Origin of the sequence: Comamonas aquatica NBRC 14918 (genome assembly GCF_000739875.1) — a bacterium.
Lineage (GTDB): Bacteria > Pseudomonadota > Gammaproteobacteria > Burkholderiales > Burkholderiaceae_C > Comamonas > Comamonas aquatica.
Genome location: NZ_BBJR01000040.1, coordinates 1 through 55,917, shown reverse-complemented (window position 1 = coordinate 55,917; position 55,917 = coordinate 1). Strand labels below are relative to the sequence as shown.

The 55,917-nt window shown below is 67.3% G+C and carries 55 protein-coding genes (1 of these 55 only partly in view); 32 read left to right on the top strand and 23 right to left on the bottom strand.

The window, feature by feature from the left end:
- On the top strand, positions 1-802 hold the 3' portion of the coding sequence (locus tag CA2_RS08340) for an NUDIX hydrolase (protein WP_042415222.1). The gene continues 125 nt to the left of window position 1, outside the view; only the last 802 of its 927 coding nucleotides appear in the window; the start codon falls outside the window, past its left edge; its stop codon occupies positions 800-802.
- Positions 803-916: 114 nt separating this feature from the next.
- Here the strand turns inward: CA2_RS08340 and CA2_RS08335 are convergent, their stop codons facing one another.
- Positions 917-1,441: a YqaA family protein gene (locus CA2_RS08335; protein WP_042415220.1), complete on the bottom strand. Its 525-nt coding sequence runs from the start codon at positions 1,439-1,441 to the stop codon at positions 917-919.
- A 60-nt stretch (positions 1,442-1,501) separates the two neighbouring features.
- Between CA2_RS08335 and CA2_RS08330 the strand changes: the two genes are divergently transcribed.
- From CA2_RS08330 to CA2_RS08300, 7 genes are all read left to right on the top strand, one after another.
- A complete protein-coding gene (locus tag CA2_RS08330; protein ID WP_156105991.1) occupies positions 1,502-2,044 on the top strand; it encodes a M15 family metallopeptidase domain-containing protein in 543 nt (180 codons plus the stop codon).
- A gap of 125 nt (positions 2,045-2,169) precedes the next feature.
- On the top strand, positions 2,170-3,222 hold the full coding sequence (dusB, locus tag CA2_RS08325; protein WP_042415218.1) for a tRNA dihydrouridine synthase DusB: 1,053 nt from the start codon (positions 2,170-2,172) through the stop codon (positions 3,220-3,222).
- Positions 3,219-3,467: a helix-turn-helix domain-containing protein gene (locus tag CA2_RS08320; protein WP_042415216.1), complete on the top strand. Its 249-nt coding sequence runs from the start codon at positions 3,219-3,221 to the stop codon at positions 3,465-3,467. The genes dusB and CA2_RS08320 overlap by 4 nt, the downstream gene beginning before the upstream one ends.
- A gap of 84 nt (positions 3,468-3,551) precedes the next feature.
- Positions 3,552-5,138: a bifunctional phosphoribosylaminoimidazolecarboxamide formyltransferase/IMP cyclohydrolase gene (gene purH / locus CA2_RS08315; RefSeq protein WP_042415213.1), complete on the top strand. Its 1,587-nt coding sequence runs from the start codon at positions 3,552-3,554 to the stop codon at positions 5,136-5,138.
- Positions 5,139-5,375: 237 nt separating this feature from the next.
- Positions 5,376-5,822, top strand: coding sequence for a c-type cytochrome (locus tag CA2_RS08310; RefSeq protein WP_042415210.1), 447 nt, complete (start codon positions 5,376-5,378; stop codon positions 5,820-5,822).
- Between the two features lie 433 nt (positions 5,823-6,255).
- On the top strand, positions 6,256-7,728 hold the full coding sequence (locus CA2_RS08305) for an amino acid permease (protein ID WP_042415209.1): 1,473 nt from the start codon (positions 6,256-6,258) through the stop codon (positions 7,726-7,728).
- Positions 7,729-8,015: 287 nt separating this feature from the next.
- The gene (locus CA2_RS08300) at positions 8,016-8,621 is read left to right on the top strand and encodes a DNA-3-methyladenine glycosylase I (protein WP_042415207.1); all 606 of its coding nucleotides are present in this window, start codon (positions 8,016-8,018) and stop codon (positions 8,619-8,621) included.
- A gap of 58 nt (positions 8,622-8,679) precedes the next feature.
- On the opposite strand, the gene hemL is transcribed toward CA2_RS08300, so the two are convergent.
- Both hemL and thiD read right to left on the bottom strand, forming a co-directional pair.
- Positions 8,680-9,984 (bottom strand): glutamate-1-semialdehyde 2,1-aminomutase, encoded by a 1,305-nt coding sequence (hemL, locus tag CA2_RS08295; protein ID WP_042415205.1) that lies wholly within the window; start codon positions 9,982-9,984, stop codon positions 8,680-8,682.
- On the bottom strand, positions 9,968-10,957 hold the full coding sequence (thiD, locus tag CA2_RS08290; protein WP_042415203.1) for a bifunctional hydroxymethylpyrimidine kinase/phosphomethylpyrimidine kinase: 990 nt from the start codon (positions 10,955-10,957) through the stop codon (positions 9,968-9,970). The genes hemL and thiD overlap by 17 nt, the downstream gene beginning before the upstream one ends.
- A gap of 111 nt (positions 10,958-11,068) precedes the next feature.
- Between thiD and CA2_RS08285 the strand changes: the two genes are divergently transcribed.
- From CA2_RS08285 to arsC, 15 genes are all read left to right on the top strand, one after another.
- A complete protein-coding gene (locus CA2_RS08285) occupies positions 11,069-11,221 on the top strand; it encodes a rubredoxin (protein ID WP_042415201.1) in 153 nt (50 codons plus the stop codon).
- Positions 11,222-11,280: 59 nt separating this feature from the next.
- Positions 11,281-11,667 carry a response regulator gene (locus tag CA2_RS08280; RefSeq protein WP_042415199.1) on the top strand — a complete coding sequence of 129 codons (387 nt, stop codon included), beginning with the start codon at positions 11,281-11,283 and terminating at the stop codon, positions 11,665-11,667.
- A gap of 37 nt (positions 11,668-11,704) precedes the next feature.
- Positions 11,705-12,076: a response regulator transcription factor gene (locus CA2_RS08275; protein WP_042415197.1), complete on the top strand. Its 372-nt coding sequence runs from the start codon at positions 11,705-11,707 to the stop codon at positions 12,074-12,076.
- 11 nt (positions 12,077-12,087) lie between these two features.
- Positions 12,088-12,630, top strand: coding sequence for a chemotaxis protein CheW (locus CA2_RS08270; protein WP_042415195.1), 543 nt, complete (start codon positions 12,088-12,090; stop codon positions 12,628-12,630).
- A gap of 24 nt (positions 12,631-12,654) precedes the next feature.
- On the top strand, positions 12,655-14,889 hold the full coding sequence (locus CA2_RS08265) for a methyl-accepting chemotaxis protein (protein ID WP_042415193.1): 2,235 nt from the start codon (positions 12,655-12,657) through the stop codon (positions 14,887-14,889).
- A 64-nt stretch (positions 14,890-14,953) separates the two neighbouring features.
- On the top strand, positions 14,954-21,025 hold the full coding sequence (locus tag CA2_RS08260) for an Hpt domain-containing protein (protein WP_042415190.1): 6,072 nt from the start codon (positions 14,954-14,956) through the stop codon (positions 21,023-21,025).
- Between the two features lie 194 nt (positions 21,026-21,219).
- Complete coding sequence (locus tag CA2_RS08255; protein ID WP_042415187.1) at positions 21,220-21,819, top strand: YqgE/AlgH family protein; 600 nt, start codon at positions 21,220-21,222, stop codon at positions 21,817-21,819.
- Positions 21,816-22,268 carry a Holliday junction resolvase RuvX gene (gene ruvX, locus CA2_RS08250; RefSeq protein WP_042415184.1) on the top strand — a complete coding sequence of 151 codons (453 nt, stop codon included), beginning with the start codon at positions 21,816-21,818 and terminating at the stop codon, positions 22,266-22,268. The genes CA2_RS08255 and ruvX overlap by 4 nt, the downstream gene beginning before the upstream one ends.
- Positions 22,265-22,774 carry a bifunctional pyr operon transcriptional regulator/uracil phosphoribosyltransferase PyrR gene (pyrR, locus tag CA2_RS08245; RefSeq protein WP_042415181.1) on the top strand — a complete coding sequence of 170 codons (510 nt, stop codon included), beginning with the start codon at positions 22,265-22,267 and terminating at the stop codon, positions 22,772-22,774. Before ruvX ends, pyrR begins: the two co-directional genes overlap by 4 nt.
- A gap of 1 nt (position 22,775) precedes the next feature.
- Complete coding sequence (locus CA2_RS08240; RefSeq protein WP_042415178.1) at positions 22,776-23,738, top strand: aspartate carbamoyltransferase catalytic subunit; 963 nt, start codon at positions 22,776-22,778, stop codon at positions 23,736-23,738.
- Between the two features lie 225 nt (positions 23,739-23,963).
- Positions 23,964-25,259 (top strand): dihydroorotase, encoded by a 1,296-nt coding sequence (locus CA2_RS08235; protein WP_042415175.1) that lies wholly within the window; start codon positions 23,964-23,966, stop codon positions 25,257-25,259.
- A gap of 108 nt (positions 25,260-25,367) precedes the next feature.
- Positions 25,368-26,141 carry a lysophospholipid acyltransferase family protein gene (locus CA2_RS08230; protein ID WP_245620912.1) on the top strand — a complete coding sequence of 258 codons (774 nt, stop codon included), beginning with the start codon at positions 25,368-25,370 and terminating at the stop codon, positions 26,139-26,141.
- Positions 26,142-26,228: 87 nt separating this feature from the next.
- Positions 26,229-27,650: a dihydrolipoyl dehydrogenase gene (locus CA2_RS08225; protein ID WP_042415171.1), complete on the top strand. Its 1,422-nt coding sequence runs from the start codon at positions 26,229-26,231 to the stop codon at positions 27,648-27,650.
- A gap of 51 nt (positions 27,651-27,701) precedes the next feature.
- A complete protein-coding gene (locus CA2_RS08220) occupies positions 27,702-28,097 on the top strand; it encodes a DUF423 domain-containing protein (protein WP_042415167.1) in 396 nt (131 codons plus the stop codon).
- A gap of 63 nt (positions 28,098-28,160) precedes the next feature.
- Positions 28,161-28,511 (top strand): arsenate reductase (glutaredoxin), encoded by a 351-nt coding sequence (arsC, locus tag CA2_RS08215; RefSeq protein WP_042415164.1) that lies wholly within the window; start codon positions 28,161-28,163, stop codon positions 28,509-28,511.
- Here the strand turns inward: arsC and CA2_RS17975 are convergent, their stop codons facing one another.
- From CA2_RS17975 to ureE, 7 genes are all read right to left on the bottom strand, one after another.
- Entirely contained in the window at positions 28,512-28,964 is a 453-nt protein-coding gene (locus tag CA2_RS17975) for a phage tail tape measure protein (protein WP_042415162.1), read from the bottom strand.
- A 107-nt stretch (positions 28,965-29,071) separates the two neighbouring features.
- Entirely contained in the window at positions 29,072-30,154 is a 1,083-nt protein-coding gene (locus CA2_RS08205) for a DUF697 domain-containing protein (protein WP_169741460.1), read from the bottom strand.
- A 148-nt stretch (positions 30,155-30,302) separates the two neighbouring features.
- A complete protein-coding gene (gene ureG, locus CA2_RS08200; RefSeq protein ID WP_042415155.1) occupies positions 30,303-30,965 on the bottom strand; it encodes an urease accessory protein UreG in 663 nt (220 codons plus the stop codon).
- Between the two features lie 29 nt (positions 30,966-30,994).
- Entirely contained in the window at positions 30,995-31,327 is a 333-nt protein-coding gene (locus CA2_RS08195) for an antibiotic biosynthesis monooxygenase family protein (protein ID WP_042415152.1), read from the bottom strand.
- 11 nt (positions 31,328-31,338) lie between these two features.
- Positions 31,339-32,037, bottom strand: coding sequence for an urease accessory protein UreF (locus tag CA2_RS08190; protein WP_042415150.1), 699 nt, complete (start codon positions 32,035-32,037; stop codon positions 31,339-31,341).
- Between the two features lies 1 nt (position 32,038).
- Positions 32,039-32,374, bottom strand: coding sequence for a DMT family transporter (locus CA2_RS08185; RefSeq protein WP_042415147.1), 336 nt, complete (start codon positions 32,372-32,374; stop codon positions 32,039-32,041).
- The gene (gene ureE, locus CA2_RS08180; RefSeq protein ID WP_042415144.1) at positions 32,371-33,060 is read right to left on the bottom strand and encodes an urease accessory protein UreE; all 690 of its coding nucleotides are present in this window, start codon (positions 33,058-33,060) and stop codon (positions 32,371-32,373) included. Before ureE ends, CA2_RS08185 begins: the two co-directional genes overlap by 4 nt.
- 81 nt (positions 33,061-33,141) lie before the next feature.
- Between ureE and CA2_RS08175 the strand changes: the two genes are divergently transcribed.
- Positions 33,142-33,615 (top strand): gamma-glutamylcyclotransferase family protein, encoded by a 474-nt coding sequence (locus tag CA2_RS08175; protein WP_042415140.1) that lies wholly within the window; start codon positions 33,142-33,144, stop codon positions 33,613-33,615.
- Between the two features lie 4 nt (positions 33,616-33,619).
- On the opposite strand, the gene ureC is transcribed toward CA2_RS08175, so the two are convergent.
- From ureC to CA2_RS08155, 4 genes are all read right to left on the bottom strand, one after another.
- Positions 33,620-35,338 carry an urease subunit alpha gene (gene ureC / locus CA2_RS08170; RefSeq protein ID WP_042415137.1) on the bottom strand — a complete coding sequence of 573 codons (1,719 nt, stop codon included), beginning with the start codon at positions 35,336-35,338 and terminating at the stop codon, positions 33,620-33,622.
- A gap of 1 nt (position 35,339) precedes the next feature.
- Entirely contained in the window at positions 35,340-35,645 is a 306-nt protein-coding gene (locus tag CA2_RS08165) for an urease subunit beta (RefSeq protein ID WP_042415133.1), read from the bottom strand.
- Positions 35,646-35,662: 17 nt separating this feature from the next.
- Positions 35,663-36,280, bottom strand: a complete 618-nt coding sequence (locus CA2_RS08160; protein ID WP_042415130.1) for a HupE/UreJ family protein — start codon at positions 36,278-36,280, stop codon at positions 35,663-35,665.
- 63 nt (positions 36,281-36,343) lie between these two features.
- Entirely contained in the window at positions 36,344-36,646 is a 303-nt protein-coding gene (locus tag CA2_RS08155) for an urease subunit gamma (protein ID WP_042415127.1), read from the bottom strand.
- Between the two features lie 196 nt (positions 36,647-36,842).
- Here CA2_RS08155 and CA2_RS08150 point away from each other — a divergent pair, with 196 nt between their 5' ends.
- From CA2_RS08150 to urtE, 7 genes are all read left to right on the top strand, one after another.
- Entirely contained in the window at positions 36,843-40,439 is a 3,597-nt protein-coding gene (locus tag CA2_RS08150) for a hybrid sensor histidine kinase/response regulator (RefSeq protein WP_042415125.1), read from the top strand.
- Entirely contained in the window at positions 40,436-41,413 is a 978-nt protein-coding gene (locus CA2_RS08145; RefSeq protein ID WP_042415122.1) for a response regulator, read from the top strand. The genes CA2_RS08150 and CA2_RS08145 overlap by 4 nt, the downstream gene beginning before the upstream one ends.
- A 92-nt stretch (positions 41,414-41,505) precedes the next feature.
- Positions 41,506-42,774 carry an urea ABC transporter substrate-binding protein gene (gene urtA, locus CA2_RS08140; protein ID WP_042415119.1) on the top strand — a complete coding sequence of 423 codons (1,269 nt, stop codon included), beginning with the start codon at positions 41,506-41,508 and terminating at the stop codon, positions 42,772-42,774.
- Between the two features lie 100 nt (positions 42,775-42,874).
- Positions 42,875-44,476, top strand: a complete 1,602-nt coding sequence (gene urtB / locus CA2_RS08135; RefSeq protein WP_042415115.1) for an urea ABC transporter permease subunit UrtB — start codon at positions 42,875-42,877, stop codon at positions 44,474-44,476.
- A gap of 148 nt (positions 44,477-44,624) precedes the next feature.
- Positions 44,625-45,770, top strand: coding sequence for an urea ABC transporter permease subunit UrtC (gene urtC, locus CA2_RS08130; RefSeq protein ID WP_042415112.1), 1,146 nt, complete (start codon positions 44,625-44,627; stop codon positions 45,768-45,770).
- The gene (urtD, locus tag CA2_RS08125; protein WP_042415109.1) at positions 45,767-46,639 is read left to right on the top strand and encodes an urea ABC transporter ATP-binding protein UrtD; all 873 of its coding nucleotides are present in this window, start codon (positions 45,767-45,769) and stop codon (positions 46,637-46,639) included. The genes urtC and urtD overlap by 4 nt, the downstream gene beginning before the upstream one ends.
- A gap of 306 nt (positions 46,640-46,945) precedes the next feature.
- Entirely contained in the window at positions 46,946-47,638 is a 693-nt protein-coding gene (urtE, locus tag CA2_RS08120) for an urea ABC transporter ATP-binding subunit UrtE (RefSeq protein ID WP_042415107.1), read from the top strand.
- 33 nt (positions 47,639-47,671) lie between these two features.
- Here the strand turns inward: urtE and CA2_RS08115 are convergent, their stop codons facing one another.
- From CA2_RS08115 to CA2_RS08085, 8 genes are all read right to left on the bottom strand, one after another.
- Positions 47,672-48,514, bottom strand: a complete 843-nt coding sequence (locus CA2_RS08115; RefSeq protein WP_052369877.1) for a M48 family metallopeptidase — start codon at positions 48,512-48,514, stop codon at positions 47,672-47,674.
- Between the two features lie 190 nt (positions 48,515-48,704).
- Positions 48,705-49,076, bottom strand: coding sequence for an Hsp20/alpha crystallin family protein (locus tag CA2_RS08110; protein WP_042415104.1), 372 nt, complete (start codon positions 49,074-49,076; stop codon positions 48,705-48,707).
- Between the two features lie 73 nt (positions 49,077-49,149).
- Positions 49,150-49,410 (bottom strand): hypothetical protein, encoded by a 261-nt coding sequence (locus CA2_RS17970; protein ID WP_156105990.1) that lies wholly within the window; start codon positions 49,408-49,410, stop codon positions 49,150-49,152.
- Between the two features lie 160 nt (positions 49,411-49,570).
- Positions 49,571-50,401, bottom strand: a complete 831-nt coding sequence (locus CA2_RS08105) for an urease accessory protein UreD (protein WP_042415270.1) — start codon at positions 50,399-50,401, stop codon at positions 49,571-49,573.
- A 65-nt stretch (positions 50,402-50,466) separates the two neighbouring features.
- A complete protein-coding gene (locus CA2_RS08100) occupies positions 50,467-51,036 on the bottom strand; it encodes a nucleoside deaminase (RefSeq protein WP_244982893.1) in 570 nt (189 codons plus the stop codon).
- 443 nt (positions 51,037-51,479) lie between these two features.
- Entirely contained in the window at positions 51,480-52,256 is a 777-nt protein-coding gene (locus CA2_RS08095) for an ABC transporter permease (protein WP_042415101.1), read from the bottom strand.
- 17 nt (positions 52,257-52,273) lie between these two features.
- Complete coding sequence (locus CA2_RS08090; RefSeq protein WP_042415098.1) at positions 52,274-53,101, bottom strand: ABC transporter ATP-binding protein; 828 nt, start codon at positions 53,099-53,101, stop codon at positions 52,274-52,276.
- A gap of 62 nt (positions 53,102-53,163) precedes the next feature.
- Complete coding sequence (locus CA2_RS08085; RefSeq protein ID WP_042415095.1) at positions 53,164-54,192, bottom strand: ABC transporter substrate-binding protein; 1,029 nt, start codon at positions 54,190-54,192, stop codon at positions 53,164-53,166.
- A 253-nt stretch (positions 54,193-54,445) separates the two neighbouring features.
- Here CA2_RS08085 and CA2_RS08080 point away from each other — a divergent pair, with 253 nt between their 5' ends.
- Complete coding sequence (locus tag CA2_RS08080; protein WP_042415090.1) at positions 54,446-54,892, top strand: acyl-CoA thioesterase; 447 nt, start codon at positions 54,446-54,448, stop codon at positions 54,890-54,892.
- Positions 54,893-55,112: 220 nt separating this feature from the next.
- On the opposite strand, the gene CA2_RS08075 is transcribed toward CA2_RS08080, so the two are convergent.
- Positions 55,113-55,688: a GNAT family N-acetyltransferase gene (locus tag CA2_RS08075; RefSeq protein ID WP_042415087.1), complete on the bottom strand. Its 576-nt coding sequence runs from the start codon at positions 55,686-55,688 to the stop codon at positions 55,113-55,115.
- Positions 55,689-55,917 lie beyond the last annotated feature (229 nt).

Sequence of the window (55,917 nt, the reverse complement as noted above, 5' to 3'; positions counted from 1 at the left end):
GATGCTGCACCGCTCGCTGCAGGCGGGTCTGCGCAGCTGGGTCGAGACCCAGACCCAGCACAGCCTGGGCTATGTCGAGCAGCTCTACACCTTCGCCGACCGCGAACGCCCCGAGGCGGCCCATGTGCTGTCCATCAGCTACCTGGGGCTGACCTGCGAGCCCGAGCAGCCACCACAGGGCGACACCAGCTGGCAGGACTGGTACAGCTATTTCCCCTGGGAAGACTGGCGCGATGGGCCCCCCGCGGTGCTGGCCCAGCACATCCTGCCGCCGCTGCAAGCCTGGGTCGATGAGGCATCCAATACGGCACTGCGGCAATCCCGGCAAGCGCGGGTAGCTATCAACTTTGGTGCCGATGGCCAGGCCTGGAACGAGGACCTGGTGCTGCAGCGTTACGAGCTGCTGTTTGAAGCCGGCCTGGTCGAGGAGGCCACGCGCCGCGGCATTGCCGCGCGTGCCAGCCTGCCGGGGCGAGCCATGCAGCACGACCACCGCCGCATCCTGGCCACGGGCATTGCGCGCCTGCGCGCCAAGATCAAATACCGCCCCGTGGTGTTCGAGCTGATGCCGCCCGAATTCACCTTGCTGCAATTGCAGCAGACCGTCGAGGCCCTCGCTGGCCGTGGCCTGCACAAGCAGAACTTCCGCCGCCTGATGGAGCAGCAGCACCTGGTGGAGGAAACCGGCGCCATGACGGCGGGGGCGGCAGGCCGCCCGGCGAAGCTGTTCCGCTTTCGCAGCGATGTGCTGCAGGAGCGGGCGATCACCGGCAGCAAGCTGCCGCTGGCGCGCGGCGCCTGAGCACTCCGGGAATGATGCTCTCTTTGCGAGAGCGCATGACGCAGACGGGGTCTGTGCCAGCGCCCTAAAACGTCTGATTTTTTCGGTGGTCGATGCGTGATGGAGGTGTAGCCATCAGCCGGGCAGCGCCCACAGGATGGCGGCGGTCATGGTCAGGTAGCGCAGGAACTTGCCCACGGCCATATAGAACACACAGGGCCAGAACGGCAGCTGCAGCCAGCCTGCGACGGCGCACAGCGGGTCACCCACCACGGGCAGCCAGCTCAGCAGGCAGGTCTTGGCGCCCCACTTGCGCAGCCAGATGCGGGCGCGCCGCTCATGGCGCGACAGGGTGCGTGCCGGCTTGGCGTCCGGGGTGTCCGGCAGCCCGGCGCGGCGGCGCTGGCGCGCGGCCTGCCAGGCCTGCTGGGCGCCCAGGCCCATCCACCAGCTGATGGCACCGCCGATGGTGTTGCCGGCCGTGGCCGTGACGATGGCGGGCCAGAACAGCTCCGGATTGAGTTGTAGCAATCCCACCACAGCGGGCTCGGACCCCATGGGCAGCAGGGTGGCGGACAGCAGCGCCACCACAAACAAGGTGCTCAGCCCGTACTGCGGCAGTGCCAGGGACTGCAAGATTTCCTGAAACCAGACTTCCATCGCCACAGTGTAGGTGCAGGCTGGCTGACAGGCGGCGGTGCCATGGCCTACGCTGTGGGCATGAACTTTTTTGCTTCGAAGTGTTTCTCGCGGCCCACAGTGGTGGGCGGCCTGCTGCTGGTGGCCTGCCTGGTCGCCGCCCAGGCGCGTGTGCCGGACGAGGCCGACGTGCAGACCGTGGAAACCGATTGCAAGGCCTTGCTGGCCCAGGCCCAGGTGCGCCGGGCGCTGCAGTTGGTCCGGGTGCAACTGCTGGCCCAGGGCCTGCAGCTGCGCACCAACGGCTGCCCCTTTGTGCGCACGGGCCCGGGGCAGATGCAGCAGGTGCTGGACGTGGCGGTGCGCGTGGTCGACAGCGATGTGGCCGGTGCCGTGGTGCGCGGGCCGCTGGCGGACGGCGAGGACGTGGACATGGGCGGCATCCAACTGGGCGGCATGCCCGCGGTGGTGGAGGTGGGCGGGCTGCCGGCCGAGGAAGATGTTTCGCCCGACGTGCTGTTCAACCGCGCCTGGCTGGCCGCGGTGATGCGCGCGCGGGGCTTTCAGCCCCTGCCCGGGGCCTGGTGGGGCTTTCTACCCGGGCGCCAGACACAGGGGTTGTAAAGCTGTCCCAGGGCTGGCTGTTACCTGTGCATGCGCTAGTGTCTTTGTAGCGCACCGCAGTGCTCATTTTTTGGGCAGATACAATATCGCCCTTTCCCCACCTGCACTTCCATCGGATCGCTTCCATGACTGCGCTGCGTATCGGTCAGTACACCCTGGCCAATAACCTGTTGGTCGCCCCCATGGCGGGGGTGACGGACCGGCCGTTTCGCCAGTTGTGCAAGGCCCTGGGCGCAGGCTACGCGGTCAGCGAGATGGTGACGTCGCGCAAGGACCTGTGGAACAGCCTGAAGACCAGCCGCCGTGCCAACCATGAGGGCGAGCCCGGGCCGATCGCGGTGCAGATCGCCGGCACCGACGCCGAGATGATGGCCGATGCCGCGGTCTACAACATCGAGCGCGGCGCGCAGATCATCGACATCAACATGGGCTGCCCAGCCAAGAAGGTCTGCAACAAGTGGGCCGGCTCGGCGCTGATGCAGAACGAGCCGCTGGCCGTCGAAATCGCCCAGGCGGTGGTCGAGGCCGCGCGCCCCTTCGAGGTGCCGGTCACGCTGAAGATGCGCACCGGCTGGTGCGCGTCCCACAAGAACGCCGAAGTGCTGGCGCGCCAGTTCGAGGACGTGGGCATCCAGATGCTGACCGTCCACGGTCGCACGCGCGAGCAGGGCTACAAGGGCTGTGCCGAGTACGACACCATCGCTGCCGTCAAGCAGGCCGTGCGGGTGCCGGTGGTGGCCAATGGCGACATCACCAGCCCCGAGAAGGCGCGCGACGTGCTGGCCTACACCGGCGCGGATGCCGTGATGGTGGGCCGTGCGGCGCAGGGCCGCCCCTGGATCTTTCGCGAGATCGGCCACTTTCTGGCCACGGGCACGCACATGGCGCCGCCGCTGGTGGCCGAGGTGCGCCGCCTGCTGCTGGAGCACCTGCACGACCACTATCGCCTGTATGGCGAGCTGACCGGGGTGCGCAGCGCCCGCAAGCACATTGCGTGGTATGTGCGCCAGCTGCCAGGTGGGGAAGAACTTCGACAACACATCAACACCATCGACGACTGCCAGGTGCAGTGGCAGGCGGTGGCCGATTATTTCGATCGGCTGGGCCAGCAGATGGAGCGTCTGCCGCGCATGGCGCAGGCCGATGCAGAGCAAGCAATTGAGGAATTGGCTGCATGAGCACCCAAGCACAGAACAACCAGAGCATCGAGGAATGTGTACGCGCCAGCCTGGAGAGCTATTTCAGCGACCTGGGCGGAGAAATCCCCAGCAACATGTACGACATGGTGCTGCGGCTGGTCGAGAAACCCCTGCTGGACGTGGTCATGAGCCAGGCCGACCAGAACCAGTCGCGCGCGGCGCAATGGCTGGGCTTGAACCGCAACACCTTGCGCAAGAAGCTGCTCGAGCACGAGATGCTCTGAGGCGTTGGGCATTCCTACTTTGATAGCTTTCAGCGCTTGCCAGATGGGCGCTGAGTCACGATTTCATCATTATTGAGTTGCACCATGAAAGCACTGCTCTCCGTCTCCGACAAGACCGGCATCGTTGAATTCGCACAAGCCCTGCACGCCCTGGGCGTGCAACTGCTGTCCACCGGCGGCACGGCCAAGCTGCTGGCCGACCAGGGCCTGCCTGTGACCGAAGTGGCCGAAGTCACCCAGTTCCCCGAGATGCTGGACGGCCGCGTCAAGACCCTGCACCCCAAGGTGCACGGTGGCCTGCTGGCCCGCCGCGATGTCCCTGAGCACATGGCGGCCCTGAAGGAACACGGTATCGAGACCATCGACCTGCTGGTGGTGAACCTCTACCCCTTCGAAGCCACTGTGGCCAAGCCCGGCTGCACCCTGGCCGACGCCATCGAGAACATTGACATCGGTGGTCCCGCCATGGTGCGCTCGGCCGCCAAGAACTGGAAGGACGTGGGCGTGATCACCGCGGCCGACCAGTACGAGGCTGTGATCGCCGAGCTGAAGGCTGCCGGCAAGCTGTCGGACAAGCTGCGCTTTGCCCTGTCTGTGGCAGCGTTCAACCGCATCAGCCAGTACGACGGCGCCATCAGCAACTACCTGTCCAGCGTACAGTTCGAAGGCGAAAAGCTGAGCGAAGACTACGTGCCTGCCCGTGCCGAATTCCCCGGCCAGTTCAACGAGCAGTACGTGAAGGTACAGGACCTGCGCTACGGTGAAAACAGCCACCAGCAAGCCGCCTGGTACCGTGACCTGGCCCCGGCGGCCGGTTCGCTGGCCACCGGCGTGCAGCTGCAGGGCAAGGAACTGAGCTACAACAACATCGCCGACGCCGATGCGGCCTGGGAATGCGTCAAGAGCTTTGAAGTGCCTGCTTGCGTGATCGTCAAGCACGCCAACCCTTGCGGTGTGGCCATTGGTGCCAACCCCTTTGAAGCCTACTCCAAGGCCTTCCAGACCGACCCCACCAGTGCGTTTGGCGGCATCATCGCCTTCAACCGCCCTGTGGACAAGGCCGCGGCCGAAGCCGTGTCCAAGCAGTTCGTGGAAGTGCTGATGGCACCTGACTTCACAGCCGAAGCGCTGGAAATCTTCAAGAGCAAGGTCAATGTGCGCTTGATGAAGATTGCCCTGCCAGAGAACTACGGCAGCGTGCGCAACGCACTGGAAACCAAGCGCGTGGGTTCGGGCCTGCTGCTGCAGTCGGCCGACAACCACGAGCTGGCGCTGGCCGACCTGAAGGTCGTGACCGTCAAGCAGCCCACCCCCGCAGAGCTGAACGACCTGCTGTTCGCCTGGAAGGTGGCCAAGTTCGTCAAGTCCAACGCCATCGTCTTCTGCAAGAACGGCATGACCATGGGCGTGGGCGCGGGCCAGATGTCGCGCCTGGATTCGGCGCGCATCGCCTCCATCAAGGCCGAAGCGGCCAAGCTGAGCCTGCAGAACACCGTGGTAGCGTCGGATGCCTTCTTCCCCTTCCGCGACGGTCTGGATGTGGTGGTGGACGCGGGCGCGACCTGCGTGGCCCAGCCCGGTGGCTCCATGCGCGACCAGGAAGTCATCGACGCTGCCAACGAGCGTGGCGTGGCCATGGTCTTCACCGGCGTGCGCCACTTCCGCCACTGATCGCACGGAACCGCGCCGCTTGGCGCGCGTGAGGCCGCGTGGCCATCCCCCCGCCGTTGCGCGGCGACGGTCATCGGGATGGATGCTGCGCCCGATTGCTCCTGTGCGGCGGGCTGCGCCCACGGCACGGCCGGCCAAGCCCCTGCTGGAACCCAGCTTGGGCCAGGCATTGCACACTCGGCATGGTGGTTTCGGCCTCCGTGCCGTTTTTGTTTTTAGGAAGAAGGAAGCGTATCCATGCAGGACTACGACGACGAGCCGGTGCAGCGCCCCAAGTGGCTGGCCTGGGTCATCATCATTGGCATGATCCTGGTGGTGCTGGGGCTGCTGAATCTGGGCGTGCGTCTGTACATCGGCACGCCCTCGGACCAGGCCACGGCGGCCAAGACCGAGGCAGTGGCGCAGCAGCGGCCCGAGCTGGTGCAGGGCCAGCGCCTGGTGCAAGGCAGTGACTGCATGCGCTGCCACGGGGTGGACCGCAAGTTTGTGGGCCCCAGCCTGGCCGAGGTGGCGCAACGCTACCAGGGCCGCAGCGATGCCCCCGAGTACCTGGCCGGCAAGATCCGCGAGGGCAGTGTCGGCGTCTGGGGCCGCACCATCATGCCGCGTCACCCGCAGGTGACGCCGGAGCAGGCCGAGCTGATGGCGCAGTGGATCCTGGCCCTGCCCGCGCCCCAGCCCTAGGCAGGGTCCACGCAAGCCGGGGTTTTTGCGCCGGGCCGCACGCCCCTGGTGCGCGGTGGTGGGCAAGCGGTGCACCGCAGCCCGCGGCCCCTGTGGCAGAGCGGGGCAGGGACGGGCGACCAGCCCCCGCCCCATCCCCGTCAGCGAAGGTGCCGATCTCGATTCCTGTCGCGATGGGGGTGATTTCTTGCGTGCAGCGATCTTTTCTTGCAGTATGCAGTGGCACTTTGAAGGTGTGAAGCAGGTTTTTTGAGCGTCGGTGCACGCTAACGTGCCTGTGCCCGGGCTGCAGTGGCCGTTGCAAAAATCAAGCGCTCTACAGGGCGTAAGCGCAGGCTTTGTGCGTAAGCAAAGGGTAATCCCTAGGATTGTCGTTTTGAAACGATATGGCAGCCTGCGCCGTGCGCGGTGGTGGGCGGCCCAAAGGGTTTGCATGCAGTGGTTACGAACCAAGACCGTCGCACAGGCACTGGCCGATGCCGACGAACCAGGGCGCCAGCTCAAGCGCACGCTGGGCACTTTTGACCTGATCATCCTGGGCATGGCGGTGGCCGTGGGTGCGGGCATCTTCTCGGTGGGCGCGCGCGCGGCGGGCACCTTCGCCGGGCCGGCGGTGATCTTCTCCTTCATCCTGGCGGCCTTCACCTGCGCGCTGGCCATCATGTGCTACGCGGAGTTCGCCTCCAACGTGCCGGTCACCGGCAGTGCCTACACCTACACCTACCTGACCCTGGGCGAGGGGCTGGCCTGGATCATTGGCTGGAACCTGCTGCTGGAGATGATTTCCGCCGCCGCCGTGATTGCCAAGTACTGGGGCATCTACCTGTCGGCGGTGTTCTCGACGGCCGGGGTGGACATCCCCCAGACCCTGCAGCTGGGCGCGCTGTCGCTGAACTGGGGGCCGTTCTTCATTGTCGCCGTGTTCACCGGCTTGCTGATTGCCGGCACCCAGGTGTCGGCGCGGGTCAACAACGTGTTCACGCTGGTCAAGATTGCCATCACCTTGTTTGTCATCGTGGTGGGCTTCACCTACATGAACCCCGACCACTTCACGCCCTTTGTGCCGTCGGCCCAGGCGCCGGTGGTGGCGCACGGGGTGACGGGCGACGCCTGGGGCCAGCCCATGCTGGCCTGGCTGTTTGGTGCCGCGCCCAGCCAGTACGGCTGGCTGGGGGTGGTGTCGGGCGCCGCGCTGGTGTTCTTCGCCTTCCTGGGCTTCGACGTGGTGGCCACCTCGGCCGAGGAGGTCAAGGACCCGCAGCGCACCTTGCCGCGCGGCATCCTGGGCGGACTGGCGCTGGTGACGGTGCTCTACATCCTGGTGACGCTGGCCCTGACCGGCATGGTGCCCTACACCGAGTTGGCCAAGGCCGAGAACCCCTCGCTGGCCACGGCCTTCATCGCCGTGGGCGCGGGCTGGGCGGCGCAGGTCATCTCGGTCGGCGTGCTGATCGGCATGACCACCGTGGTCATGGTGCTGCTGATGGGCAGCTCGCGCGTGCTGCTGGCGCTGTGCCGTGACGGCCTGCTGCCGCGCAGCTGGGGCGTGACCTCCAGCACCCGCAAGACGCCGGTGCGCCTGCAGCTGGCCGTGGGGGCGGTGGTGGCGGTGCTGGCCGGCTTCACCAAGGTGGAGCTGCTGGAAGAGATGATCAACATCGGCACGCTGTCGGCCTTCGTGCTGGTCAGCCTGGGCGTGCTGCTGCTGCGCCGCAAGAACCCGCAGGCGCGCGGCTACCGCGTGCCCCTGGCGCCCGCGCTGCCCGCGCTGTCGGCGCTGCTGTGCGTCTATCTGATGCTGAACCTGACCACGCTGACCTGGCTGCGCTTTGTGGGCTGGATGGCGCTGGGCGTGCTGATCTATGTGGGCTACGGCATGCGCCATTCGCGCCTAGCCCAGGCCTAGGACTGGCGCCTGCCAGCGGGGCGGTGATGCCGGACTAGCCCCCGCGGCAGCCTGCCCTGGCCCAGGCCGCCGTGCCCCTCCACCTGCCGCAGTGTGCAGGCGTGGCGGCGGTGCTTGCTAAAAGTGAGCGATTGGCGCGCGATAGATCAACGTTTCCGTGCGAAAAGCATTTGAAAACATTGTTCATCGAGCGCTAATAGCTATGCTTTTGAAAAACCCACCTCGCCAGACGCTGGGTTTTTGGCTGGCCCTGTTTGCTTTACAGTGGCCGCCAAGGAGCGCTTTGCATGATTCCCTCTGGACCCGGCCCCGACGGCCACTCGCGTTGCAGCTGGTGCCTGGCCACCGACCGCTACATCCACTACCACGACCATGAATGGGGCTTTCCCGTGGCGGACGACCGCCGGCTGTTCGAGAAGATCAGCCTGGAAGCCTTTCAGTCCGGCCTGAGCTGGTACACCATCCTGCAAAAGCGCGACCACTTCCGCGCAGCCTTTGCGCAGTTCGACTTTCACCAGGTGGCCCGCTTTGCGGACACCGATGTACAGCGCCTGCTGCAGGATGCTGGCATCGTGCGGCACCGCGGCAAGATCGAAGCCGTGATCCACAACGCCGCCCGCGCCGTGGAGATGGTGGCGCAGGAAGGCTCGCTGGCCGCCTTCTTCTGGCGCTTCGCGCCCGCCACACCCGGCGAGGGGACGGCGCTGCTGGCGCAGACGGCCGAATCCCAGGCCCTGGCCAAGGCCCTGAAGCAGCGCGGCTGGAAGTTCGTCGGCCCCACCACGGTCTACGCCTTCATGCAGTCCATGGGCATGGTCAACGACCACGCCCCCGATTGCGTGACGCGCGCGGCGGTCGAGCAGATGAAAAAGGATTTTCAGCCGCCGCGCTAAAAACAACGCCCCGCGACGCGGCAGCGTGCGGGGCGGGCGCCAGGGGGTGAAAAAACGCTTACAGCGTCTGGAACACCGCGCGGGCGGCTTCCACCGTGCGTTCGATGTCGGCCTCGGTGTGGGCGCTGCTCACAAAGCCGGCCTCGTACAGCGCCGGGGCGAAGTAGTGACCGCGCGCCAGCATGCCGTGGTAGAACTTGTTGAACAGCGCGCCGTCGGTCTTCATCACCGCGTGGTAGGTGCTGGGCAGCTCGGGCAGCAGGTAGAAGCCGAACAGGCCGCCCTGCCAGTCGATGCTGAAGGGAATGCCGGCGGCGTCTGCCTCGGCCTTCAGGCCCTGCATCAGGTGGCCGGTCTTGAGGTGCAGCTCGGCATGGAAGCCGGGCTGGCTGATCAGCTCCAGCGTCTTCAGGCCGCAGGCCGTGGCAATCGGGTTGCCCGACAGCGTGCCGGCCTGGTAGACCGGGCCCAGGGGAGAGAGCTTTTGCATGATCTCGCGCCGCCCGCCGAAGGCCGCCATGGGCATGCCACCGCCAATCACCTTGCCCAGCACGGTCAGGTCGGGCACAAAGCCCTCGATGTGCTGGGCGTAGAGGCTTTGCGCGCAGCCCAGGGCGACGCGGAAGCCCGTCATCACCTCGTCGTAGATCATCAGCGCGCCGTGTTCCTGCGTCAGCTCACGGATGCGGCGGGTGAACTCGACCGAGGCGCGCACGAAGTTCATGTTGCCGGCGATCGGCTCCAGGATCACGCAGGCCACCTCGTTGCCGATCTTGGCGAAGGCTTCCTCCAGCTGGGCCACATCGTTGTACTCCAGCACGATGGTGTCCTTGACCACATCGGCCGGCACACCGGCCGACGACGAAGCGCCGAACGTGGCCAGGCCCGAGCCGGCCTTGACCAGCAGGGAGTCGGCGTGGCCGTGGTAGCAGCCGTTGAACTTGATGATCTTGTTGCGGCCGGTGTAGCCGCGCGCCAGGCGCAGGGCGCTCATGCCGGCTTCGGTGCCGGAAGACACCATGCGCAGCATCTCCATGGACGGCACCAGTTCGCGGATCTTCTCGGCCAGCACCACTTCGCGCTCGGTCGGCGCGCCAAAGCTGAAGCCTTCCAGCACGGCCGCCTGCACGGTGGCGACCACCTCGGGGTGGCCGTGGCCCAGGATCATCGGACCCCAGCTGCCGATGTAGTCGACGAACTGCTGGTCGTTGGTGTCCCAGAAGTAGGCGCCTTGCGCGCGCTGCACAAAGCGCGGCGTGCCGCCCACGGCATTGAAGGCACGCACCGGGGAGTTCACGCCACCAGGGATGATGGTCTTGGCGCGCTCGAACAGGGGAAGATTCAGATCAGTGTTTGGTGTCATGGGGATGCATCTCGAAGCCTTCCAGCGGCGGCGGTTCGTCGTCCGCGGGCGGGGCGTCAGTCGGGGGTTGCGCGCTATCTTCGTCGCTTTCGGCGGCTTCGGCAGCGTCATCGGGCTGCGCCCAAAACATACGGTCGGGTATCAGTTGACCCATGCCTGGTCGAAAGCCACTGCCCAGGCTGTGATCCAGGTACTCCAGCGCGTCCTGCGCGGCCGCGCCCAGGTCGTTGCCTGCGGCCAGCAGCGCCGTCAGCGCCGCCGACAGCGTGTCGCCCGCGCCGTGGAAGCTGCCGTCGAACATCTCGAACTTGCTGCTGCCAATCACGGTCTCGGTCGAGGCCAGCACGTTGTCGATGTACTGGTCGGGCAGGGGGATGCCGGTGACCAGCACGAAGGGCACGTCCAGGGCCTCGGCGGCCTTGGCGATGTCGCGAGCGCTGGGCGGACGGCTTTGCGACCAGTCCGGCAGCAGCCAGCGGCTGAGCGTGCCGTGGTTGCCAACCAACACCGAGGTTTGAGGCATGACAAGAGCCTGAAAGGCATCCAGGTACTCTTCCAGGCCATCGCCCTGCCACCAGGACAGGTCGGGCATGTAGCTGACGATGGGAATGTCCGGGTAGTCGCTGGCCAGCTCGGCAATCGCCGCCAGGTTGGCGGGGCTGCCGGCAAAGCCGACCTTGATGGCCCGCACGGGAATGTCTTCCAGCACGGCGCGCGCTTGGTCGGTGACGGTTTCATCGTCGATGGCGGAGTGCGAGAACACGTGGCTGGTATCGCGCACGACGACACCCGTCACCACGGCCACCGGATGGCCGCCCACAGAGGCGATGGTGGTGATGTCGGCCGTCAGACCGCCGGCTCCGCTGGGGTCGCAGGCGTTGAAACTCATCACGCACATCGGCTGTGCCAGGGCGGCTTCGGAATCTTCGGGGGTGTTTGGTGCAGTTGGAACTGCGGGGGGCTGAAAGGCCATGCGTTGTCCCAATGGCCGCCTGTCTGTCAAGAGGGGAGCGGCAGGCGGCTATATACAATCGTTGCATTCTATTGGATGCGACTTTAAGCTGTGGCCGACCCTAAAACTTGGATGTGTTTGATTTGCGGATGGATGTACGACGAGTCGGTGGGCGACCCCGAACATGGCATTCCGGCCGGAACGCGCTGGGAAGATGTTCCCGATGACTGGACCTGCCCCGAATGCGCGGTGGGCAAATCAGACTTTGAGATGGTCGAAATTTGAGAGGCAGGCAGGGAGCGTGTGACCCTGCTGGGGAGTTCCACTAACTCAAGGGGTGCCAATTGAGTGCAGCAAACGCATCGTTCAAGGTGCTGGTTGTCGATGACAGCAATACGATCCGCCGCAGTGCCGAGATCTTCCTCAAGCAAGGGGGGCACGATGTGCTCCTGGCTGAGGATGGCTTCGATGCGCTGGCCAAGGTCAACGACTTTCAGCCGCAGCTGATTTTTTGCGACATCCTGATGCCCAAGCTGGATGGCTACCAGACCTGCGCCATCATCAAGCGCAACGCCCATTTTTCGGACACGCCGATCGTGATGCTGTCTTCCAAGGACGGCGTCTTTGACAAGGCCCGCGGCAGGATGGTGGGGTGCCAGGAATACCTCACCAAGCCGTTCTCCAAGGATCAGTTGCTGCAGGCTGTGCAACAGTTCGGACGCACTGCCTGACTCGGCCCCCTGAAAAATACAACGAGAGGAGAGGCATATGCCTATCGAGAAGGTGTTGGTCGTGGATGACTCCAAGACGGAGCTCATGTTCTTGACGGACCTGCTGCAAAAGCAGGGCTATAGCGTGCGCACGGCGGAGAATGCGCAGGAGGCGATCCAGCGGCTGGGCGAGGAAAAGCCGGACCTGATCCTGATGGACGTGGTCATGCCCGGGCAAAACGGTTTCCAGCTCACGCGCTCAATCGCCCGCGACACCAAGTACGCCGATGTGCCCATCATCATGTGCACCAGCAAGAACCAGGAGACTGACAAGGTCTGGGGCTTGCGCCAGGGCGCGCGTGACTACATCACCAAGCCCGTGAACCCTGCGGAACTGCAGGCCAAGATTGCAGCACTGAACAACGCGTGAGGCGGTGACCTATGGCCAACCGACAAGCGCTGCGCGATCTTCAAACGCGTCTGGCTGAGCGCTTGCAGGCGGCGCGCAGCAACACGTCCCGCAGCGCCCGCTGGCTCGCCATCCAGGCCGGTGGACGCAATTATTTGCTGCCGCTGGAGCAGGCCGGGGAGATCTTCTCCTGGTCGGGCGTGCTGCGCGTGCCATACACCCTGCCTTGGTTCTGGGGGGTGGCCAATCTGCGCGGCACCCTGGCCGGGGTGGTCGATCTGTGTGCCTTTCTGGGGTACCCGGTGGAACGCACCGAGCAGTCCCTGCACGAAGTCAGCCTGCTGGCGGTCAATCCCACCCTGCAGGTGAATGCCGCCCTGGTGGTGGACCGCTTGATGGGCCTGCGTGGCGTGGATGACTTTATCTCCGAGGGTGTTGAGGTGCCGCAGGGCGCAGGCCCCTTGGCTGCGGGTATGGTGGGTGCGAGCTATGCCGACAGCGCCGGGGCCGTGTGGCAGGTACTGCAGTTGCACCACCTGGTCCAGACCCCGGAATTCTTGAGCATACGCATCTGATCCATTGATTCTTCGAGGACGAGCATGTCTTTTATCCAGCAGGTCGGGAGTATTTTTCGTCGCAGGTCCGGCGAAAAGAATGAGGCGGTGGCAGCGGCAGCGACGGAGGATTCCAGCCAGCACACGCTGACGGCAGATACCCTGCAAAGTGTCCAGGACACGGACCTGATGGATGACTTGACGCTGGAGCAGGGCAGCATCGAGCTGCCCTTGCTAGGCCCGGCACCTGCCGCCACGCACCAGCGCCGCCTGCTGACCATGCTGGCGCTCGGGGTGTTGCTGCTGGCCCTGGTGGCCGGCTGGGTGCTGCAGCAGGCCGACCGCTCCGCCAAGCAGCTGGCCGCCACGGGGCAGTCGCTGATGCAGTCGCAGCGTTTGGCCAAATCGGTGACGCAGGCCTTGCTGGGCAAGGAGAGCGCGTTTGTGGAGCTGCAAGACAGTGCCAGCGTGCTGGGGCGCAATGTGCGTGCCTTGACACAGGGCGATGCCGAACTGGGCGTGCAAAGCGTGGATGCCGCGTTCGAGCAGGACCTGGGGTCCGTCAGCGCCTTGGCCCAGCGTGCGGAAAAGAATGCGCAGGCGGTGCTGGCGCAAAAAACCGTGCTGATCCAGGCCGGGGATGCCCTGCGTTCGATCAATCGCCAGTCCTCCACGCTGCTGGAACTGGCGGAGGCGGTTGCCAACAGCAAGCTGCAGCTCGGTGCCTCGGCCACCGAGATTGCCGCATCCAGCCAGTTGCAGGTGCTGACCCAGCGGATCGGCAAATCGGCCAACGAATTCCAGACGGTCGATGGCGTGAGCCCCGAGGCCGTGTTTTTGCTGGGGCGCGACTTGAATTCGTTCAAGGAGTTGGCCGAAGGGCTGTTGCAAGGCAACCCGGAGCTGCGCCTGTCGCCGGCGCGCGATGGGCAGGTGCGTGAGCAGCTCAAGGCCATGCTGCAGGAGTATGAGCAGACACGGACCCAGGCCACCTCGATCCTGACCAATCTGCAAGGCCTGGTGGCTGCCCGCGAGGCGCAGAACTCCATTATCGGTGACAGCGAGCCGCTGCGCTCGCAGCTGGAAAACCTGCAGAACAAGCTGTCGGAGCAGGCGGGTATCTCCGCCGGCCAGATGGCCCTGCTGGTGCTGCTGGGTCTGTTTGTGCTGGTCTGCGGTATGGGCATTTCCCGCGTGCAACTGCTGGACAGCCGCCAACGCCAGGAGCTGGCCGAGCAGCAGCAGCGCGATGCACGGCGCCAGGAGCAGGAGGCCAAGCGCGTCAATGACGCCAACCAGGCCGCCATCTTGCGCTTGATGAACGAGCTGCAGAACGTGGCGGAAGGGGATCTGACGCAGGAAGCCACGGTGACCGAAGACATCACCGGTGCGATTGCCGACTCGGTGAACTACACGGTGGAAGAGCTGCGGCTGCTGGTGGGCAGCGTGCAGAACACGGCGACCCGCGTGGCCCAGACCACAGCCCAGGTGGACAGCACCTCGTCGGAGCTGCTGGCGACCTCGGCCGAGCAGCTGCGTGAGATTCGAGAAACCGGGCAGTCGATTCTGGACATGGCCTCCCGCATCACGACGGTGTCGGGCCAGGCCCAGGAGTCGGCCACGGTGGCGCGCCAGTCGCTGCTGGCGGCCGAGCAGGGGCAGCAGGCGGTGCACAACACGATTGGCGGTATGAACGCCATCCGTGACCAGATTCAGGAAACCTCCAAGCGCATCAAGCGCCTCGGCGAGTCCTCGCAGGAGATCGGTGAAATCACCGAGTTGATCTCGGACATTACCGAGCAGACCAACGTGCTGGCCTTGAACGCCGCCATCCAGGCTGCGTCGGCAGGGGAGGCCGGGCGCGGCTTCTCCGTGGTGGCGGAAGAAGTGCAGCGCCTGGCGGAACGCTCCGCGGATGCGACGCGGCAGATTTCGGTGCTGGTGAAAACGATTCAGACCGACACCCAGGATGCGGTGGCGGCGATGGAGCGGTCGACCCAGGGTGTGGTCGAAGGCGCGCGTCTGTCAGACTCTGCGGGCACGGCCTTGTCGGAGATTGACAGCGTGTCACGCCATCTGGCCGAGCTGATCGAGCAGATTGCGCACACCACCCAGAGCGAGGCCGAGCTGGCCAACGATGTGGCTGGCAACATCCAGCACATTTTTGCGGTGACCGAGCAGACCGGCGAAAGTACGCGCACCACCGCCCAGCAGGTGCGTGACTTGGCGCACATGGCCGAGGAGCTGCGCCAGTCGGTGGCGCGATTCAAGATTGACTGACGTGCAGCGCGACGGATGAGGCGCGGCGCACAGGATTGCGGCTGGGAGAAGCCAAGGATGAACCATGTCACCAACTGAAGCCACCGCACCGATCGGGCATGTTTCCCAGAGCGACCGGGATCTCGGACCGCTGGCCTGGGTGCTTGACGAACTGCGCAAGTCGATGGACGCCGCCGTCAAGGCGACGCGTCGTTTTGTGCGCGAGGCCGAAGAGGCCCGCGATTCGGACCTGGCGGCGCTGGACAGCAGTCCCTTGCGCATGGCCAAGCAGCAGTTGCACCAGTCCAGCGGTGCCCTCGACATGGTGGGCATGCCCCAGGCTGCGCTGTTGCTGCGGGCCATGGAAACGGCGATGCAGCACTATGTGCAGCAACCTGCGGACTGCACCGAGGCCGTCGCCTTGACCCTGGAAAAAGCCAGCTTTGCCTTGTTGGAGTTCCTGGAGTCGGTGCTGGCCGGCAAGCCGGTGTCTGCCGTGGCGCTGTTCCCGCAGTACCGCGACGTGCAGGCCTTGTTCGGCAACCACACCAAGGTGCACCCGGCCGACTTGTGGCCGGTCGAACGCCGATTGCGCGACCCGGCGCTGCCCTACGAGGTGTCACCGCTGGGCTATGGCCCCGAGCCCCGCAAGGTGTTGGATGCGTCGGTCTTGCAGATCGTCAAGGGCAGTGAGGTGGCCCCCGCTGGCGAGTGCATGCGCGAAATCTGCCTGGGATTTGCCCAGGCCCAGACCGATGTGCAGATGCGCATCTTCTGGAAGGTGGCCGCGGCGTTTTTCGATGCGATGGCGCACGGCCTGCTCAAGCCCGACATCTACACCAAACGCGTGGCCTCCCGGCTGTTGACGGTGAGCGCGGCGCTGGCCAAAAGCGAGCCCGTCGCACCCGAGCGGCTGCTGCAGGACATGCTGTTCTTTTGTGCCCAGGCGGCGCAGGAAGGACATCCCGGGCAGGCCGCGGCCGTGGTCTGGCGTGGTGTGTACGACGCGTTTGATTTACAGCGCCATCCGGTCGTCAATTACGAACAGCCGCGGTTTGGCCGTTTCGACCCCCACCTGCTGGCCCAGGCGCGCAAGCGGATTGCCACGGCTACCGAAGTCTGGTCGGCCCTGGCAGGGGGGGATGCCCAGAAATGCAAGCCTGCCGTGGACCAATTCACCCTGGTCTGCGATTCCCTGGTCAAGCTGCATCCGGGCAGCCTGTCGCTGGCCAGGGCCTTGATGCAGGTGGTGCACAGCGTGGCCACCCAGGCCCAGTCGCCGTCGCCGGAAGTGGCGATGGAGGTGGCCACGGCCGTGCTGTACCTGCAAGCGGCCTTCGCCTCGTTGGACATGGCCGACGATGCGATGGCTTCGCATGCCGACACCTTGGCGGGCCGTCTGCTGCAGGTGCTGGCCGGGCAACCGGCCCAGCCGTTGGAGCCCTGGATGGAGCAGCTGTACCGCCAGGTCAGCGACCAGCAGACCATGGGCAGCGTGGTGGGCGAGCTGCGCGGCACCCTGGCCGATGCCGAAAAACTGCTGGACCAGTATTTCCGCAACCCTGCCGATACGGCGGTGCTGGCACCGGTGGCGGCGCATTTGTCGCAGATGCGTGGCGTGCTGTCGGTCCTGGGGCTGGACCAGGCCTCGCTGGCCATGGTGCGCATGCGCCAGAACGTGGAGCGCCTGCAGACCGAGCAGGTGCCGGAGGACGAGCAGCACCGCTTGTTCGACAAAATGGGCAACAGCCTGGGCGCCTTGGGCTTTCTGATCGACATGCTCAGCTACCAGCGCAACCTGGCGCGCAAGCTCTACGAGTTCGATGAGCAAGAGGGCGAGCTGAAGCTGCTGATGGGGCGTGTGCGCCACCGTGCCAGCGATGGCGAGGGACCGGCATCCCGGGAGGCCATGCAGGCCCGCGAGCCCCAGAGTCCACCCCCTGTGGAGCTGGTCGCGCCGGAGGTCCCGGTCACTTCCGAGTCGGAGCCTGCCGCAGCCACACATGCGGTGCCGCAGCCATCCGCAGACCTTGCACCGGCGTCCAAGGCCGCAAGCACGCCGCCTGTGGCGGACACCCAGGCCGTGGCTGCCCCTGTCCCCGCACCTGTGTTGCAGGTGGAGCCGGAAGATACGGACGGCGAACTGCTGGGCATCTTCCTGGAAGAGGCCCGGGAGGTGGTGGCCAATGGCCGTGCAGCCTTGCAGGCCCTGGCCGAGGAGCCTGCCAACCTGAGCGAGCAAACCGTGCTGCGCCGGGCTTTCCATACGCTCAAGGGCAGCTCGCGCATGGTGGGGCTCGACGATTTCGGGCAGGCTGGATGGGCCATGGAGCAGATGCTCAACGCCTGGCTGGCCGAGCAGAAGGCCATGCCCGAGCCCATGCGGCAACTGTCCGGACAGGCGTTGGATGCGTTCGAGGCCTGGGTCGGAGCGATCGAAGCCCAGGCGGACCAGCACTGGCAGTCCGCACCGTTTCGCGCCAGTGCCGATGCCATGCGCCTGGACGCCCGTTTCATTCCGCTGGACAGGCAGGCGGTGCAGGGCGCGGCAGCCACGGAGGTGGCACCGCCGGTGGCCGAGGTCGATGCGACACAGTGGTCGGCAGCGCAGGCCTTGGACCTCGAGGACCTGACGGCCAGTGGGCCAGCGTTGACCGAGGATGCCGAGGCAGCAGCGCCGGCTGCGTTCGACAGCCTGGACGTGGCAGCACTGTCGGGCGACGTGCCCGTGACGGCAGAAGCTGCTGCGCCGCTGGTGTCGGAGACCGTGGCCGAGGCATGGGCGGAGGAACCAGCCGCGCCGTTGCCCGCGCTGGAGGAGCCCGAGGCCCGCGCGATGGAGGTGCCGCAGGCCGAGGAAATCAGTTTTGACGAGTTCGATGCGCTGTTGCACGAGGTGGGCGACGGCATTTCCGCGCCCATCTTGCCGGCTGCACCATCGCGTGAAGAGGTGCTGGAGCGGTCCGGGCCTTCCGAGGTCGCGGAGCCTGTGGAGGCGACCGCCGAAGCCGGGAGGCTGGAGGATGTGGCCGCCACTGCCGAGCCCGAGCTCAACTTGTCCGGGGTGGACGAGGTGCCCGCCGCTCCAGCGGCCATCCCCGTGGCCGATGCAGCGCCAGCGGAGCCGCCTGCCGCGCAGGTCAAGCAGATCGGTGATCTGTCGGTGCCCCTGCCCCTGTTCAATGTGTATCTGAGCGAGGCCGAGGGCTGGTCCTACCGTTTGCTGGATGCACTGACTGCCTGGCAGGAGAACCTGGAGGAAGCCCAGCCCGATTCCGTGATCGCGTGGGCCCACTCGCTGGCTGGCAGCTCGGCCACCGTCGGCTTCCAGGCACTGTCGGGTCTGGCACGCAAGCTGGAAGCCGCGCTGCAGCACGTGGAGCCCCAGGCCTGCGGTGTGGCCGAGCAGGTCCAGGTGTTTGTGCAGGCAGCGGAGGAAATCCGTGGTTTGCTGCACCAGTTTGCGGCCGGCTTCCTGCGCACGGCTTCGGCCGATGTGCAGCAGCGTTTGCAGGACGTGCTGCAAGCCAATCTGGAACTGGCGCCCGCACCGGTCGCGGCGCAAGCACCGGCCGAGGTGGACGAACCCCTGCCGCAGGCTGCCGCCGTGGCACAGGAGCGCAGTGCGCCGCTGGTGCCGCCATCTGATGCCGCGATGCCCCAGGCTGGGGTGGACGGCGACGATGACATCGATGTGTTCGATGTCATCGATCCGGACCTGTTCCCGATCTTTGAAGAGGAAGCGGTGGAACTGCTGCCCGTGTTGGGCGCCGCGATGCGGGAGTGGGCGGGGCATCCGACGCGGCTTGAAGCCCGCAGCACCTTGCTGCGTGCCTTGCACACCCTCAAGGGCAGCGCCCGCCTGGCTGGTGCCTTGCGCCTGGGCGAAATGGCCCACCGCCTGGAGTCGGCGCTGGAAGCGCTGGATGTCGACACGGTCACCACCGAGCAGATTGAGCCGTTGTTCGGGCGCCTGGACAGCATGGAAGCCAGCTTCGGCCTGTTGCGCGCGGTGGGTGAGCAAGCCCCCGAAACCCCGGTCCGCATCGAACCGGTGGCCAGCAACCTGGAAGGGGCGCTGCCCGCGGATGCCGTGCCGCCAGCCACGGCGGCGCAGCCCCAGGTGGCGAATGTGGTGGATGCCGCCCCCGCCCCGGCGGCCTTGGCACAGCCTGTGGCCGTGCCCCCCGAAGCGCCGCCGCCAGCGCTGGCCGGTGGCGTGCGCCAGGGCGTGCAGCAGACGGTGCGCGTGCGTGCGCAGTTGCTGGACCGCCTGATCAACGAGGCCGGTGAGGTGATGATTGCCCGCTCGCGCCTGGATGAGCGGGTGGGCAGCATCAAGCATTCGCTCAACGACCTGACCCACAACCTCGAGCGTCTGCGCCACCAGTTGCGCGACATCGAGGTGCAGGCCGAATCCCAGATGCAGTCGCGCATGCAGCTGTCCAAGGAGGCCGGCGCGGACTTCGATCCGCTGGAATTCGACCGCTTCACCCGGGTGCAGGAGCTGACCCGCATGATGGCCGAGTCGGTCAACGACGTGGCCACGGTGCAGCGCAACCTGCTGCGCGATGTGGCGGGTGCGGAAGACGACCTGGTGGCCCAGGGCCGCCAGGCGCGCGAGCTGCAGCGCGACCTACTGCGCACGCGCATGGTGGAGTTCGATGCGATCTCGGAGCGCCTGTATGCCGTGGTGCGCCTGACGGCCAAAGAAACCGGCAAGCAGGTGAAGCTGGGCCTGTCCGGCGGCACCATCGAGATGGACCGCGGCGTGCTGGAACGCATGGTGCCGGCCTTCGAGCACCTGCTGCGCAACTGCGTGGACCATGGCATCGAGACCCCCGATGAGCGCGTGGCCGCGGGCAAGCCGGCCACCGGCAGCATCCAGGTGCACGTGCAGCAGGAAGGCAACGACGTGGCCGTCCGCGTCAGCGACGACGGCGCCGGCCTGAACGTGGCGCGCATCCGCGACAAGGCGCTGGAGCGTGGCCTGATCACGGCCGAGGAAACGGTGGATGCCGCCCGCGCGGCGCAACTGGTGTTCATGCCGGGCTTCACCACGGCCGAGCAGCTGACCGGTGTGTCCGGTCGCGGCATCGGCATGGACGTGGTGCGCTCGGAAGTCCAGGCCCTGGGGGGGCGCATCGAGACCGTGACCCAGGACGGGCAGGGCTCGTCCTTCCGTCTGGTGCTGCCGCTGACCACGGCCGTGACGCAGGTGGTGATGCTGCGCGCGGGCGAGTTCTCGGTGGGCGTGCCCGCCAGCCTGGTCGAGGTGGTGCGCCGCGTCAGCCTGGCGGACCTGGAGGCGGCCTACCGCACCGGCGAGCTGGTCGATGGCGAGGACCGCGTGCCCTTCTTCTGGGCCGGTGCGGTGTGGAGCCAGTCGCCGCGCAGCCTGGAAGTCGGCGCCGGCAAGACGCGCCCCGTGGTCATCTGCCGCAGCGCCTCGCAGCGCATTGCGCTGCACGTGGACGAAGTGCTGGGCCACCAGGAAGTGGTGGTCAAGCACCTGGGGGCGCAGATGTCTCGCCTGCCGGGGCTGACCGGCATGTCGGTGCTGGCTTCCGGGGCGGTGGTGCTGATCTACAACCCGGTGGCGCTGACGGCCGTGTATGGCACGCAGATTCGCCAGCTGGGTGCGGGCCTGCCGGCTTTGCTGGACGCGCAGGCGGCCCAGCAGCTGCAGCACGCGATGGCGCCGCAGGTGCCGCTGTCCGGGATGCAGGCCGCCAGCCAGGTGCCCCTGGTGATGGTGGTGGACGATTCCATCACCGTGCGCCGTGTCTCGCAGCGCCTGCTGCAGCGCGAGGGCTACCGGGTGGTCACGGCGGCTGATGGCCTGCAGGCGCTGGAGCAGCTGCAGGAGGAGCTGCCCTGCGTGGTGCTGTCGGACATCGAGATGCCGCGCATGGACGGGTTCGACCTGCTGCGCAACATCCGCGCGCAGGCGCGGCTGCAGCACCTGCCCATCATCATGATCACCTCGCGCATGGCGCAAAAGCACCGCGATCTGGCCATGGAGCTGGGGGCCAACCACTACCTGGGCAAGCCGTATTCGGACGAGGAGCTGATGGGCCTGGTGCACCACTATGCCGTCGGCAAACCGCTGCCGCTGGCGGCGGAATCCGCCGGTGCCGAAGCGGTCGATGGTTGACGCGCGTGTGCTTCGATAAAAAGAGCTGCAAGCGCTGTTTTTTCAAGGGTTTTGCATATGAAAGTATGTGAAGTCCTTGTGGATCCAGTGCAGGCAGCTCTTTTTTCTGAAAAAGCCGGGCGCTGCAGCGCCCGGCCCAAGGACATCGTGCGCGCCCCGGGCAGGCCGGTGGTTCGCCGCTAAAATGCCGGCTTATGCCCGCTGAATCTGCGCCTATCAATCTGACGCACCACTTCCTGATCGCCATGCCCGGTCTGGAAGATGAGTCGTTTTCTCGCAGCGTGGTGTATTTGTGTGAGCACAACGAGCGCGGCGCGCTCGGGCTGATCATCAACAAGCCCTCCACGCTGAGCCTGCAATCCCTGCTCAACAAGATCGACCTGCCCCTGGGGCGCGAGGACCTGCGCGAAGACCTGGTCTTCAAGGGCGGTCCGGTGCAGACCGACCGCGGCTTCGTGCTGCACGACCCCATCCTGATCGAGGGCGCCGAGGCCGACGAATCCGCCTACGCGTCCACCCTGGCCATTCCTGGCGGCCTGGAGATGACCACCTCCAAGGACGTGCTGGAGGCGATCGCCAACGGCGCCGGCCCGCGCCGCGTGCTGGTCACGCTGGGCTACGCCTCCTGGGGCGAAGGCCAGCTGGAGTCCGAGCTGGGCGAGAACGCCTGGCTGACTGTGGACGCCGACCCCCAGGTCATCTTCGACACCCCCGCCGAAGACCGCTACAACAAGGCCCTGGGCCTGCTGGGGCTGCAGCCCTGGATGCTGTCGCCCGAAGCAGGACACGCATGAACCCCGAGACTTCGTCCCCACGGCCCAGCAACGCTGCTGTACAGGCCGTGGATTTTCCTGCGCACATCCAGCAGTTCCTGGCCTTCGACTTCGGCACCAAGCGCACCGGGGCGGCCTCGGGCAACCGCGTGTTCGGCGGCGCCAGTCCCCTGCCCACCATCAAGGCCGAGGGCGCGGATGCGCGCTTTGCGGCGATCGAGCAACTGATCCGGGAATGGCAGCCCCAGGCCCTGGTGATCGGCGTGCCCTACCACCCGGACGGTGCGCCGCACGAGAACACAGCACGCGCCTTGAAATTCGGCCGCCAGTTGCGGGGGCGTTTCAATCTGCCCGTGTATGAAGTGGATGAGCGCTACAGCACCACCGAGGCCCTGGCCAGTGGTGCCAAGGATGCCGATGCCGCGTCGGCCTGCATCATCCTGGAGCAATTTTTGAGGAGTCTTCCATGAGTCTTTCCGCTGGTTCTTTGGTCCTGGACGCCGAAGCCCTGTACCGTGAACTGCTGCGTGGCGTGCGCAGCCTGATGGGGCCGAACACCCAGCTGGCCGGCGTGGCCTCCGGCGGCGCCTGGCTGGTCGAGCGCCTGCACAAGGACCTGGGGTTGGCTGGCAAGCCGGGCGTGCTGTCCTCGGCCCTGCACCGCGACGACTTCGCCCAGCGCGGCATGGCGCAGAGCGTGCAGACCCAGCTGGACTTCGACGTGAACGGCGCCGACATCCTGGTGCTGGACGATGTGCTCTACACCGGCCGCACGGTGCGCGCCATCCTCAACGAGCTGTACGACTATGGCCGCCCCGGTTGCGTGCGCCTGGCCGTGCTGGTGGACCGCGGCGGCCGTGAGCTGCCCGTGGCCGCCGAATTTGCCGCCGCGCGTGTGGCGCTGCCCGCCAGCCAGTCGCTGGCGCTGGCGCGCACAGAAGACGGCACCTTCCAATTTGAAGTCAAAGAGGCATAACGTGCTGTACAAGCGCAACCCCCAACTGAACAAGAACGGCGAACTGATCCACCTGCTGTCCACCGAAGGGCTGTCCAAGGACATCCTGACCCACATCCTGGACACGGCCAGCAACTTCGTCAGCGTCAACGACCGCGAAGTCAAGAAAGTGCCGCTGCTGCGCGGCAAGAGTGTGTTCAACCTGTTCTTCGAGAACAGCACGCGCACCCGTACCACGTTTGAAATTGCCGCCAAGCGCCTGTCGGCCGACGTGTTCAACCTGGACATCGCGCGCAGCTCGGCCAGCAAGGGCGAGACGCTGCTGGACACCATCGACAACCTGAGCGCCATGGCCGCCGACATCTTTGTGGTGCGCCACAGTGAGTCGGGCGCGCCGTACCTGATCGCCCAGCACGTGGCCCCCCACGTGCACGTGGTCAATGCCGGTGACGGTCGCCACGCACACCCCACGCAGGGTTTGCTGGACATGTACACCATCCGTCACTACAAAAAAGATTTCTCCAACCTGCGCGTGGCGATTGTGGGCGACGTGCTGCACTCGCGTGTGGCGCGCTCGGACATCCATGCGCTGACCACCCTGGGCGCGGCCGAAGTGCGCGTGGTGGGCCCCCGCACCCTGGTGCCTGCCGATCTGGCCAGCATGGGCGTGCGCGTCTTCCACAACCTGGAAGAGGGCATCAAGGACTGCGACGTCATCATCATGCTGCGCCTGCAGAACGAGCGCATGAGCGGCGCGCTGCTGCCGTCCAGCCAGGAGTATTTCAAGAGCTTCGGCCTGACCGAAAAGCGCCTGCAGCTGGCCAAGCCCGATGCCATCGTCATGCACCCCGGCCCCATCAACCGCGGCGTGGAGATCGACTCCGCCGTGGTCGACGGCCCGCAGGCCGTGATCCTGTCGCAGGTGACCTTCGGCATCGCGGTGCGCATGGCGGTGATGTCCATCGTGGCGGGGAATGAGGCCTGATGCCTCAGGCCATCCCCCTGAGCGGCTACGCCGCTTCCCCCTTCTCTCGCTGCGCTGCAGCGGGAAGGGGGACGACACCATCGCGTCGGGGCGGCCCTAGCTCGGTGTCCCCCGCGCAAGGGGGCGGTGGCGTGGGGCAGGGTGGCACTGCGCACTGGTAGAGATGTTTTTGATAGCTGCTAGCGCTTGCTGGGTAAGGGCTAGCGGTCAATTGGGTGATTAACCATGAAAATCTTGATTCAAAACGGCCGCGTGATCGATCCGGCCCGTGGTTTTGACCAGGTCTGTGATGTGGCGCTGGCCACCGGCCGGGTGGTGGCCATCGGCCAGGCCCCCGCCGGGTTTGAGGCGGACCGCGTGATCGACGCCAGCGGCCAGTGGGTGCTGCCCGGTCTGGTGGACCTGGCCGTGCGCCTGCGCGAGCCGGGGCATGAGCACGAAGGCATGCTGGCCTCCGAAATGGCCGCCAGCGTGGCCGGTGGTGTGACCAGCCTGGTGTGCTTGCCCGACACCGACCCGGTGCTGGACGAGCAGGGCCTGGTGGAAATGCTCAAGCTGCGCGCCAAGAAGCTGCACCAGTCGCGCCTGTTCCCCATGGGGGCGCTGACCAAGGGCCTGGAAGGCGCAGTGCTGACCGAGATGGCCGAGCTGACCGAGTCCGGCTGCGTGGCCTTCGGCCAGGCGGATACGCCGCTGTCCAGCATCACCACGCTGAGCCGCGCGCTGGCCTATGCCAACACCTTCGGCTATGCCGTGTGGCTGCGTCCCCAGGACAAGGACCTGGGCAAGGGCGTGGCGGCCAGCGGGGCCCTGGCCACACGCATGGGCCTGTCCGGCGTGCCGGTGGCGGCCGAGACGATTGCGCTGCACACCATCTTTGAGCTGATCCGTGGCTCGCAGACCCGCGTGCACCTGTGTCGCCTGTCCAGCGCCGCTGGCGTGGAGCTGGTGCGCAAGGCCAAGGCCGAGGGCCTGAACGTGACGGCCGACGTGTCCATCAACTCGCTGCACCTGACCGAAAACGACCTCGGCTACTTCGACAGCAGCGCCCGCCTGGTGCCGGTGCTGCGCCAGCAGCGCGACCGCGATGCGCTGAGTGCGGCCCTGGCCGACGGCACCATCGACGCCCTGGTTTCCGACCACTGCCCGGTGGACGATGACGCCAAGGTGCTGCCGTTTGCCGAGGCCGAGGCCGGCGCCACCGGTGTGGAGCTGCTGCTGTCCCTGGCCGTCAAGTGGTCGCAGGACCAGAACGTCCCCCTGACCCGCGCGCTGGAGGTGGTGACCGCCGCCCCCGCCCGCGTGCTGGGCCAGGCGCTGGGAACGCTGCAGGCCAGCCTGGGTCAGTTGGTGGAAGGTGGGGTGGCCGACCTGTGCGTCGTGCAACCCCAGGCCGCCTGGACCGTGGGACCCGAGGCGCTGGTCAGCCAGGGCAAGAGCACGCCCTTCCAGGGCTACGAACTGCCCGCCCGCGTGCAATGCACCGTGGTGGCGGGCCACGTCGCGTTCGAGCGCGGCTGAGCCTGGGGCAGGGCGACCACCGGTGCGGGAAAGGTGACAGCATTTAACTTGTGAAGGAGGGCGGCCCGGATGGCTGGAACTTGGCGTGCGATCGGACGATTCACTCGGATGCTGCGGCACACCCTGCAGGGGCTGCGCTTGGCGCGCAACGGTTTCCACGATCTGGATGCGGCCAGCCAGCAGCGCACGGTCGAACGCTGGGCCCGCGGCTTCCTGACCGAGGCCGGCGTGGCCCTGCAGGTCCAGGGCAGCCCCGTGGTCCAGGGCCCGGTACTGCTGGTAGCCAACCACCAGTCCTGGCTGGACATCCCCACCCTGCACGCGGCGCGCCACTGCCGCTTTGTCTCCAAGGCCGAGATCGCCCGCTGGCCCCTGGTGGGGGCGCTGGCGCAGGCGGCCGGCACCCTGTTCGTGCAGCGCAGCCTGCGCCGGGACACCCAGCGCACCGTCCAGGCCATGGTCGAGGCCCTGCGCCACGGTGACATCCTCGCCGTCTTCCCCGAGGGTACGGTGGGCAATGGCCGTGACCTGTTGCCTTTTCACGGCAACATGCTGCAAGCGGCCATCGACGCCGACGTGCCGGTCCAGCCCGTGGCCATGACCTTTGTCGATGCCCGCACTGGCCAGGCATCGTATGTGCCCTGCGAGGCCACCCCCGACGAAGCCATGCTGCGCAGCCTGTGGCGCACGATTGCCACCGAGCACCTGGTGGCCGTGGTGCGCTACGGCGCGCCAGAGAAGGCCGAAGGCCGGGACCGCCGCACCTGGGCGCGCGACCTGCAGCAGCGCATCGAGTCGCTGCGCCGCAACCAGGAAGCACCGCACACCCCCCAGCCGCAGACCGCGCCCGTCCCTCCCGTGGTGGCCGACCTGGCGCAATAGGCATTTACCGCAGCATGGCATCGTGGCCGCCGCGCTGCCGGTTTTGCACAATGGGGGCATCTTGCCCCGCTGACCAGGAGTGTGCACATGGCCCCTTCTTCCATGACCGTGGACGTTGCCGTCATCGGCGCCGGTACGGCAGGCATGAACGCGTACAGCACGCTGCGCCGGGCCGGCGCCCGGGCGGTGCTGATCGACCAGGGGCCGCTGGGCACCACCTGCGCGCGCGTGGGCTGCATGCCCTCCAAGGCCGTGCTGCACGCCGCCCAGCGCTGGGACGGCTTGCGCCAGCTGATGCCGGCTGGCATGCCGCAGGCGCAATGGCGGGCGGCCTTGCCCAAGGGGCATGCCACGCCGCAGCAGCTGTGGCAGGAGGCCCTGCAGATCCGCGACCAGCTGGTGCAAGGCAACGTGCGCCAGCTGCATGCCCTGGCCGACAGCGATCTGCTGCAGACCGGGGCACGCTTTGCGGCCCCCGACCTGCTGGAGCTGGGCGACGGCCGCCGCGTGCAGGCGCGCGCCTTTGTGGTGGCGACCGGCTCTGAAGCCCGCAAGCCGGCGCAGCTGCAGGAACAGCTGGGTGCGGCGCTGATCACGACCGATGAACTGTTTGCCCTGCACGACCTGCCGCACAGCGTGGCGGTGTGGGGCATGGGGGCCATCGGCCTGGAGATGGGCGTGGCCCTGTCGCGCCTGGGGGTGCAGGTGGTGGCAACGGGGCGCAATCCGGTGCTGGCCAAGATCGCCGACCCCGAGGTGGCCAAGGCGGCACAGGCCTATTTTGCCCACCAGATGCCCATGGCCCTGGGGTGTCGCGACGTGCTGGCCGAGCGCCGTGGCGACATGGTGCGCTTCGAGGCCGGCGCCCTCAAGGCCGATGTGCAGTATGTGCTGGTCACCCAGGGGCGCAGCCCCCGGCTGGCGGACCTGGCGCTGGACCAGGCCGGGGTGCGTTTTGATGCCCAGGGCCGGCCGCTGTGGGACCGCGCCAGCCTGCGCTGCCTGGACAGCCGGGTGTTCCTGGCGGGCGATGCCACGGGCGAGCGCCCGCTGATGCACGAGGCCGCGCAGGAGGGGACGATCGCCGCCCAGCAGGCCTTGCGCGCAGTGGGAGACGCCCGCTGGCAGGACCTGCCGGTGCGTGGGCGCAGTGTGCCCCTGTCCATCGTCTTCAGCGCCCCGGATGTGGCTGAGGTGGGGCTGCGTTTTTCCGAGCTGCCGCCCGAGGCGGTGGTGGTCACGGCCCGGGGCGTGGGCAATGGCCGCTCCAAGATCATGCAGGCCCCCGAACACGTGCTGCGCCTGTACGCCGACCCGGCCAGTCGCCAGCTGCTGGGCGTCAGCCTGCTGTGTGCCGGGGGCGAGCACCTGGCCCACCTGCTGGCCTGGGCGATCCAGCGCGCTGACACGGTGGAGCAGCTGCTGGCACTGCCCTACTACCATCCGACGGTGGAGGAAATGCTGGACAACGCCTTGCGCGACCTGCGCAAGCAGCTGCGTTCGGCCTGAGCGCCGCACGGCCGATAATGGCGGCTTTGCTGGGGAATGAGGGAGTCGAACATGCGCAACTGGTGGCTGCCTGTGGCCGCGTTTTTGGGACTGATGGCGGTCGGCATGGCCGCCTACGCTTCGCACGGTCTGGGGTTTATTGTCGATCCGCAGGTCCGTGAGGCCACGCGCGCCTCGCTGCAGCTGGCGGTGCAGCAGCAGATGTTCCATGCCCTGGCACTGCTGGGTCTGGGCGTGGCGGCGCTGACCACGGCCGGCAACCGCTGGCTGTGCGCCGCAGGCGGGCTGTTTGTCCTGGGGCTGCTGCTGTTCAGCGGCCTGATCTATCTGCGCACCTTCACCGGGATCGAGACCTTCCGCCCGTTCGTGCCCTGGGGCGGCACCTGCCTGATGCTGGGCTGGCTGAGCCTGGGCATTGGTGGCTGGAAGCTGGCGCGCCGGGCCTGAGGGCGCATGGGGGATCTCGCGCCGAGATCGCCCGTGGGCGTGCGGCGGCCTACACTGGCCGCCATGAGCGATATCACCATCTTCCACAACAACCGCTGCAGCAACTCGCGCGGCGCCCTGGAGCTGCTGCGCGCGCGCGGCATTGAGCCCAACATCGTCGACTACATCGCCACGCCACTGACAGCCCCAGAACTGGCCGAGCTGGTGGCCCACATCGGCGTGCCGGTGCGCGAGCTGCTGCGCACCAAGGAAGCGGCCTACCAGGCGCTGGGGCTGGACCAGCCGGCGGTGAGCGACGCCCAGATCCTGCTGGCTGTGGCCCAGCACCCGCAGCTGCTGAACCGCCCGATCGTGGTCACGCCCAAGGGCGCGGCGCTGTGCCGCCCGCCCGAGAAGGTGCTGGCGCTGCTGTAATCAGCAGCCCGCGCGGAACTGCCAGTCGCGCGCCTCCTGGCGCTCCTCGCGCAGGCGCTCCATCTGCTGTACCGTGCCACCGCGCCGTGCCAGCTGGTCGATCTTCTGGATGCGCCGGTCGCGGGCTGCGCACTGGCTGCGGTCCACCCCGGACTTGCGCTGCGGCGGGGCGTTGGCCTGGGCCTTGTCCAGCTCGCGCTCCATGCGGTCCCAGGCCCGCTCTTCGCGGTCTGCATGGCGCCGTGTGGCACGGCGCTCTGCCGCGCCCTGGGTGGGGGGATGGACTTCCACGATGGGCTCGACCGGCACGGGCTTGCCGTCGGCGCACGGGGTGCTGCTGTAGCTGTTGCCGCAGCGGAAGACCTGGGCCTGGCCGCTGAGCGGCCACGCCGTGCAAGCCAGCCACACCGCGGTGGCGATCAGGGGGAGTCGGGGCGGGGGCAGGATGGGCATGTCCAGATGCTAGGCGTTTGCCGGCAGGTGCTCAAGCGCAGCCATCCGGAAATAAAAAACCATAGCTGCCAGCGCTTGCTGTGTCTGTGCTGCAGCTCAAAAATACTTCAAGGTTTGTCCGGGTCGTCCTGCCGGCGGAGGGTCTGCTGCAGGCGCTGGGTGGCGGCCGAGGTGGTGCCGCGCACCTGGTGTACGGCCTGGTTCAGCCCCTGCGCCGTGGCCTGGTAGGCCGACTGGGTGGCTTCGCTGACGGAGCGACCGGCCTGCTTGACGCTGTCCGCCGCGGCCTGGGCCGTGTGCAGCACGCCCTGCTTGAGGCGGCCGTACACCGCCTGGGTGATCTGCGTGCCGCAGTCCTTGACGATGCCACCCAGCATCTGCGCCGCGCGGTGCGTGGCGTGGTGGCGCACCAGTTGACGTTGCGGCAGGTGCTGCGGGGCGCAGTAGGCATCGGCCACCAGGCCGACGCGCAGCGTCAGAAAAGCGTTGGCGGCCCCGCTGGCCATGCTGTTGGTCAGCAACTGCCCCATGCCGCCCAGCCCGGGCACGCTGCCCATGGCGGCGGGCGTGGCCGATTGCACGATGGGGGCGGTCAGCTCGGCAAAGTCCACCTCGTCCAGCCCATAGGCGACCAGCACGCAGGCGCCGACATTGCCGTACAGGTAGGACAGCTGGCGCAGCGAGGGGCGCAGGCCATAGATGCGCGCAATGCGCCACACCAGCTGCACCTGGCTGACCAGCACCACCAGACCGTCCAGGCGCCCGTTCTGCAGCAGGGCCGTGCTGGCCAGCACGCTGGCGGCGCTGCGCCGGGTTTCGGTCTCGGCCGCGTCGCGCAGTACGGTCAGCGCCGCCTCCACGTCCTGCGTGCTGTCCAGCGGGCGGCCTGCCAGCCGAGGGTTGCGCGCCAGATGGGCGCGCAGGCGGGTGGCGTAGTCGGCCAGGGCCTGGGCATCGCCCTCGGGCGGGTGGCGCAGGGCCTGCGGCAGGCGCAGCAGCCAGATGCTGGGCGCCAGCACCGTGGCCACCAGCAGGGTCAGCAGGCTCCAGAAAACGGGCTGCCCGGCCCCGGCATGCACGCGGTCGGCCGCATCGGCCAGCTGGCTGACCATGGCCACGGCAAACACAGCGCTCCAGACCACCAGGGCGCAAGTTCCCAGGAGCAGCAGGCGGGACGTGAAGCGGGACATGGGCGGCATCCTCCAAAGCAAAAAACGGCATCCAGTCTGCCTGAATGCCGTTGCTGGTGACAGCAGCCGGGGAATTGGGCGGCCCGGGCAGGCCCTTCGCTGCGCCGAGCAGCCGCAGGCTACCGCCCCTGCTGCCGTGGCGCTGCCTTCAGGCGCCGTGCAGCAGCCCCTGGCGCTCGATGAAGGCCACTACCTCGTCCAGGCCCTCCAGCGTCTTGAGGTTGGTCATCACAAAGGGCTTGAGGCCCTTGGGCGTCGTGCGCTGCTTCACGGTGTCGCTGCGCATGATGGCCAGATCGGCGCCCACGTGCGGGGCCAGGTCGGTCTTGTTGATGACGAACAGGTCGCTCTTGGTGATGCCGGGGCCGCCCTTGCGCGGGATCTTTTCCCCTGCGGCGACGTCAATTACATAAATCGTCAGGTCCGACAGCTCGGGGCTGAAGGTGGCGGCCAGATTGTCGCCGCCGGATTCGATGAAGACGATGTCGGCATCCGGGAACTGGCCCAGCATGCGGTCGATGGCTTCCAGGTTGATGGAGGCGTCCTCGCGGATGGCGGTGTGCGGGCAGCCGCCGGTCTCCACGCCCATGATGCGCTCGGGCGGCAGGGCACCGCTGATGGTCAGCAGGCGCTGGTCTTCCTTGGTGTAGATGTCGTTGGTGATGGCCACCAGGTCCCATTTCTCGCGCATGGCCTTGCACAGCATCTCGAGGATGGTGGTCTTGCCGGAGCCGACGGGCCCGCCGATGCCCACGCGCAGCGGGGGCAGCTTCTTGGTGCGGTGGGGGATGTGGTGCAGGGCGCTGGACATGGTCGGTGCTTTCTCAAAAACAAGGGGGCTCAGGGATGCATGCCATAGGCCCGTTCGACCTTGGCGATGCGCAGTTCAAAGTGCTGGTACCAGCGGGCGTGGCCCTGTGCCTGGGCTACCTGGTGCTCGGCGTGCTGTTTCCAGTCGCGGATGGCGGCTTCGCTGGCCCAGTAGGACACGGTGATGCCGAAGCCGTGGGCATCGCGGACGCTTTCCGCGCCCAGGTAGCCGGGTTGCTGACAGGCCAGCTCCAGCATGCGGTCGGCCATGGCGCCATAGCCCTGGTCGCCGGCGGTGCGCTGCGAGGTGAAGATGGCCGCGTAGTAGGGCGGCTGCGGGGTGGGGGCGAAACCAGGGGACATGGTGGTGGGACTCAGCTGCGGAACAGCCGAGAGTACTGGTGTTCATGCCGCGCCGACAGGATCGCCAGCATCGGCGAGAAGGCCTGGCGTTCGGCATCGGGCAGTGCCAGGGCCAGTTCGACGGCGGCGGGAATCTCCTGCGTCAGGCGTGCCAGGATGCGCTGGCCGGCGCTTTGCCCCAGCGGCACGGCCTTGATGGCGGCCTGGACCATGTTCTCGGCCCAGCCAAAGGCATAGGCCAGCAGCGCATCGGGGGTCTGGGCCCCCGTCAGGTGCGCGGCCAGCGCAAACGCCAGGGGGTAGCTGGCGTCCTGCGCGGCCAGCCATTGCACCTGGGCCTGGATGGCGGTGTCGCCGGCATGGCGGTTCTTTAGCCATTCGATCAGCGAGCGGCCCATCTGCTCGGTCTGCAGGCGCAGCTCGGCGCTTTCGCGGGTGTGGCGCACCCAGTCGTTCAGTTGGGCGAGGCGGGCTCGGTCCTGCGCCGCCCACGCCGGCAGGGCCTGGGCGATGGCGGCCATGTCGCCGCGCGACTGCGTCAGGTGCAGCTGGTGGCGCAGCCACTCGGCGGCCTCGGCCTCCGTGGTGACGCGGCCGCTGTCGATGGCGGCCTCCAGCCCCTCGGAGTACGAAAACCCCCCGATCGGCAAGGCCGGTGAGGCCAGCCACATCAGTTGCAGGAAGGTGGCGGCGGTGGGATGGCTCAGCATCTCAGGCCCCCGGGTCGCTGCGCAGGGTGAGCAGCTTCAGGCCCACGATGCCCATCAGGATCAGGCCGAAGCAGGCCATGCGCGCCACGCTGCGGTCTTCGCCCAGCCACAACATGCCGTAGGCGGCCGTGCCCACGGCACCGATGCCGACCCAGACCGCATACGCGGTCCCGACGGGCATGCTGCGCGTGGCCAGCGACAGCAGGTACATGCTGGCGGCGATGAAGCCGAGGCAGAACAGGCTGGGCCCCAGCCGCGTGAACCCTGCGGTGCGCGGCATGGCGGCGGCGTAGACGATCTCGCACAGGCTGGCCGTGATCAGGTAGAGCCAGCTCATCCGCCACAGCCCTGGCCGGGGTGGTGGGCATGGTCATGGTGATCGCAGTGACCGCAGCCCGCCCCGGAGGCGCCCTGGGCCTTGGGCTGCGCATGCCCGCAGCCGCCGGCAGGCTGTGCCGGGGCGTGGGCATGGCTGTGGCTGTGGCTGTGGCTGTGTGCATGCCCGTGCCCATGGGCATGTTCTGCCCCGTGGCTGTGGTGGTGGTGGCTGTGTCCGTCGTTGGTCACATGGCCGCCATAGGCGCCGCCTTCGGGCTCGAACGGCAGATCGGCCGCCACCACGGTCATGTGCAGGCTGCGCAGCATGTCGGCCAGCACATGGTCGGGTTCGATCTTCAGGTGGTCGGGCTGCAACTCGATGGGTACATGGCGGTTGCCCAGGTGGTAGGCGGCGCGCACCAGGTCAAAGGCTGTGCCGTGTGTGGCGCAGGCGGTGATCTTCAGCACGCGCTGGGGTGCGGCAATCGCACGGATCAGCGATCCGTCTTCGGCCACCAGCACGTCGCCGCCGCGCACGGCCTGGCCGCGCGGCAGGAAGATGGCCAGTTCGCGGCCCTGGCTGTCGGTAGCGGCAAAGCGCGACTTTTGGCGCACGTCCCAGTCCAGCTCGACGGTGGCGGCGCGCTGCAGCAGCACTTTGGCCAGGCCTTGGCCCTGGGGCAGGAGTTTGTGGATGGTCAACATAGGTTACTTTCAAAAGGAGAGCTACAGACTGGCTCGCTTTGTGCATTCCCAAGCGCTTTCCTATCCAATAGCATGACAAACATGTCAACCCCCTCTGAACTCTCTCGGTCTGATAAGTCCGGCTGGCAGCCCTGCGGTGTGGGCCATGTGGCCGTCTACGGCACGCTGCGCGCCGGCGCAGTGAATGACATTGCGCGGCTGCGCGGCGGCATGGTGATCACCGGCCGCACCACGCTGACGGGCACGCTGCACGACCTGGGCTGGTACCCCGGCCTGGTGCTGCAGGGCTCGCAGCAGGTGCTGGCCGAGGTCTATCCGCTGGACGCGGCCTTGGAGCAGGTGCTGGACGGCTACGAAGGCATCTGGCCCCAGGACACGGGCGAATACACCAAGCGCACCCTCACCGTGCCGGTGGCCCTGACCGGTGGCGGCACGCAGATGCTGGCGGTGCTGGTCTACGAGGCCTTGCCAGCGACCGTGCAGTCCGCGCCGGTGATTGACAGCGGCGACTGGCTGGCGTGGTTCAAGGCCCATAAGACAGCTCCCGGCGCGTGAGCGCTCAGAACAGGAAGTAGCGCTGCGCCATAGGCAGGCTGACCGCGGGTTCGCAGGTCAGCAACTGCCCATCGGCGCGCACGGCATAGGTCTGGGCGTCCACCTCCATGCGTGGCGCCAGGTCGTTGTGGACCATGTGCTGCTTGTGCACGCCGCGGATGCCCTTCACGGCGGACAGCGTCTTGGCCAGGCCAAAGCGCTCGCCGATGCCGGCCGCCAGCCCGGCCTGCGAGACAAAGGTCAGCGAGGTCTTGGCGATGGCCCCGCCAAAGCTGGCAAACATGGGGCGGTAGTGCACGGGCTGGGGCGTGGGGATGGAGGCGTTCGGGTCGCCCATGGCCGCCATGGCGATGCTGCCGCCTTTCAAGATGCAAAACGGCTTGACGCCGAAGAAGGCGGGTTTCCAGATCACCAGGTCGGCCCACTTGCCCACCTCGATGCTGCCCACCTCGTGGCTGATACCGTGGGCAATCGCCGGGTTGATGGTGTATTTGGCGATGTAGCGCTTGACGCGGAAGTTGTCGTTGCGCGCGCCGTCACCGGAGAGTGGGCCGCGCTGCAGCTTCATCTTGTGCGCCGTCTGCCAGGTGCGCAGGATGACCTCGCCCACGCGGCCCATGGCCTGGCTGTCGGAGCTGAACATGCTGATCGCGCCGATGTCGTGCAAGATGTCCTCGGCCGCAATCGTCTCCTTGCGGATGCGGCTTTCGGCAAAGGCCAGGTCCTCGGCAATCCCGGCGTCCAGGTGGTGGCAGACCATCAGCATGTCGACGTGCTCGTCCAGCGTGTTGATGGTGTAGGGGCGCGTGGGGTTGGTCGACGAGGGCAGCACATTCGCCTCGCCCACCACCTTCAGGATGTCTGGCGCATGGCCGCCGCCCGCGCCTTCGGTGTGGAAGGTGTGGATGGTGCGGCCCTTGAAGGCGGCCACGGTGTCTTCCACAAAACCCGATTCGTTGAGCGTGTCGGTGTGGATGGCGACCTGGGTGTCGGTCTCTTCGGCCACATCCAGGCAGTTGCTGATGGCCGCGGGCGTGCTGCCCCAGTCCTCGTGCAGCTTCAGGCCGATGGCGCCGGCGCTGATCTGCTCGTGCAGGCCGGCTGGCAGGCTGGCATTGCCCTTGCCCAGAAAACCCAGGTTCATGGGGAAGGCGTCGGCCGCCTGCAGCATGCGCTCCATGTGCCAGGGACCGGGCGTGCAGGTGGTGGCAAAGGTGCCGGTGGCCGGGCCGGTGCCACCGCCAATCATGGTGGTCACGCCGCTGGTCAGTGCTTCCTCGATCTGCTGCGGGGCGATGAAGTGGATGTGGGTGTCGATGCCACCGGCGGTGACGATGTGGCCCTCGCAGCTGATGATTTCCGTGCCCGGGCCGATGATGATGTCCACGCCCGGCTGGGTGTCGGGGTTGCCGGCCTTGCCGATGGCCACGATGCGGCCGCCTTTCAGGCCAATGTCGGCCTTGACGATGCCCCAGTGGTCCAGGATCAGCGCGTTGGTCAGCACGGTATCCACCGCGCCTTGCTCGCGCGTGCGCTGGCTTTGCGCCATGCCGTCACGGATGGTCTTGCCGCCGCCGAACTTCACTTCCTCGCCATAGCCGCCCGCGGCCAGGGTGTAGTCTTTCTCGACTTCGACGATCAACTCGGTATCGGCCAGGCGCAGGCGGTCGCCCACGGTGGGGCCAAAGGTTTCGGCGTAGGCACGTCGGTCCATGGTGGCCATATCAAAGTGCTCCTTGAATCAGGCCGCGAAAGCCGTAGATCTGGCGGTCGCCGCCGATGTCGACCAGCTCCACCGTGCGTTGCTGGCCGGGCTCGAAGCGCACGGCCATGCCACTGGCGATGTTCAGGCGCATGCCGTGGGCGCTGGCGCGGTCGAAGTCCAGGCCCGCGTTGGTTTCGGCAAAGTGGTAGTGCGAGCCGACCTGGATGGGGCGGTCGCTGGCGTTCTTGACCAGCAGCGTGACCGTGCGCCGGCCGGGGTTGAGGGGGTGGGCCCCCTCGTCCAGGAGCAGTTCACCAGGAATCATGTGGTGCCTCCGTGGGATCAGGCCAGACGCGTCAGCAGGGCCACGCCCAGGACGGCGGTCGCGGCGCCTGCCAGCCTGGCCAGCAACTGGTGGCGCTGCATCACGCGGTGGCCCAAGGCCATGCCGCCCAGGTGCAGCAGGGCCGATCCGGCTGCCATGCCCAGCACGGCGCCGGCCGCGGCGGCGGCGCTGTCCTCGAACAGCTCATAGCCGTGGGCCGCGCCGTGGAAGAAGGCAAACACCCCGACCAGGGCGGCGGCGGCACCCCAGGCCATCTTCTGCCGCACCATCACCAGCAGGCCCAGCACCAGCACCGAGGCGGCGATCATGGGCTCGACGGCCGGCACGTGCAGGCCCGCAAAGCCGGCCAGGCAGCCGGCCACCAGCAGGGCCACAAAGGCCGCCGGGGCGCGCCAGACCGTGCCGTGGTGGGGAAAGGCCAGGGCGCTCCAGGCGCCCACGGCCAGCATGGCCGCCAGGTGGTCGGCGCCGCCAAAGGGGTGGGCGAAAGCGTGGCCCAGGCTGTCGAGGAAATTGTGGTGGCCACCGCCGTCCGCGCCCACGTGGGCCAGGGCGCTCAGCGGCAGGGCCGACGCGGTGGCGAGGAGGGTGGTGATCAGGTTCTTGGTTTTCATAGCTGTCTGCGCTGGTGGAATAAGGGCTAGAGGCCTAAAAGGCTGCAAGTTCTGGACGGTCGCTCAGACGATAGGTTCGTGCACCGTGACCAGCTTGGTGCCATCGGGGAAAGTGGCCTCGATCTGGATGTCGGGAATCATCTCGGCCACGCCGTCCATCACGTCGGCGCGCGTCAGCACGGTGCGGCCCGCGCTCATCAGCTGGGCCACGGTCTTGCCGTCACGGGCGCCTTCCATGACGAAGGCGCTGATCAGGGCCACGGATTCCGGGTAGTTCAGCTTCAGGCCACGGGCCTGGCGGCGCTCGGCCAGCAGCGCGGCGGTGAAGATGAGCAGCTTGTCTTTTTCTCGCGGCGTTAATTCCATGTCGATTCCCTCCATCGGTCCGCAGCGCCGGCCCCGTGGACGGGGGCGGGGCGGCCATGCCATGTCGCGGCCTGCATGCCGCCCGGCGCGCGCACACACGGCGGGCCGTGCGGCGCCCGGGCGGTCACCAGGGCATGGCACCTGCAGTGCAAGCACCGTGCCAGTCGGGCACAGAAGCTGCATCGCTGGACCCACCATGACCCAGCCCCCTGCCGCTGCCGCGCCTGTGACGCCTGCCTCGACCGACCCCTGCGTGCCGCAGCAGGTGGTCAAGGTGCGCCGCGACTACAACGGCTGGGTGGCGACGGAAACCCTGGAGGACTACGCCCTGCGCTACACGCCGCAGCGCTTTCGGCGCTGGTCTGCGTGGCGGGTGGCGAACACCGCGTTCGGCGCGGCCTCGTTCCTGATCCTGGAGGCCGTGGGCGCCACGCTGCTGGTGCAGTACGGCTGGGCGAATGCCTTCTGGGCCATCGTGGCCACCGGCCTGATCATCTTTGCGGCGGGCCTGCCCATCAGCGTCTACGCGGCGCGCTACGGGGTGGACATGGACCTGCTGACGCGCGGCGCAGGCTTTGGCTACATCGGCTCGACCATCACCTCGCTGATCTACGCCACCTTCACCTTCATCTTCTTCGCGCTGGAGGCGGCCGTGATGGCCTATGCGCTGGAGTTGGCGCTGGACATCCCGCCGGCCTGGGGCTACCTGATCTGCGCCCTGGTGGTGATTCCGCTGGTCACGCACGGGGTGTCCATGATCAGCCGGCTGCAGATGTGGACCCAGCCGCTGTGGCTGCTGATGCTGGTCGTGCCCTTTGTCTACGTGCTGCTGCGCAATCCCGGTGCGTTTGCGCAGGTGGTGCACTACGGTGGGGAGTCGGGCGCGGGTGCGCACTTTTCACTGCCTCTTTTTGGTGCGGCGCTGACCGTGGGCATCGCGCTGATCACCCAGATGGGGGAGCAGGCCGACTACCTGCGCTTCATGCCGGCGCGCGCGCAGACCACGCGGCTGCGCTGGTGGTCCGGCGTGCTGCTGGGCGGTCCGGGCTGGGTGGTGCTGGGTGTGGCCAAGATGCTGGGCGGTGCGCTGCTGGCCTACCTGGCGATCTCGCACTCCGTGCCGGCCAGCCATGCGGTCGATCCCAACCAGATGTACCTGGCGGCGTATGAGTACGTCTTCCCGCACTACGGCTGGGCGGTGGCGGCCACGGCGCTGTTCGTGGTGATCTCGCAGCTCAAGATCAATGTGACCAATGCCTATGCGGGCTCGCTGGCCTGGTCCAACTTCTTCTCGCGCCTCACGCACAGCCACCCCGGGCGCGTGGTGTGGGTGGTGTTCAACACGCTGATCGCCTTCATGCTGATGGAGATGAATGTGTTCCGCGCCCTGGGTGAGGTGCTGGGCCTGTACTCCAACATCGCCATCGCATGGATCATGGCCGTGGTGGCCGACCTGGTCATCAACAAGCCGCTGGGCTGGTCGCCGCGGGGCATCGAATTCAAGCGTGCCCACCTGTACGACATCAACCCCGTGGGCGTGGGGGCCATGGGCCTGGCCTCGGGGCTGTCGATCGCGGCCCACTTGGGCGTGTTCGGGCCGCTGGCCCAGGCCTTCTCGGCCCTGATCGCCATGGTGGTGGCCCTGGTCGCCGCGCCGCTGATTGCCTGGGCCACGCGCGGGCGCTACTACCTGGCGCGCACGGCCACGCTGCCGGCACAGGCCTGCGCCGGGTGCACGGGCTGCCGCGCGGTCCCCCAGGCCCAGGCCGTGCACACCCTGCGCTGCACCGTGTGCGAGCGCGACTACGAAGTGCCGGACATGGCCCACTGTCCGGCCTATGGCGGTCACATCTGTTCGCTGTGCTGCACCCTGGATGCGCGCTGCGGCGACCTGTGCAAGCCCCAGGCGCACTGGGGCGTGCAGTGGCGCGCCGCGCTGCGCTGGCTGCTGCCGGAGCAGCTGTGGCGGCTGTTCGACAAGGGCCTGGGGCACTTTCTGCTGCTGATGCTGGTGATTGCCCCGCTGCTGGCCGCGGTGCTGGGTCTGCTCTACCACCAGGAGCTGCAGACCCTGCAGCGCACCGCCATGACGCCGGCCGCGCTGCAGGCCGCACAGGCGGCGCTGGGTTCGGCCATGCTTAAGGCCTACCTGGGCCTGCTGCTGATTGCCGGCATCGTCGCCTGGTGGCTGGTGCTGGCGCACCAGAGCCGCCGCGTGGCGCAGGAAGAGTCCAACCGCCAGACCGGCCTGCTGGTGCGCGAAATCGCCCTGCACCAGCAGACCGATGCCGCGCTGCAAAGCGCCCGCAAAGCCGCCGAAGAGGCGCGTGCCGTGGCCGAGGCGGCACGCGAAACCGCCGACCACGCCAACCAGGCCAAGAGCCGCTACCTCAGCGCCATCAGCCACGAGCTGCGCACGCCGCTCAACAGCATCCTGGGCTACGCCCAGCTCATGGGGGCCGATGACAGCGTGCCCCCGCACCGCCAGCACGCGGTGCAGGTGATCCGGCGTGGCGGCGAGCACCTGCTGTCGCTGATCGAGGGCACGCTGGACGTGGCGCGCATCGAATCGGGCAAGCTGGCCCTGCAGGTGGCGCCCATGCACTTTGCCGAAGGCATGCAGGCCCTGGCCGATCTGTTCGCCCTGCAGGCCCAGGCCAAGGGCCTGGCCTTCCACTACGAGGTGCAGGGGCGGCTGCCCGCCGTGGTGCGGGCCGACGAAAAGCGGCTGCGCCAGATCGTCATCAACCTGTTGGGCAATGCGCTGAAGTTCACGCAGCAGGGCCACGTCACCCTGCAGGTGCAGCATGCGCGGCAGATGGCCATCGTGCGCGTGATCGACACCGGCCCGGGCCTGGGGCCCGAGGAGCAGGCGCGCATCTTCGAGCCCTTCGAGCGCGGCCAGGCCGCCACGGCGGCGGGCGGTGCCGGCCTGGGCCTGACCATGGCCAAGATGCTGACCGAACTGATGGGCGGCGTGCTGACCCTGCACAGCGCACCGGGCCAGGGCGCGGTGTTCGAGGTGCGGCTGTTCCTGCCCTCGGTCGAGGGCGTGGCGCCCGCCGTCGCGCCGCTGCAGCGCATGCCCGTGGGCTATGCTGGGCCGCGCCGCCGGGTGTTGGTGGTGGACAACGAGGAGGCCGACCGCGGCGTGCTGCGGCAGCTGCTGGCACCGCTGGGCTTCGAGGTGCAGCAGGCCGACAGCGGCCATGCGGCCCTGGCCTGGGTGGCGGGCGGTTGGGTGCCCGATGCCGTCTTCATGGACCTGGCCATGCCCGGCATCGACGGCTGGGAAACGCTGCGCCGCCTGCGGGCGCTGCAGGCCGGTGACATCGCCTGCGCCGTGGTCTCGGCCAATGCCTTTGACCGCGAGCTGCCCAACGACGTGGGGATTGCGCCGCAGGACTTCCTCGTCAAGCCCGTGCGCCACAGCGAGCTGCTGCACTGGCTGGCCCAACGTCTGGACCTGGTGTGGCACTACGCGCTAGAAGCAAAAACCACCGCAACGCCCGTACAGTGGGTGCAGGATGCTATGCAATTCAATAGCAAAGAACCTGGGGCTGATGGCCCGCCCGTCGCCGCGGTCCCGGCCGAGGACCTGGCGCCGCTGTGCCAGGCGCTGCAGCTGGGCTATGTGCGCGGCGTGCGCCAGGCCCTGGCGCAGCTGGAGCAGGCACACCCCGCGCAGGCGGTGCTGTGGACGCAGTGGCGCGGCCTGGTGCAGCAGTTCGACATGGACGGCCTGGCGCGCGCGGTGGCGCAGCAGCAGGCGACGGATGTGGGGCTGCCATGAACGCGCCGGACGTGGTGCTGATCGTGGACGACGTGCCCGACAACCTGTCGGTGCTGCACGACGCGCTGGATGAGGCGGGCTACACCGTCCTGGTGGCCACGCATGGCGAGCAGGCCTTGCAGCGCGCCGCGCAGGCCCAGCCAGACATCATCTTGCTGGATGCGCTGATGCCGGGCATGGACGGTTTCGAGGTGGCGCGCCGCCTCAAGGCCGATGCGCAGACCGCGGCCATCCCGGTGGTGTTCATGACCGGATTGACCGAGACCGAGCACCTGGTGGCCGCCCTGGCCGCCGGCGGCGTGGACTATGTGACCAAACCCCTGAAGCCCGCCGAGGTGCTGGCCCGCATGCAGGTGCACCTGGGCACCGCCCGGCGCGCCCGCAGCCAGGCGCAGCAGGCGCTGCAGGCGCGCAGTGCGCTGGATGCCTTTGGCTACGCCAGCATGACGGTGCGCGTGGCGGATGGCCGCATCCTGTGGCAGACCGCGCTGGCGCGCCGCCTGCTGCTGGCCTATGGCGACAGCCCCGGTGACGCCGGCAGCGCCACCGTGGGCGAGACCCTGCGCCACTGGATGGCGCGGCAGCTGGACGGGGTGCTGCAAGGGCTGGCCGAGCCGCCCCGCTGGGTGCTGGCGGCCCCCCAGCCCGTGGCCGGCAGCGACCGGCGCCTGGTGCTGCACCTGCACCCGCCGATGGAAGAGGGGCAGGGCGGCGAGCTGCTGGTGGTGATGCGCGAGGAGTCGGGCAGCGCCGCGGCCCAGCTGCTGCGCGAGGCCTTTGCGCTGACGGCCAAGGAGGCCGAGGTGCTGTTCTGGGTGGCGCAGGGCAAGATCAACCGCGACATTGCCGACATCGTGGGCAGCAGCCCGGCCACGGTGAAAAAGCACCTGGAGCGCATCCACGCCAAGCTGGGCGTGGAAACGCGCACGGCGGCCGCGGCCCTGGCCCTGGGGCGGCTGCGCCAGGGCGGATGAACGGCGCAGGGCGTACGCCATCCGGCGTATAGGCGCCGTACCGGGTCATCCCTAGCATGGACTCCATCAACCCACCGAGAGGAGTTCTCACCATGCCACGCCGTTTCACCCTGAAGACCCTGGCCGCTGCCGCAACCGTTGCCGGCATGGGCTTTACCGCACTGTCCGCCCAGGCGGCCGACACCATCAAGGTGGGTGTGCTGCACGCCCTGTCGGGCACCATGGCGATTTCGGAGACCGCCCTCAAGGACATGGCCCTGATGACCATCGAGGACATCAACGCCAAGGGCGGTGTGCTGGGCAAGAAGCTGGAGCCCGTGGTGATCGACACCGCCTCCAACTGGCCGCTGGCGGCGGAAAAGGCCAAGCAGCTGATCAGCCAGGACAAGGTGGCCGTGACCTTCGGCTGCTGGACCTCGGTGTGCCGCAAGTCGGTGCTGCCGGTCTATGAGGAAAACAATGCCCTGCTGTTCTACCCCGTGCAGTACGAGGGCGAGGAGCTGTCCAAGAACGTGTTCTACACCGGCGCAGCGCCCAACCAGCAGGCCATTCCCGCCGTGGAATACCTGATGGGCGAGGACGGCGGCAGCGCCAAGCGCTGGGTGCTGCTGGGCACCGACTACGTCTACCCGCGCACGGCCAACAAGATCCTGCGTGCCTTCCTGAAGAAGAAGGGCGTGGCCGACAAGGACATCATGGAGGCCTACACCCCGTTTGGCCACAGCGACTACCAGACCATCGTGGCCGACATCAAGAAGTTCGCTGCGGGGGGCAAGACGGCCGTGATCTCCACCATCAACGGCGACTCCAACGTGCCCTTCTACAAGGAACTGGGCAACGCCGGCATCAAGGCCACCGAGGTGCCTGTGGTGGCCTTCTCGGTCGGCGAGGAAGAGCTGCGCGGCCTCGATCCCAAGCCCCTGGTCGGCCACCTGGCCTCGTGGAACTATTTCATGAGCGTCAAGAACCCCACCAACGACGCCTGGATCAAGCAGTGGAGCACCTATGCCAAGGCCAAGAACCTGCCCGGCCAGTCCACCAAGCCGCTGACCAACGACCCCATGGAAGCCACCTACGTCGGCATCCACATGTGGAAGCAGGCCGTGGAAAAGGCCAAGTCCCTGGAGGTGAACAAAGTGATCGCCGCCATGGCCGGCCAGACCTTCAAGGCGCCCAGCGGCTTCACGCTGACCATGGATGCCAAGAACCACCACCTGCACAAGCCGGTGCTGATCGGCGAGATCAAGGCCGATGGCCAGTTCAACGTGGTCTGGAAGACCAAGGAACCCATCAAGGCCCAGCCCTGGAGCCCCTTCATCGACGGCAACGACAAGAAGAAGGACGAGCCCGAGAAGAAGTGAGGGGACACGCGTGCGGCCGCAGCGCGGTTGCACCGGTGAACCGCACCTCGACCCGAAGGCCCGTCCCCACCGGACGGGCCTTTTGCTGATTGGATGACCTATGCTTTTTCCCCTCTTGCGCACCCTCCGGCCCTGGCTGGGCGCAGCGCTGGCCTGCGCGGCCCTGTGGCAGGCCCCGGCCCAGGCGCTGACGGCCGAGCAGGCGCTGGCCATGGCCGATGGCGACAACAACAGCCGCATTGCCGCCATGCAGGAGGCCGCGGCCACGGGCGATGCCGCCCGCACGGCCGACTTCCTGCAGGCCCTGCGCGACGGTGAGGTGCAGTTCACCGGCGCGGCGGCCTTCATCGTGCGCGGGGGCGAAGCCCGCGACCCCGTGACGGGGCAGGCCGTGCCGCTGCCCGAGGGGGCGAGTGACGCCAGCACCAACAACCGCCTGCGCCGTGAGATCGGCAACGCCCTGGCCGCACTGAACCTGCTGGTGGGCAACGATGCCGAACGCCTGGAAGCGGCCCAGGCCATGCTGCAGGGCGCGACGCCCGAACGCCTGCCGCTGCTCGACAAGGCCCTGGCGCGAGAGCAGCAGGCGGACGTCCAGGCCGCGCTGGCGCTGGCGAAATCCGCGGCCCTGCTGGGCAGTCCGCAGGCCGAGCAGCGCATCGACGCCGCGGCCCTGCTGGCGCGCCACGCCACACCGGCCACGCGCCTGCTGCTGAACGAGCAACTGGCGCAGGAGCCGCATGCCCAGGTGCAGGCGGCGCTCAAGCGCGCCCTGGCCGAGGTCAAGGACCAGCTGGCCTGGGGCGAGCGCCTGGGCGTGGCCTTCACCGGCATCAGCCTGGGCTCCATCCTGCTGCTGGTGGCCCTGGGCCTGGCCATCACCTACGGCTTGATGGGCGTGATCAACATGGCCCACGGCGAGCTGATGATGATTGGCGCCTACGCCACCTATGTGGTGCAGGGCGTGTTCCGCAGCTACCTGCCCGACTTCTTTGACTGGTACCTGCTGGCGGCTCTGCCCGTGGCCTTCCTGGCCTCGGCCCTGGTGGGTGCGGTGATGGAGCGCGGCGTGCTGCGCTTTCTGTACGGCCGCCCGCTGGAGACCCTGCTGGCCACCTGGGGCATCTCGCTGGTGCTGATGCAGCTGGTGCGTTCCACCTTCGGCGCGCAGAACGTGGCCGTGGAAAACCCGGTGTGGATGAGCGGTGGCTGGCAGCTGCTGCCCAACCTGACCCTGCCTTTCAACCGCCTGATCATCATCGCCTTTGCCTTCGCCGTGCTGGCGGGTGTGGCCTACCTGATTGCACGCACCCGCCTAGGCCTGTTCGTGCGCGGGGTCACGCAGAACCGCCCGATTGCGGCCTGCATGGGCGTGAACACGGCGCGCGTGGACACGCTGGCCTTTGCCCTGGGCAGTGGCATTGCCGGCCTGGCCGGCTGCGCGCTGAGCCAGGTGGGCAACGTCGGCCCCGACCTGGGGCAGAGCTACATCGTGGACTCCTTCATGGTGGTGGTGCTGGGCGGCGTGGGCCAGCTGGCGGGCACGGTGTATGCCGCGCTGGGGCTGGGCATCCTGAACAAGTTCCTCGAAGGCTGGACCGGCGCGGTGCTGGCCAAGATCGCGGTGCTGGTGTTCATCATCGCCTTCATCCAGAAGCGGCCCCAGGGCATCTTCGCGATGAAGGGCCGGAGCGCGGAATGAACCTGAATCAATCCCCTGTGCGGCTACGCCGCTTCCCCTTTCTCTCGCTGCGCGGGAAAGGGGACGACAGCCTCGCTGCGGGGCGGCCCTTGCGGGCTGTCTACCGCGAAAGCTGGCTTTATTCCTTGCTGGGTGCGGGAGCTAAGTAATGACAAGTTCTGTTTTGAAATCAAGCGTGTTTGTGCCGGTGGAGTTGCCGGGGCGCCAACCGCTGCTCACCAAGGCCGGCTGGTCGGCATTCATGCTGGCGCTGGTCGTGGTCTGTGCCGTGGCCCCGGTGCTGAACTTGTGGGTGGGCGAGGGCAGCGTGTTCCACCTGTCGGACTACGCCGTGCGCCTGCTGGGCAAGATCATGTGCTACGCCATCTGCGCGCTGGCTATGGACCTGATCTGGGGCTACACCGGCATCCTGAGCCTGGGCCATGGCCTGTTCTTTGCGCTGGGTGGCTATGTCATGGGCATGTACCTGAGCCGCCAGTCCGTGGGCGCCGAGGAGCTGCCCGCCTTCATGGTGTTCCTGGCCTGGAAGGAGCTGCCCTGGTTCTGGGCGCTGTCGGACAGCTTCATCGCCACCTTCATCCTGATCTTCGCGGTGCCCGGTGTGGTGGCCTTCGTGTTTGGCTGGTTTGCCTTCCGCTCGCGCATCAAGGGTGTGTATTTCTCCATCATCACGCAGGCGCTGACCTATGCGGCCATGCTGCTGTTCTTCCGCAATGAAACCGGCTTTGGCGGCAACAACGGTTTCACGGACTTCAAGCGCATCCTCGGCATGCCGCTGGCCACGCAGGAGATGCGCATGGCCCTGTTTGTGCTGACGGGCTGCACCCTGCTGGGCTGCTTTCTGCTGGCGCGCTGGCTGGTGCGCAGCAAGTTTGGCCGCGTGCTGCAGGCCATCCGCGATGCCGAGTCGCGCGTCATGTTCTCGGGCTATGCGCCGCTGCCCTACAAGCTGACCATCTGGGTCATCAGCGCCATGATGTGCGGCCTGGCCGGGGCCTTGTACGTGCCCCAGGTGGGCATCATCAACCCGGTGGAAATGTCGGCCGCCAGCTCGATCGAGATCGCCGTGTGGACGGCCGTGGGCGGGCGCGGCAGCCTGATCGGCCCCATCGTCGGCGCGTTTGCCGTGAATGGCGCCAAGAGCTGGCTCACCGTGGCGGCGCCGGAGTTCTGGCTGTATTTCCTGGGCGCTCTGTTCATCGCCGTGACACTGTGGATGCCCCAGGGCATCGTCGGCGTGGTGCGCAAGCTGCGCGGCAAGTTCGGATCGAAGCAAGAGGGAGGTGCGGCATGACCCCGGACCTGATGGAAGCGGGCGCGGTCCGCATGCGTGCCGCGGCTGAAAAAGCCGCGCAAAACATCGGTTCAGGTGGTCGCAGCGCCAGCATGGCGCGCATCGCGACGCCGGGCGAAGTCGATGTGACCCATGGCCGCATCCTGTACCTGGAAGATGTGCACGTCAGCTTCGACGGTTTCAAGGCCATCAACGGCCTGAACCTGGACATTGCGCCGGGCGAGCTGCGCTGCATCATCGGCCCCAATGGCGCAGGCAAGACCACGATGATGGACATCATCACCGGCAAGACCCGGCCCGACAAAGGCTCGGTGTTCTTCGGCTCCACCATCGACCTGCTGCGCCACAACGAGCCGCAGATCGCCCAGCTGGGAATTGGCCGCAAGTTCCAGAAACCCACGGTGTTCGAGCAGCTGACGGTGTTCGAGAACCTGGAGCTGGCGCTCAAGACGCACAAGGGTGTGCAGCACTCCCTGTTCTTCCGGCTCGACAGCGCGCAAAGCGACCGGCTGGCCGGCATCCTGCACACCATCCACCTGGCCAGCGAAGTCCACCGCCAGGCCGGCGTGCTCAGTCACGGCCAGAAGCAGTGGCTGGAGATCGGCATGCTGCTGATGCAGGAGCCCAAGCTGCTGCTGCTCGACGAACCCGTGGCCGGCATGACCGATGACGAAACCGCACGCACGGCCGAGCTGTTCCTGACCCTCAAGGGCCAGCACTCGTTGATGGTGGTGGAGCACGACATGTCCTTCATCGCCACCATCAGCGAGAAGGTCACCGTGCTGTGCGACGGCAGCGTGCTGGCCGAAGGCACGCTGGCCCAGGTGCAGGCCGACGAGCGCGTGATCGAGGTCTATCTGGGGCGCTAGCGAGATGCACACCAGCCTGGATACGCCGTTGCCAAGCCAAGCCAAATCGCAGTGCAGTGCAGTGCAGTGCAGCGACTGTCTGCGGCTTGGCACCTCGTCGCCACCGCAGCGCGACGCGGTGCTGGCGGATCTGCATAGCTGGGGGCAATGAAGATGGATAGCTGTTAGCGCTTGTAGTAAGAGGTTTTCCAATGATTTTTGCTTTGAAAGCCTCGGAATACCAGCGCAAGCAGCTATGAAAATTGAAACAGTAGCTCTCGAAATAAGAGCTGCTTGCGCAGGATTGATCTGCGTTGGAGGCCAAAAATGCTCAAAGTTAAAAACCTGCACCAGTACTACGGCGGCTCGCACATCCTGCGCGATGTGAGCGTGCAGGCCGAGCCCGGCCAGATCACCGTGCTGCTGGGGCGCAACGGCGTGGGCAAGACCACGCTGCTCAAGAGCCTGATGGGGCTGGTGCCCATCCGCAGCGGCACCATCACCTGGAACGGCCAGCCCATCCAGGGGCTGACACCCTACGAGCGCGCACGCGCCGGCATCGGTTTTGTGCCCCAGGGGCGCGAGATCTTTGGCCGCTTGACGGTGGAGGACAACCTGCGCATGGGCCTGGCCTACAAAAGTGGCCGCACGCCGATCCCGCAGGACTTGTACACGCTGTTCCCGGTGCTCCAGCAGATGCTGCAGCGCCGCGGGGGCGACCTGTCCGGCGGCCAGCAGCAGCAGCTGGCGATTGCCCGCGCCCTGGCGCCGGCGCCGGGCCTGCTGATCCTGGACGAGCCGACCGAAGGCATCCAGCCCAGCATCATCAAGGACATCGGCCGCGTGATCCGCATGCTGGCCAAGGAGCGCGGCATGGCCGTGCTGCTGTGCGAGCAGTACTACGACTTTGCCGAAGCGCTGGCCGACCAGTACGTGGTGATGGAGCGCGGCGAGGTGATCGCTGCAGGGCCGGGCACCGAGATGCAGGCCAAGGGGATCCAGAAGCTGGTGGCGATTTAGGGCGGGCTGGGCAGCCCCTGCGTGGGGGCTGCGTCAGCGGCTGCGGGCCGGGGCTTTTTTCTGCGCCACGGCCGCCTGGTACAGCGGCAGCACCTTGGGCACATAGGCATCCAGCTCGGCAATGCGTTGATCGCCCGCGGGGTGGGTGCTGAGGAACGAGGCCCCTTGCTGGCCGCCGCTGACCTGCTGCATCTTGCGCCAGATGGACGAGGCATTGCGCGGGTCGTAGCCGGCGCGGGCCATCAGCTCCAGGCCGATCACGTCCGACTCCAGCTCCATGGCGCGCGAGTTGGGCAGGTGCACCAGCATCTGCGAGCCGGCATCCATCAGCTCTCCGGGCACACCCGTGGCCACGGCGATGGTGCTGGTGATGAGGCCGGAGAGGGTCTTTTGCGACATCTGCTCGCGCGAGTGTTCGCGCAGGGCGTGGGCGATTTCGTGGCCCATGACGGCGGCCAGCTCATCGTCGGTCAGGCGCAGCCGGTTGACGAGGCCGGTGTAGACGCCGATCTTGCCGCCGGGGGCGCAGAAGGCGTTGATGTCCTCTGACTCGAAGACATTGATTTCCCAGGCCCAGTCGCGCGCATCGGGGCGGAACACCCCGACCTGGGCAATCAGGTCGTGGCCGATGCGGCGCACGCGCTGCGTCATCGCCGCATCGGTGTTGAGTTTTTTCTTGGACTGGGCATCGGCCGTGAGCTGCTGGAAGCCCTTGGCCGCCTGGGCGTTGATGCTGTCGCTGGACACCAGCATCAGCTGGCTGCGTTGCAGGCCGATGGCCCCTGATTGGGTGGTGCTGGCGCAGCCTTGCAGCAGGCCGATGGTGCAGGCCAGTGCGGCCATGGTGCGCCAGAAGGAGGCGGGTGCCCGGGTCATGTGCAGTCCTTTGGAAAACAGCGCCTGCACGGTCCAGGGTGTGTGCAGGCCAAGGCGCCTATTTTCATGCAGCCTGCCGCGTCGGCCGCGCAGCGGCTGGGCCTGGCACGTGCGGGGTGGCCCCACCCGGACGGCAAAACGCCGTGGGGCAGTGAAGCGACCACGGCGTGGGAGGGGTTGCGAGCCAGAATTACTGGATGTTCAGCGTGACCGTCTTGTCGACGGGCTTGCGGCGCTGCAGGGTCAAGGTCAGCACGCCCAGGTCCAGCTTGGCGCTGGAGGCTGGCACATCGATCTCGTGGGGCAGCTCCCAACTGCGGCGCACCTGGCGGGGCGCACCTTCTATGCTGTGCAGGTGCACCATGTTGTCTTCGATGCGCAGCTGCAGCTGCTCGCGGCTCAGGCCGGGGACGTCGATGCTCAACACCGTGGCTTCGTCGGTTTGGCTGACCTGGAAGTCACCGTTGAGCTGCTGGGCGGCATTCGTGGCGGCCTGCATGAAGCGTTGCAGGCTGGCATCGGGGCGGGTCACATGGCGGATGATGGGGGTTGCGAGGAACATGCGATAACTCCTTGGTGTGGGGTGGCGCCGTCTGCGCCTGGATGTTCCGTAGATATCGCCGGCCCAGGGCTTTTCAAGTCTGTTTTTTCAACAATAAATTTCGCCAAAACCCCTTGAAAAACCGCCAACAGCCTTTATTGCGCGCTGCCTGCGCGGCGAGGGTGGGTCCGGGCAGAAAAAAAGCGCTGCCCAGGGCAGCGCCAATACCTGCGGCGAGGGTGCCCTGCCGAGGAGACAAAACAGCATCCGCCCTGGCAGCCGCGGCCGGGTGAACGGATGGGGTGTGGGCCAGTGTAGGCAGGGCGGCCAGCGCCGCGAACGACGTTGTGCGCATGAGCTTGTGCGGAAAACGAGGATGACTATGGGCCGTTCACCCCTGCGGGGACACAGCCTGCGCGCACTGCAGCAAGCCCTGGATCCAGGCTTGGCGCGGAGAGGCGTGCATCCTTGGCTGCAGACCAGGCTGTGCCGATTACTTTTGGGCACCGCGGGCCTTACATGCTCCAGATGCGCGGTGCCGTGCCCGGCAGTCCCCAGTGCTGCTGGCGCCAGCAGGCCCGCACCTGCTGCCACAGCTGCATCAGCGGTTCGACCACCGGGGCCAGACCGCGCAGCACCAGCATGTGCTCGTTGGGGGCGGTGATGCCGCACCAGGCGCCTTGCGGGTGGGCATCGAGCACGGCGCGCGTGGCGTCCAGCAGTTGCTCGCGCTGCACGCGGGTCAGGGGCGTGCCGCAGGCCAGCACCAGGCTGCCCATGCAGCGCTGACCGGCCAGGCCCAGGGGGCCGTCCATCAGGCGTGCGTCTTCGGCGCGCAGGGTGCCGTGTTCCAGCCAATGCCCGGGCCACGCCATGTGCTGGGTGAACTGGCCCTGCACAAAGGGCTCGCCGGCATGGGGCAGGCCGAAGGCGGTGATGTCCCAGGCGATCAGCTCCGCCCCGGGCGCCAGTGCCAGCGTCAGCTGGTTGTGCGCATCGCAGGCGTTGTAGGCCAGCGCTTCCAGCGGCAGCCATTCCAGGCGGGCACCGGCGTCCAGCTGCAGGTGGGTGCGCTGCGTGGCGGTTTCGCCCTGGGTCTTGTAAAAGCGCGTGGCGCCGGGGGTGGTGACCAGGGCATGGGCCTGGGGCTGCACGCGCACCCGGATGTCCAGGGTGTCGCCGCCGACCAGGCCGCCGGGCGGGTGCACCAGCACGTTGTGGCAGATGGCATCGCCCTCCGGGTACAGGCTGCGCAGCACGCGCAGCGGTCCGTCGTGGTGGAAGTGCACGCGGGTACGTTCCGCGGCCATGGAATAGTCCAGATCAAGTTGAGCGAGCCAAGGCATGGCCGCCATCCAAGCAAGAAATGCGCCTGCTGCACCAAGTTGGAGCGCCGCGCGGGGCGTGTGGCTCAGCCCGGGGGCGCATCCGCTGGGGCGTCACCGGGGGACAGCCAGCTGTCTTCGTAGACGGCCAGGGCTTCCTCGACGAGGCAGGGGCCGGTGCAGCTGATGGCCTCCTGGGCGTGGGCCAACACATCGTGGCAGGACAGCAGGCAGGCGCGCAGGTCGGGGCGGATGTGGTGCAGCCGCTGTGCATCCAGGCCGAAGACCACGCGGCGCAGACCGCTGCTGCAGATGGCACCGGCGCACATCACGCAGGGTTCGGCACTGGCGTAGAGCGTGGCGCCGGCCAGCACATCGGGCGCCAGGCGGGCCATGCCCAGCTGGCGGATGGCATTCATCTCGGCGTGGCCGGTGGCGTCGCCGGTCTCGCGGGTGTTGCTGAAGGCCTCGGCCAGGATGCGGCCGCTGCCGGAGACGATGATGGCGCCGAAGGGCCGGTTGCCACGCAGGCGGGCGGCATTCGCCCAGACAAAGGCCTGGCGCAGCCAGTGGCTGTCGGTGCTGTCGAGGGCGTATTCGTCGTCGGGCGGCATGGCGTGGGTGGGGCCTGGGTGGTGGAAGAACTGGGTGTGCATGGCGTGGGCCTTTCCTGGCAAGACAGCGGGGTCCACAACACCAGGACCGTGGTGGGACGGCGTTGTTGCATCCGGGGGCGCTCAGCTTCAATGCACAGGCCGTGCCAAAAGTGTGGATGGTTTGTAGGTGGGCTGGGGGGCAAGTTGTAAGCGGTTGTGCCGCTGGGCGTCGCCAAGGGGCGGCCAAGGGGCGCTGCAATGGGGCTGCTTCAAAAAGAAAAGCGCCATCCGCAGCCTGCAAGAGCGCCAACGCCTGTTTTTGGTGCAAGCCGTGGGCGCTCGTCTACGCGAGCCGTCGCGCTCCACCGTGGGGCCGTTAGGGCCTGGCTGCAGCGCCTGCGGGAGTGGGGGCGCCGGGCGCAGCGGGCACAAAAAAAGGCCTGCACGAGGCAGGCCCAAGTCGAGGTTCGGGGGATCGGTGAAAGGGGACGAGGCTCGGCCCCTCAGTGGTTCTGGGAGCCGCGGTGGGCCCAGCCCGTGGTGCGCTTTTCCACCCAGCTGAACAGTTCGTACATCACCATGGCCATGGCGCCCACGACCAGCAGGCCGGCAAACGCCAGGCCCATCTGCATGGACGAGCCGGCCGAGATCAGCAGGTAGCCGATGCCTTCGTTGGCGGCGGTCATCTCCGACACCGTGGTGCCGACGAAGGCCAGGGTGATGGCGACCTTGAGCGAGCCGTAGAAGTAGGGCAGGGAGCGCGGCAGGCCGACCTTCATCAGCACATCCCAGCGTTTGGCGCCCAGCACGCGCAGCACGTCTTCCAACTCGGGCTCCAGCGTGGCCAGGCCGGTGGCGATGTTGACCATGATGGGGAAGAAGCTGATCAGGAAGGCGGTGAGGATGGCCGGGCCCACGCCGATGCCGAACCAGACCACCAGGATGGGCACGAAGGCCGCCTTGGGCAGGGCGTTGAAGGCCGTCATCAGCGGGTAGACGGCGGCATAGGCCAGGCGCGAGCTGCCGATCAGGAAACCCAGCAGCACGCCCACCACGATGGCGACGCCGAAGCCGGCCATGGTCACCCAGAAGGTGCGCCAGGCGTGGCCGGCGATCACGACGTGGTATTCCATAAAGTCCCGGAAGATCAGCCAGGGGCTGGGGAAGATGAATTCCGAGACCTCAAAGGCCGCGCAGACTACCTGCCACAGCACCACCACCATCAGCAGCAGCACCCAGGGCGACCAGCGCTCCAGCAGTTTGTTGTTGAGTTTGTTCATTGCGAATCCTTGGCTGCTCATTGGTTGATCACTGCACCGCTTTTGCGCATGGCACCGATGTGGCCGCGCAGCTCGTGCACGATGTCGGTGAACTCCTTGGTGTAGGTCAGCTCCAGGTCGCGGGGGCGGGGCAGCTCCACATCGCGGCGCACGACGAAGCGGCCGGGGCTCTTGCTCATCACGTAGATGGTGTCGGCCAGGAAAACGGATTCACGCAGGTCGTGCGTGACCAGGATGACGTTGAATTGCTGCTCGGCGTGCAGGTCGCGCAGGATGCACCACAGCTCCTCGCGCGTGAAGGCGTCGAGGGCGCCGAAGGGCTCGTCCAGCAGCAGCATCTTGGGCTCGTGGATCAGCGCGCGGCAGATGCTGGCGCGCTGCTGCATGCCGCCCGACAGCTGCCAGGGGAATTTGTCCTCATAGCCACCCAGGCCGACTTTCTGCAGCAGGTGGCGGGCGCGCTCCTCGTATTCCTTGCGGCGCGCCTTGAACTGCGAGCGGTGCGGCTCCACGATCTCCAGCGGCAGCAGCACGTTGTCCACCGTGGTGCGCCAGGGCAGCAGCGAGGGTGACTGGAAGGCCATGCCGGAGATCTTCAGCGGGCCGGTGACGGGCTGGCCATCGATCTGGATCTTGCCCATGGAGGGCATGCGCAGGCCGGTGGCCAGCTTCATGAAGGTGGATTTGCCGCAGCCCGAGGGGCCGACGATGGCAATGAACTCACCTTGTTGGACCTGCAGGTCAATGGCTTCGACCGCAAAGTGATTTTGTGCCAGCAACTCGTCGTTGTAGGCCAGCCAGACATCACGGAAATCAACGAAATAGGGGTCGGCAGCGCTTTGCATACGAATCCATCAGAGGGGGCGGCCAGACCAACCGGTCCGGCCGCGGGTTGTACACAGCCGTCTTACTTCTTGGGCAGCACGTCCAGCTGCGCGGCGCTGGGCAGGAAGCTGTCGTTCCAGACGGCCTTGGGGTCGATGCGGGTCTTGGTGCCGAAGGCGTCCGAGACTTCCGAGGCCATCAGCGACAGGCGGCCGACATCCAGGCGGCCAAAACCTTCCTTGCGGGCGTCGGGGCTGTTGACCACGGTGTCGATGGCCAGCTGCAGGCGGCGGGTTTCCAGGGCCGCGTTGGCAATGCCGTCGCGCGCCTTGACGTACTGGATGGCGTCGGCCGGCTTGGCCATCACGTCCTTGGCGCCCTTGGTGAAGGCGGCCAGGAACTTCTTGATGGCTTCGGGGTTTTCCTTGATCAGCTTGGGACTGGCGATGATCACGTTGCCGTAGTACTTCACGCCGTAGTCGGCGTACTGCATCACCACCACGTCGCTGGTCTTGACGCCGCGCGCCTCCAGGTTCAGCAGGCTGGTGAACGTGAAGCCGGTGATGGCGTCGATGTCACCGCGCACCAGCATGGTTTCGCGCAGTGGGGGGTCCATGGCCGTCCAGGCCACGTTGCTGACCTTGTTGACCTTGGCGAAGGTGGGGAAGGCCTTGCGGCCGGCGTCGAACACGGGCGCGCCCAGCTTCTTGCCGCTGAGGTCGGCGGGGGTTTGGATGCCGCTCTTCTTGAGCGCCATCACGGCGGCGGGGGTGTTGTTGTAGACCACCATCACGCCCACGGGCTTGTTGGGTGCGTCGGGGTTGTTGGCGTGGAATTCCATCAGCGAGGCCATGTCGGCAAAACCGATGTCGTAGGAGCCCGAGGCCACGCGCTGCACGGCGCCGCCCGAGCCGTTGCCGGCGTCGACGGTCACATCCAGACCCGCGTCCTTGAAGTAGCCCTTGGCCACGGGCAGCAAGAAGAAGGCGGCGGGGCCTTCGAAGCGCCAGTCCAGCTGGAACTTCAGGGGCGTGGTCTGCGCGTGGGCCATGCCCAGGCTGCCCACCAGGGCCAGTGCTGCGGTTGCTTGCAGGAAGCTGCGTTTTTGCATGGGAACTCCAGGATCAAAGCGGTTGGAAAGGTCCACAGCGTTGCAAGTCCAGGGGGCGCTGCGGCGTTCGTAACCAGCAGTGAGCAAAAACAATGCCTGCTTTTTGTATGCAGTTTTTGTATGGTGTCGCAGGGATTGCGCTGCTTTGGTGCGGCAGGGGCCGCAGGTGCACCAAGGTGATTGCAGGGGCCTGCCGGCTGCCGCAAAATGCTGCATCGCAGCAAATGGCTGCACCTGTTGGAATCTCTTTGCCATGGCCCGTATCCAGTTCGCTGACTTTGACGACGCGGTGTTCGCCACCCGCCTGGTGTGTCCCGCTCCCTTGCACCCCGGGGCGCACACAGACAATGTGCAGCTGCTGCAACTGGCCTCGCAGGCGCGCATGCAGTTCTTCGCCCAGTGGCGCTGGCGCGAGAGTGATGTGGCGGGCGTACGCGTCTTCGTCGGGGATCAGGCCGTGCAGTACCGGGCTGAGGCCTTTCCGCACCAGGCCGTGGAGGTGCAGATGGCCGTGCGCGACATCGCGGCCAAGGGCTTTGACCTGGTCTGGCGCCTGGTCGATGCCGACAGCGGCACGCTGCTGGCGCTGGGCAAGATCGGCGTCGTCTGCGTGGACCCGCACAGCAAGCGCCCCTGTGCCCTGCCCGAGGCCTTGCGCCAGCGCTTGCAGCAACTGCAGCCGCTGCTGGCCGAGGCCTGATCTGGCGCGGTCCCTCCCCGCACGGGCGCACGGCCCTGGGGTGGCTTGCCGGACCGGGGGGCGCCAGCGCCTGCGGCCCCTTGGGCCTGTGCAGCAGCCTGGTGCTGGTGCTGCGCGGCGGCCGTGGCGCTAGTTGAATCCATAGCGCCTTGCGCGCGTTGTTTCTGGATTTCAGAGACTTTTCATCCTGCAATGCCCGAAGGATAAGCGCAGTCAGCTCCTATTTTTGAGAACGCGCCGCCTGCCAGTCCGCACACGACAGGCGGTACAGGCAATGTTCGGTCAACGCGTGGCCGGCCGGCAGTGCCGGGTGCACGAAGGTGTGCGGATCCACCCGCATGCCCAGGCGCTGCATCACCGCCTGGGACGGCGTGTTGGGCAGGGCAGTGAAGGCCACCACCTCGTCCAGCCCCTGCGTGGTCAGCGCCCAGTCCACGCAGGCCCTGGCGCCTTCCGTGGCCAGGCCCTGGCCCCAGTAGCGCGGCCGCAGGCGCCAGCCCACTTCCACACAGGGGCTGCAAGGCAGGTCGTCGCGCGGGCGGTTCAGGCCGATCATGCCGATGCATTCGCCACTGGCGCGGTGCTCGGCCGCCCAGAACCCCCAGCCCTGCGCGTCGATGCGGGCCTGAAAGCGGGCCATCAGGGCATCGCTGTCGGCCCGCGACAGGGTGGCCGGAAAGTAGCGCATGGCCTGCGCATCGGCGTGCAACTGGGCCATCGCCGGCAAATCGCTGGCCTGCCAGGGGCGCAGGTGCAGGCGGTCGGTCGTCAGGCGAAGAGGGAGGGCGGTGGTCATGGTGGGGCAGTGTAGACCTGGGCCATCGCCCCATCGCCCCATCGCCCCATCGCCCCATCGCCCCATCGCCCCATCGCCCCATCGCCCCATCGCCCCATCGCCCCATCGCCCCATCGCCCCATCGCCCCATCGCCCCATCGCCCCATCGCCCCATCGCCCCATCGCCCCATCGCCCCATCGCCCCATCGCCCCATCGCCCCATCGCCCCATCGCCCCATCGACCCCATCG

Coding starts and splice junctions, on each gene's coding strand:
- CA2_RS08335 (WP_042415220.1), bottom strand. CDS start 1,441: ATGGAAGTCTGGTTTCAGGAAATCTTGCAGTCCCTGGCACTGCCGCAG.
- CA2_RS08330 (WP_156105991.1), top strand. CDS start 1,502: ATGAACTTTTTTGCTTCGAAGTGTTTCTCGCGGCCCACAGTGGTGGGC.
- dusB (WP_042415218.1), top strand. CDS start 2,170: ATGACTGCGCTGCGTATCGGTCAGTACACCCTGGCCAATAACCTGTTG.
- CA2_RS08320 (WP_042415216.1), top strand. CDS start 3,219: ATGAGCACCCAAGCACAGAACAACCAGAGCATCGAGGAATGTGTACGC.
- purH (WP_042415213.1), top strand. CDS start 3,552: ATGAAAGCACTGCTCTCCGTCTCCGACAAGACCGGCATCGTTGAATTC.
- CA2_RS08310 (WP_042415210.1), top strand. CDS start 5,376: ATGCAGGACTACGACGACGAGCCGGTGCAGCGCCCCAAGTGGCTGGCC.
- CA2_RS08305 (WP_042415209.1), top strand. CDS start 6,256: ATGCAGTGGTTACGAACCAAGACCGTCGCACAGGCACTGGCCGATGCC.
- CA2_RS08300 (WP_042415207.1), top strand. CDS start 8,016: ATGATTCCCTCTGGACCCGGCCCCGACGGCCACTCGCGTTGCAGCTGG.
- hemL (WP_042415205.1), bottom strand. CDS start 9,984: ATGACACCAAACACTGATCTGAATCTTCCCCTGTTCGAGCGCGCCAAG.
- thiD (WP_042415203.1), bottom strand. CDS start 10,957: ATGGCCTTTCAGCCCCCCGCAGTTCCAACTGCACCAAACACCCCCGAA.
- CA2_RS08285 (WP_042415201.1), top strand. CDS start 11,069: ATGTGTTTGATTTGCGGATGGATGTACGACGAGTCGGTGGGCGACCCC.
- CA2_RS08275 (WP_042415197.1), top strand. CDS start 11,705: ATGCCTATCGAGAAGGTGTTGGTCGTGGATGACTCCAAGACGGAGCTC.
- CA2_RS08270 (WP_042415195.1), top strand. CDS start 12,088: ATGGCCAACCGACAAGCGCTGCGCGATCTTCAAACGCGTCTGGCTGAG.
- CA2_RS08265 (WP_042415193.1), top strand. CDS start 12,655: ATGTCTTTTATCCAGCAGGTCGGGAGTATTTTTCGTCGCAGGTCCGGC.
- CA2_RS08260 (WP_042415190.1), top strand. CDS start 14,954: ATGTCACCAACTGAAGCCACCGCACCGATCGGGCATGTTTCCCAGAGC.
- CA2_RS08255 (WP_042415187.1), top strand. CDS start 21,220: ATGCCCGCTGAATCTGCGCCTATCAATCTGACGCACCACTTCCTGATC.
- ruvX (WP_042415184.1), top strand. CDS start 21,816: ATGAACCCCGAGACTTCGTCCCCACGGCCCAGCAACGCTGCTGTACAG.
- pyrR (WP_042415181.1), top strand. CDS start 22,265: ATGAGTCTTTCCGCTGGTTCTTTGGTCCTGGACGCCGAAGCCCTGTAC.
- CA2_RS08235 (WP_042415175.1), top strand. CDS start 23,964: ATGAAAATCTTGATTCAAAACGGCCGCGTGATCGATCCGGCCCGTGGT.
- CA2_RS08230 (WP_245620912.1), top strand. CDS start 25,368: ATGCTGCGGCACACCCTGCAGGGGCTGCGCTTGGCGCGCAACGGTTTC.
- CA2_RS08225 (WP_042415171.1), top strand. CDS start 26,229: ATGGCCCCTTCTTCCATGACCGTGGACGTTGCCGTCATCGGCGCCGGT.
- CA2_RS08220 (WP_042415167.1), top strand. CDS start 27,702: ATGCGCAACTGGTGGCTGCCTGTGGCCGCGTTTTTGGGACTGATGGCG.
- arsC (WP_042415164.1), top strand. CDS start 28,161: ATGAGCGATATCACCATCTTCCACAACAACCGCTGCAGCAACTCGCGC.
- CA2_RS17975 (WP_042415162.1), bottom strand. CDS start 28,964: ATGCCCATCCTGCCCCCGCCCCGACTCCCCCTGATCGCCACCGCGGTG.
- CA2_RS08205 (WP_169741460.1), bottom strand. CDS start 30,154: ATGTCCCGCTTCACGTCCCGCCTGCTGCTCCTGGGAACTTGCGCCCTG.
- ureG (WP_042415155.1), bottom strand. CDS start 30,965: ATGTCCAGCGCCCTGCACCACATCCCCCACCGCACCAAGAAGCTGCCC.
- CA2_RS08195 (WP_042415152.1), bottom strand. CDS start 31,327: ATGTCCCCTGGTTTCGCCCCCACCCCGCAGCCGCCCTACTACGCGGCC.
- CA2_RS08190 (WP_042415150.1), bottom strand. CDS start 32,037: ATGCTGAGCCATCCCACCGCCGCCACCTTCCTGCAACTGATGTGGCTG.
- CA2_RS08185 (WP_042415147.1), bottom strand. CDS start 32,374: ATGAGCTGGCTCTACCTGATCACGGCCAGCCTGTGCGAGATCGTCTAC.
- ureE (WP_042415144.1), bottom strand. CDS start 33,060: ATGTTGACCATCCACAAACTCCTGCCCCAGGGCCAAGGCCTGGCCAAA.
- CA2_RS08175 (WP_042415140.1), top strand. CDS start 33,142: ATGTCAACCCCCTCTGAACTCTCTCGGTCTGATAAGTCCGGCTGGCAG.
- ureC (WP_042415137.1), bottom strand. CDS start 35,338: ATGGCCACCATGGACCGACGTGCCTACGCCGAAACCTTTGGCCCCACC.
- CA2_RS08165 (WP_042415133.1), bottom strand. CDS start 35,645: ATGATTCCTGGTGAACTGCTCCTGGACGAGGGGGCCCACCCCCTCAAC.
- CA2_RS08160 (WP_042415130.1), bottom strand. CDS start 36,280: ATGAAAACCAAGAACCTGATCACCACCCTCCTCGCCACCGCGTCGGCC.
- CA2_RS08155 (WP_042415127.1), bottom strand. CDS start 36,646: ATGGAATTAACGCCGCGAGAAAAAGACAAGCTGCTCATCTTCACCGCC.
- CA2_RS08150 (WP_042415125.1), top strand. CDS start 36,843: ATGACCCAGCCCCCTGCCGCTGCCGCGCCTGTGACGCCTGCCTCGACC.
- CA2_RS08145 (WP_042415122.1), top strand. CDS start 40,436: ATGAACGCGCCGGACGTGGTGCTGATCGTGGACGACGTGCCCGACAAC.
- urtA (WP_042415119.1), top strand. CDS start 41,506: ATGCCACGCCGTTTCACCCTGAAGACCCTGGCCGCTGCCGCAACCGTT.
- urtB (WP_042415115.1), top strand. CDS start 42,875: ATGCTTTTTCCCCTCTTGCGCACCCTCCGGCCCTGGCTGGGCGCAGCG.
- urtC (WP_042415112.1), top strand. CDS start 44,625: ATGACAAGTTCTGTTTTGAAATCAAGCGTGTTTGTGCCGGTGGAGTTG.
- urtD (WP_042415109.1), top strand. CDS start 45,767: ATGACCCCGGACCTGATGGAAGCGGGCGCGGTCCGCATGCGTGCCGCG.
- urtE (WP_042415107.1), top strand. CDS start 46,946: ATGCTCAAAGTTAAAAACCTGCACCAGTACTACGGCGGCTCGCACATC.
- CA2_RS08115 (WP_052369877.1), bottom strand. CDS start 48,514: ATGACCCGGGCACCCGCCTCCTTCTGGCGCACCATGGCCGCACTGGCC.
- CA2_RS08110 (WP_042415104.1), bottom strand. CDS start 49,076: ATGTTCCTCGCAACCCCCATCATCCGCCATGTGACCCGCCCCGATGCC.
- CA2_RS17970 (WP_156105990.1), bottom strand. CDS start 49,410: ATGCGCACAACGTCGTTCGCGGCGCTGGCCGCCCTGCCTACACTGGCC.
- CA2_RS08105 (WP_042415270.1), bottom strand. CDS start 50,401: ATGCCTTGGCTCGCTCAACTTGATCTGGACTATTCCATGGCCGCGGAA.
- CA2_RS08100 (WP_244982893.1), bottom strand. CDS start 51,036: ATGCACACCCAGTTCTTCCACCACCCAGGCCCCACCCACGCCATGCCG.
- CA2_RS08095 (WP_042415101.1), bottom strand. CDS start 52,256: ATGAACAAACTCAACAACAAACTGCTGGAGCGCTGGTCGCCCTGGGTG.
- CA2_RS08090 (WP_042415098.1), bottom strand. CDS start 53,101: ATGCAAAGCGCTGCCGACCCCTATTTCGTTGATTTCCGTGATGTCTGG.
- CA2_RS08085 (WP_042415095.1), bottom strand. CDS start 54,192: ATGCAAAAACGCAGCTTCCTGCAAGCAACCGCAGCACTGGCCCTGGTG.
- CA2_RS08080 (WP_042415090.1), top strand. CDS start 54,446: ATGGCCCGTATCCAGTTCGCTGACTTTGACGACGCGGTGTTCGCCACC.
- CA2_RS08075 (WP_042415087.1), bottom strand. CDS start 55,688: ATGACCACCGCCCTCCCTCTTCGCCTGACGACCGACCGCCTGCACCTG.